Source organism: Kitasatospora indigofera, assembly GCF_014655955.1.
GTDB classification, from domain to species: Bacteria; Actinomycetota; Actinomycetes; order Streptomycetales; family Streptomycetaceae; genus Kitasatospora; species Kitasatospora indigofera.
Map to the genome: position 1 here is coordinate 1 of NZ_BNBO01000030.1, position 57,671 is coordinate 57,671.

The following is a 57,671-nucleotide window of genomic DNA, read 5'->3' on the forward strand; positions in this document are numbered from 1 at the left end:
GCCCCGGGACCGTCCGCGCTGACTGCGTGTCCGGTGCTCCCTGCCGAGCGACTAGGGAACACTACGCCGATCCCGGCGCCGAAGCAAACAGGGCCTGCCGGCCGCGTCGGACGCGGTCGGCAGGCCCTGCGGGCACGGTGCGGGCGGGCTAGCTGTTGGTGGGGAAGCCCAGGTTGATGCCGCCGTGCGACGGGTCCAGCCAGCGCTGGGTGACGGCCTTGCCGCGGGTGAAGAACTGCACGCCGTCCGGCCCGTAGGCGTGGCTGTCGCCGAAGAGGGAGGCCTTCCAGCCGCCGAAGGAGTAGTAGGCGACCGGCACCGGGATCGGCACGTTGATGCCGACCATGCCGACCTCCACCTCGTGCTGGAAGCGCCGGGCGGCGCCGCCGTCGTTGGTGAAGATGGCCGTCCCGTTGCCGTACGGGTTGGCGTTGATCAGCTCCAGGCCCTCGTCGTACGAGGCCACCCGCACCACCGAGAGCACCGGGCCGAAGATCTCGTCGTTGTAGACGGACATGCCGGGCTTCACGTGGTCGAACAGGGTGGGGCCGAGCCAGAAGCCGTCCGCGGTCGGCGCGCCGTTGGCGTCCTCGGCGGCGATCGGGTGCTTGCGGCCGTCCACGGCCAGCTCCGCGCCGTCCGCCACACCGGACTCCACGTAGGAGGTGACCTTGTCACGGTGCTGGCCGGTGACCAGCGGGCCCATGTCGGAGTCGCCGTTGCAGCCCGGGCCGACCTTGAGGGTGGCCATCCGCTGCTTGATCTTCTCGACCAGCTCGTCGCCGATCGGGTCCACCGCCACCAGGACGGAGACCGCCATGCAGCGCTCGCCCGCCGCACCGAAACCGGCGTTGATGGCCGCGTCGGCACTGAGGTCGAGGTCCGCGTCGGGCAGGACCAGCATGTGGTTCTTCGCCCCGCCGAGCGCCTGCACGCGCTTGCCGTAACGGGTGCCGGTCTCGTAGACGTACCGGGCGATCGGGGTGGAGCCGACGAAGCTGACGGACTTCACGTCCGGGTGCTCCAGCAGGCGGTCGACGGCCACCTTGTCACCGTGCACGACGTTGAAGACGCCGTCGGGCAGCCCGGCCTCCTTCCACAGCTCCGCGATGAAGTTCGCGGCGGACGGGTCCTTCTCCGAGGGCTTGAGCACCACGGTGTTGCCGGCCGCGATGGCGATCGGGAAGAACCACATCGGCACCATGGCCGGGAAGTTGAACGGCGAGATGACGGCGACCGGGCCGAGCGGCTGGCGGATCGAGTAGACGTCGATGCCGGTGGAGGCCTGCTCGGTGAAGCCGCCCTTGATCAGCTGCGGGATCCCGCAGGCGTACTCGACGACCTCCTGGCCGCGGGCGATCTCGCCGAGGGCGTCCGAGTGCACCTTGCCGTGCTCGGCGACGATGATCGCGGCCAGCTCGTCCTTGCGGGCGTTGAGCAGCTCGCGGAAGTTGAAGAGCACCGTGGTGCGCTTGGCCACCGAGGCGTGGCGCCACTCGGCGAAGGCGGAGGCCGCCGCCGCGACCGCCTGGTCGACCTCGGCGATGCCCGCGAAGTCGACGTGACCCGCCACCTGGCCGGTGGCCGGGTCGAAGATGTCGCCGCGGCGCGGCGCGGAGCCGGCGGTGGCAACGGGCGCGCCGCCGATCCAGTGGATGAGGTGCTTGGTCACGTTGGGCTTGCTCAAGATCGTCTGCCTCCGAAGTCCCGGGCGGCACTCCGCCGGTCCCTTTGTGCGGCGCCGCCCGGGAATCGGCCGGGCGACGGGATCACGGGGCTACCGCGCTCGTTCTCCAGTCTGGTCCGCGCCGCGCGCCGCCTCAACGAGCAGGCTGACGGGTATCCGGGATTCAGCCTTACAGGTCGTCGGAGGTGTCCGCCGGACGGCCCAGCCGGGTCCCGGCCGGGGTGCCCCGCCGCCGACGGGCCGTGCCGGCCGGCGCGCCCGGCGGCCCTGGACGGGAGCCGTCAGCGGCAGGGGTGGGCGAGGTCGGCGGCCGCCTCGTGCAGGGCGAACTCCAGCAGCGCCGGGTCGGTGAGCCGTCCCGAGCCGTCCGGTGGGACCAGCCAGCGCACGCCGCTGCCCCGCCCGGCCGGGTGCGGGACGACGATCCAGGCACCGGCGCCCGCCGTCCGTACACCGGTGCCGAGCCAGCGGGCCGCGGTGCCCACGGGGACCAGGAAGCCCAGGTGCTCGCCGCCGAAGTCCGCGTACACCGGGCCGGGTCCGCCCGGGTGGCGGGCCAGGGCGGCGAGGGCGGGCCGTCCCAGCGGGCCGGCCACCAGCAGGACGTCCCAGCGCCGGCCGGCCGGCAGCAGCACCAGGCCGGCGCCGCCGCGGTGCCACTCCAGCCGGCAGGCGTCCGGGTCCTGGGCGGCCTCCGCGAGCCAGTCCAGCCCGGCGCGGGCCCCGGCGGACGGGGGCGCCGCCGGGCCGCCCGGCCGTCCCCCGGCCGATCCCTTGCTGTCCATGACCTGTCCTCCGCTCGTCCGGTACGGCGGGTTCCGCTGCCTGCCGTCACCGAGGAGAGGGGCCCGGGCCCGGGGTCTTACACCGTTCCGGCAGGCTGCACGGGTTCTGCACACTTCGGGGCCGCGCCCCGGCCGGGCGCCGGGGCGCGGGAAGGCCGCCGGACAGCACGGCGGGGCGCATCCCTGGTCCAGGGATGCGCCCCGGGCCCCGGACGGGGCCTGCGTACCGGATCCTCCGGCGCCGTCCGGGCGGACGTCAGCTGTCGAAGCCGAGTCCGAGCCGGTCCAGCGTCCGCAGCCAGAGGTTGCGGCGGCCGCCGTTGCGGTCCGCGCGGTCCAGCGACCACTTGGTCATCTCGATCCCGGCCCACCGCACCGGCTCCGGCGGGAACGGCAGCGGCTTGCTGCGCACCATCTCCAGCGAGGTCCGCTCGGTCCGCTCGCCCGCCAGCAGGTCGAGCATCACCTCGGCGCCGTAGCGGGTGGCCCCCACACCGAGGCCGGTGTACCCGGCCGCGTAGGCCACCCGGCCCTGGTAGGCGGTGTCGAAGAAGGCGGAGAACCGGGTGCAGGTGTCGATCGCACCGCCCCAGGCGTGGGTGAACCGCAGCCCCTCCAGCTGGGGGAAGCAGCGGAAGAAGTTGGCCGACAAGGTCCGGAAGGTCTCCGGCCGCTGGTCGTACTCCTCCCGCACCTTGCCGCCGTACGGGTAGACGGCGTCGTAGCCGCCCCACAGGATCCGGTTGTCGGCGGAGAGCCGGAAGTAGTGGAACTTGTTGGCGCTGTCGCCGAGGCCCTGCCGGCCGCGCCAGCCGATCGAGGCCAGCTGCTCGGCGCTCAGCGGCTCGGTCATCAGCGCGTAGTCGTACACCGGCACCACGAACGGGCGGACCCGCTTCACCAGCGACGGGAAGACGTTGGTGCCGAGGGCCACCCGCCGGGCGAAGACCCGGCCGTACGGGGTGCGGACGGCCATGCCGCCGCCGTGCTCGGCGAGCGCGGTGGCCTTGGTGCGCTCGAAGATCCGCACGCCCTGGCCGAGGCAGGCCTGCTTCAGGCCCCAGGCGAGCTTGGCCGGGTGGACCATCGCCACGCCGTCCTTGTCCCAGACCCCGCCCAGGAAGGTGGGCGAGTCCACCTCGGCCCGCAGGGCGCCGGCGTCCAGGACGGTGAGTTCGAGGCCGTGCGCGGCGACGGCCTCGGCGATCTCGTGCAGCTCCGCCAGCTGGTGCGGCTGGGTGGCGACGTCGATCTCGCCGGTCCGCTCCCACTCCGCGTCGATGCCGTAGCGCTTGAGGGTGTCCTCGATGGCCTGCAGGTTGGCCGCGCCCTGGCGCTCCAGCTCGGCCAGCTCGCCCGGCCAGCGCTGCAGGCCGTTGCCGAAGCCGTGGGTGAGGCTGGCGGCGCAGAACCCGCCGTTGCGCCCGGACGCGGCCCAGCCGACCTCGTTGCCCTCGACCAGGACCACGTCGAGGGACGGGTCCCGCTCCTTGGCGATCAGCGCCGTCCACAGGCCGGAGTAGCCGCCGCCGACGACCAGCAGGTCGCAGGTGGTGTCGCCGACGAGGGCGGGCAGTGCCTCCGGCCGGCCCGGGTCCTCCAGCCAGAAGGGGGTGGGCCTGGCGTCACTGAGCGCGCGGGCGGAGTCCATGCATTATCAGCCACTTTCTGGACATTGAGGGTGATTTCGGTACAACACTGGGGAGCCTACCCGGGCCCGGGCCGCCCGTCCCTGAGCGGAGTTCAGGCGACGGCCTTGCGCCGGTTCCCGAGCCACTGGCCGCCGACGGTCAGGGCGACCGCGGCGATGAACATCGCGGTGCCGATGACGTTCACCTGCACCGGGATGCCGCGCTGCGAGGCGCCCCAGACGAACATCGGGAAGGTCACGGTGGTCGGGCCGGAGTTGAACTGGGTGATGATGAAGTCGTCGAAGGAGAGCGCGAAGCTGAGCAGCGCGCCGGCCGCGATGCCGGGGGCGGCGAGCGGCAGGGTGACCCGCAGGAAGGTCTGCACCGGGGTGGCGTAGAGGTCCTGGGCGGCCTGTTCGAGCCGGGGGTCCATGCTCATCACGCGGGCCTTGACCGCCGTCACCACGAAGCTCAGGCAGAACATGATGTGGGCGATCAGGATGGTGACGAAGCCGAACGGGATGCGCATGTTGAGGAAGAGCGTGCCCAGCGAGGCGGCCATCACGACCTCGGGCATCGCCATCGGCAGGAAGATCATCGCGCTGGTGGCGCCCCGGCCGCGGAAGCGGTAGCGGGCGAGCGCGAAGGCGACCATCGTGCCGAGCACCGTCGCGCCGATCGTGGCCAGCACGGCCACCTGGAGGCTCAGCGACAACGACTGGCACATGTCGGCGACGCCGCAGGGGTTGGTCCAGGCGTCGGTGGAGAACTCGGACCACTCGTAGTTGAACTTGCCCTGCGGCTTGTTGAACGAGAAGGCCAGCACGACCAGGTTGGGCAGCACCAGGTAGGCGAGGGCGAGCACGCCCGCCAGCACCACCAGGTGGGACCGGATCCACGTGAAGATTCGGGACATCAGACCAGTTCCTCCGTCCCGGCCTTGCGCATGTAGACCGTCACCATGCCCAGGATCAGGGCCATCAGGATGAAGCTCAGGGCGGCTGCCGTCGGGTAGTCGAGGACGTTCAGGAACTGCTTCTGGATGCCGTTGCCGACCATCTGCTCGCTCGGCGACCCCAGCAGCTGGGCGTTGATGTAGTCGCCCGAGGCCGGGATGAAGGTGAGCAGTGTGCCGGCGACGACGCCGGGCAGCGAGATCGGGAAGGTGACCTTGCGGAAGGTCGTGAACGGGCGGGCGTACAGGTCGCCGGCCGCCTCGTGCAGCCGCGGGTCGATCCGCTCCAGCGAGGTGTAGAGCGGCAGGATCATGAACGGCAGGAAGTTGTACGTCAGGCCGCAGACCACCGCGAGCGGCGTGGCCAGCACGCGGTCGCCGGAGGTGAGCCCGACGGCGCCGGTCAGGTCCAGGACGTGCAGGGCGTTCAGCGCGCCGACCACCGGGCCGCCGTCCGACAGGATGGTCTTCCAGGCCAGCGTGCGGATCAGGAAGCTGGTGAAGAACGGCGCGATCACCAGGATCAGGATGACGTTGCGCCAGCGCTTGCTCGCCTTGAAGGCGATCGTGTACGCGAGCGGGTAGCCGATGGCCAGGCAGAGCACGGTGGCGATGGCCGCGTAGGAGAACGAGCGGACGAAGTGCCACTTGTACTCGCCCAGCGCGTCCCAGTAGGTGGCGAAGTGCCAGGTGAGCTTGAAGCCCTGCTCCAGCGAGCCGGTCTGCAGCGAGGTGGAGCCCTGATAGACCATCGGCACCGCGAAGAAGACCACCAGCCAGGCGATGCCGGGCAGCAGCAGCCAGTAGGCGGTGAGCTTGCGGCGCGGGCGGCGGGCGGGCGGGGCGGCGTCGTCGGGGGGTATCGCCCGGGCCGGCGCGGGCGCGGTGGTGGACGTCATGCCGCCGCCTCCCCGGTGCCCGCGTCGATCGCCTGGGCGGCGTCCATGCCGAAGGAGTGCGCCGGGTTCCAGTGCAGGACGACCGGCGCGCCGGGGACGATCCGGGCGTCGCGCTCCATGTTCTGCTCGAAGACGGCGACCTCCTGGCCGGCGTCGGTGCGCACCACGTACTGGGTGGAGACGCCGATGAAGCTGGAGTCGACGACGGTGCCGCCCAGCCGGTTGCGGTTGCCGGCGACCTCGGCCGAGGCGTGCGCGATGGTGATCTTCTCCGGGCGCACGCCCAGATAGATCTCCTTGGCCCCGGTGGCGCAGCGGGCCTTCGGCACGGCCAGTCGCACGCCGCCCGCCGAGAGCAGCAGGTCGGTGCCCTCGGCGCCGGTGACCTGGGCGGTGATCAGGTTGGACTGGCCGAGGAAGTTGGCCACGAAGGTGCTGGCGGGGTTCTCGTACAGGTCGGCGGGCGCGCCGAGCTGCTCGACCCGGCCGCCGTTCATCACCGCGATGGTGTCGGCCATGGTCATGGCCTCCTCCTGGTCGTGGGTGACGTGCACGAAGGTGATGCCGACCTCGGTCTGGATCCGCTTGAGCTCCAGCTGCATCTGCCGGCGCAGCTTGAGGTCGAGGGCGCCGAGCGGCTCGTCCAGCAGGAGCACCTGCGGGTGGTTGATCAGGGCCCGGGCGACCGCGACGCGCTGCTGCTGGCCGCCGGAGAGCTGGTGCGGCTTGCGCCGGGCGAACTGGCCGAGCTCGACCAGCTCCAGCATGTCCTCGACCTGCTTCTTGACGTCCTTGCGGCCGCGGCGGCGCAGGCCGAACGCGACGTTCTCGAAGATGTCGAGGTGCGGGAAGAGCGCGTAGCTCTGGAAGACGGTGTTCACCGGCCGGCGGTAGGGCGGCAGCGCGGTGACGTCCTGGCCGCCGATCACCACGGTGCCGCTGGTGGGCTCCTCCAGGCCGGCGATCATGCGCAGGGTGGTGGTCTTGCCGCAGCCCGAGGCGCCGAGCAGGGCGAAGAATGACCCCTGGGGCACCGTCAGGTCGAGCGGGTGGACGGCGGTGAAGGCGCCGTAGGTCTTGCCGATGCCGGTGAGGCGGACGTCGCCGCCCGCGGCCGAGTCGCGCAGCTGGTCTGTCATGGTCTCTCTCTGTCTGCTGCCGTTGGGTCTGATGCCGTCAGGTGGGTTCAGGCGCCGATCAGTTTGGAGAACTTCTCCTCGAAGTCGCTCTCCTCGGCCTCGTTCAGGGAGCGGAAGACATGGACCTTGGCGGCCATCTCGGGGGTGGGGACGACCAGGGGGTTCGCCGCGGTGTCCGGGTCGAGGGCGGTGAGCGCCTCCTTCATGCCGGTGACGGCGGAGACGAACCCGATGCCGGCCGTGAGCCGGGCCGCGGTCTCGGGCCGGTAGTAGAAGTCGATCAGGCGCTCGGCGTTGGCCTTGTGCTGCGCCCGGGCCGGGATGACCATGTTGTCGGTGGAGGAGACGTAGCCCTTCTCCGGGATCACGAACTCGATGTCGGGGTTGTCGGCCTTCAGCTGGATCAGGTCGCCGCCCCAGGCGAGGCAGGCCGCGATGTCGCCGGAGGAGAGTTCCTGGCCGTAGTCGTTGCCGGTGAACTTGCGGATCTGCTTGGAGTCGACGCCCTTCTGCAGGCGGGCGACGGCGGCCGCGTAGTCGTCGGCGGTGAACTTCGCCGGGTCCTTGTCCATGTCCAGCAGGGTCATCCCGATGGTGTCGCGCATCTCCGACAGGAAGGTCACCCGGCCCTTGAGCTCGGGGTCGTCGAGCAGCTGGCTGACGCTGGTGACCGGCTTGCCCTTGGTGGCCTTGGCGTTGTACGCGATGACGACCTGGATGCCGGCCCAGGGGTAGCTGTACAGGCGGCCCGGGTCCCAGTCGGGGGCGCGGAAGCGGGACTCGATGTTGGTGATGGCCGTGGTGATGTTGGACTGGTTGAGCTTCTGCACCCAGCCGAGCCGGATCAGCCGGGCGACCATCCAGTCGGTGAGCACCATGACGTCGCGGCCGGTGTCCTGGCCGGCGGCGAGCTGGGGCTTGACCTTGCCGAAGAACTCGACGTTGTCGTTGACGTCCTCGGTGTACTTCACCTTGATCCCGGTGGCCTCGGTGAAGGCCTCCAGGGTGCCGTGCTTCTCGGTGTCGTTCTCGTCGGTGTCGACGTAGAGCGGCCAGTTGGAGAAGTTGACCTCCTTGTCGCTCTCCGAGCGGTCCTCGGCGGCGTTCGCGACGGAGTCACCGGTGCCGGTGGTGCGGGCCGGCGGGATGCCGCAGGCCGCGAGGGTGCCCGCCCCGGCGGTGAGGGCGGCGGCGCGCAGCATCGTGCGCCGGGTCAGGGCGGCACGGCCGCCCGCCAGGCTGCGTTCCCAGGCCTTGCGGACGGGCTCTGGCAGGCCGTCGGTGATCTCGTTGAGCTCCATGCTGGAACGCCCTCCCGGGGGAAGTGAGGGGGACGGCCCGCCGGTGACCGTGGGGGGTGGCGGGCCGTCCACGAGGGGTTATCTGTCTCCGAAGACGGTGCGGTGCCAGTCCTTGCGGACCACCGCGGTGGTGTCGTACATGACGTGCTTGACCTGCGTGTACTCGTCCAGCGAGTACTGCGACATGTCCTTGCCGTAGCCGGAGGACTTGTAGCCGCCGTGCGGCATCTCGCTGATGATCGGGATGTGGTCGTTGACCCAGACGCAGCCGGCCGCGATCTCTCGGGTGGCGCGCAGGGAGCGGTGGATGTCGCGGGTCCAGGCGGAGGCGGCCAGGCCGTACGGGGTGTCGTTGGCGAGGCGCAGGCCCTCCTCGTCGCTGTCGAAGGGCAGGGCGACGAGGACCGGGCCGAAGATCTCGCCCTGGACGACCTCGCTGTCCTGGGTGACGCCGGTGATCAGCGTGGGCCGGTAGTAGGCGCCGCGGGCGAGGTCGGTGCCGTCGTGGCCCTTGACGGGCGCGTGGCCGCCGGCCGCGACGACGGCGCCGTAGCCGCGGGCGCGCTCGACGAAGCCGGCCACCCGGTCGCGGTGGGTGAAGGAGACCAGCGGGCCGAGGTCGGTCTGCGGGTTGAGCGGGTCGCCGAGGCGGACGGCCTCGAAGAGTTCGGCGACGCCCGCCACGAAGGCGTCGTAGAGCGGGCGCTGGATGTAGGCGCGGGTGGCGGCGGTGCAGTCCTGGCCGCTGTTGATCAGCGATCCGGCGACGGCGCCGTGGATAGCGGCCTCCAGGTCGGCGTCGTCGAAGACCACGAAGGGCGCCTTGCCGCCCAGCTCCAGGTGGGTGCGCTTGGCGGTGGCGCTGGCCAGCTCGGCGACCCGCTTGCCGACCGGGGTGGAGCCGGTGAAGGAGACCATGGCGACGCCCGGGTGGGAGACCAGGTGCTCGCCGGCGCCGAGCCCGGCGCCGGTGACGACGTTCACGACGCCGTCCGGGATGCCGGCCTCGGTGCAGGCACGGGCGAACATCAGCGAGGTCAGCGGGGTCAGCTCGGCGGGCTTGAGCACGATGGTGTTGCCGGCCGCGACGGCCGGGAGGATCTTCCAGGCGGCCATCTGCAGGGGGTAGTTCCACGGCGAGATCGACCCGACCACGCCGATCGCCTCGCGGCGGACGTACGAGGTGTGGTCGCCGGAGTACTCGCCGGCCGCCTTGCCCTCCAGGTTGCGGGCGGCGCCGGCGAAGAACGCGGTGTTGTCGACCGTCCCGGGGACGTCGAACTCGGTGGAGAGCTTGATCGGCTTGCCGGTCTGCGCGGTCTCGACCCGGGCCAGGTCGTCGGCCGCGCCGGCGAGCACGGCGGCGAGCTTCAGCAGCGCCTCGGAGCGGGCGCCGGGGGTGGCGCCGGCCCACTCGGGCAGGGCGGCCCGGGCGGCGGCCACGGCCGCGTCGACGTCCCCGGTGGAGGCCAGGGTGACCTGCTGGACGACACTGCCGTCGGCCGGGTTGACGACCTGGAAAGGCTCGGTCCCGGTGCCCCGGGTCTGCCTGCCGGCGATGTACTGCGCGCCCGCGCTGAAGTCGGTCAGGTCCATCGTGGTTCCTCCATGTGCCCGGTTTTTCGGCTGCCGCCCTGACGGACAGCGCGATTGCTGCACGTCATGCTGCCCGCGACGGTCTGCGCGGGCCCGTAGCCGGTGGCGTACGGCTGGTCGGGTCGCCGCCTCGCGGTACGGGAGCCCCGCTGTCGTCGCGGGCGGCCCGATTGATCACCGAGGTGCGTGATCCTGACACCACCGTGTTGCCGCTACAAGGGATTCCGCCGTTGCTTTCTGGTTACGCGACGGATTCCGCGCCGATCTCCCGCAGGTGCCACAGCGGGTCTCCACTGCCGACTCGCTGACGATGCCTGCTGCCGGGGCGGGGTGACAAGGACCACTCCGACAGCCTCCGTACAAAGGGCCTTACAGGGTGCAAAGGTTCGATTTGGGCAACAGGTCGTCGCGGGGATGGATGATTTACCTGACACAGTGCACGGCCGGCCCCACGCCGGCACGTGCCCACCGGCATGGCCCACCCCCGTCGCGTGGACCGCCCAGCCCCCCGGAGGACCGACGTGCTCCCCACCGTCGCCCGCGTGCTCGACCTGGAGGTGATGCGGCGCGGCCTGCCCCAGGTGGTGGCCGGCGCGGCCCACCTGGAACGACCGGTCCGCTGGGTCCACGTCAGCGAGCTGCCGGACGTCGCCGGCATGCTGCAGGGCGGTGAGCTGGTGCTCACCACCGGCATCGCCCTGCCCGAGGACCGCGACGGCCTGGCCCGGTACGTCCGGGAGCTGGACGAGGTCGGGGTCGCCGGGCTGGTGATCGAGTTCGGCCGGCGCTACTTCGACACCCTGCCGAGGGCCCTGGTGCACGCCGCCGAGCAGCGCGGCCTGCCGCTGATCGCGCTCCGCCGGGAGCTGCGCTTCGTCGCCGTCACCGAAGCCGTGCACGCCTTGGTGGTCAACGCCCAGCTGGAGCAGCTGCGCACCTCCGAGGCGGTGCACCAGGTCTTCAACGAGCTCGCGGTGGAGGGCGCCGAGCCCGGCGAGGTGGTCCGCCAGGTGGCCCGGATGGCCGGCGCTCCCGTCGTGCTGGAGAACCTCGCCCACCAGGTGCTGGCGCACGACACCGCCGGCCGCCCCGAGACGGAACTGCTGGAGGGCTGGGAGCGTCGCTCGCGCGGCGTCCGGCCGCCCGGGCGCACCGGTCACGACCCCCGCAGCGGCTGGCTGGTGACGGCGGTCGGCGCCCGTGGGCAGGACTGGGGGCGGCTGATCCTGGTCGACGACCCCGGCCCGCTGCCGGACGGCACCGCGCACCCGCACGCGATGCTGCTGGAGCGCGGCGCCGCCACCCTGGCGCTCAACCGGCTGGTGCTGCGCGACCGGGAGAGCCTGGAACGGCAGACCCACCGGACGCTGCTGTCGGGCATCCTCACCCACGCCCTGACCGTGTCCGAGGTGGCGCTGCGGGCCCAGGCGCTCGGGGTACCGCTGGAGGGCAGGCGGCTGGTCGGCGTGGTGCTGCGGCAGCGGCGCGGGCCGAGCCCGGCGGCGCTGGAGGCGCAGGCCCGACTGCGGGACTTCACCGAACTGGCGGCCACCGCGGTCCGCACCTGCCGGCTGCCCGCCCTGGTCGGCGCACTCGACGACGAGGGGGTCGGGGTGCTGATCGCGCTCGGCTCCCAGCAGGACGAGCACGCCGCCCTGGACGCCTTCGCGGCCGCGCTGCGCAAGCTGGCCGCCGACAGCGGGCGGGAGGCCGGCGGCGAGGGGCGGCAGGCGGCGCAGGCGATCCAGCCGGTGGTGGCGGTCGGCTCCTCGGTCGGCTCCGTCCGGGACGCCCGGCGCACCCTGCTGGAGGCCACCCAGGTCGCCGACGCCGCCCTGCACGACGCGCCGGGCGGGCGCGCCGCCGCGTACTACCGCCTGCCGGACGTCCGGCTGCGCGGTCTGCTGCACCTGCTGCGGGACGACGCCAGGTTGCAGACCTACGTCGAGCGTGAGCTGGGCCCCTTGCTGGCCCACGACGCCGAGCACGGCGGCCAGTTGGTGCAGATGCTGCGGATCTACCTGGAGCAGGGCCGCAACAAGTCGGCGGCGGCGGACGCGGCCCACCTGTCCAGGCCGTCGTTCTACGACCGGCTGCACAAGGTCGAGCGGATCCTGGCCGTCGACCTGGACCAGGTGGAGTCCTGCCTGTCCCTGCACGTGGCGCTGCTCGCGCTGGACGCCGTCCGCCGTTGAACCGGCCGCCGGGCCGTCACCACGACGACCACGGCGGCGGGCCGGCCCCGGTCCGCCGCCGACGGCCGCTCAGACGCCGGTGATCCGGCCCCAGACCCGGTGCAGGTCGGGCCGCTCCTCCGCGCTGACGTCCCGCATGGTGCGCAGCCGGGCCCGCATCTCCTCGGTGGGGAAGATCAGCGGCTCCTCGGCGAGCGCGACGCGCTCCGCGTCCCCGCTGTCGGCCAGGACCTCCCGGGCGGCCGGCACCGGGCAGATGTACTGGACGGCGGCGGCGAGTTCGGCGGCGACCTCGGGCCGGTAGTAGTAGTCGACCAGCAGTTCGGCGTTGCGCTTGTGGCGCGCCCGGTTGGGCACCAGCAGGCTCTCCGCCCACAGCTCGCCGCCCTCCTCTGGGACGACGAACTCGATGTCCGGGTTGTCGGCCTTCAGCTGGATCGCGTCGCCGGAGTAGGCCTGGCAGGCGAGGGCCGCACCGGAGGCCAGGTCGCTGGTGTAGTCGTTGCCGGTGAACCGGCGGATGTGCCGGCTGTCGACGAGCCGCTGCACCCGGTCCATCGCCCGGTGCGCGTCGTCGGCCCCGAAGGCGGCGATGTCCGCGCCGTCGGCGAGCATCAGCAGGCCGATCGCCTCGTCCAGCCCGGCGAAGAGGGTCACCCGGCCCTTGAGGTCGGGGGCCCAGAGGTCCGCGGTGGTCCTGATCTCCCGGCCGAGTTCCTTGCGGTTGTACGCGATGCCGGTGATCCCGGACTGCCAGGGCACGCTGTGCGCCCGACCGGGGTCGAAGGCGGGGTGGGCCAGCTGCGGGTCGAGGTGCTCGGCGACGTTCGGCATCGCCGTCCGGTCCAGGGCCTGCACCCAGCCGAGCGAGACGTAGCGCCCGGCCATCCAGTCACTGACCACCATCAGGTCACGGCCGGGATCGCTGCCCTGGGTGAGCACCGGGCCCATCTTGCCGAAGAACTCGTCGTTGTCGTTGATGTCCTCGGTGTACGTCACCGAGATGCCCGTCTCCTCGCTGAACGCGTCGAGGGTGGGACGGCCGCCGGTGTCCTCGTCGACGTCGATGTACTGCGTCCAGTTGGAGAAGGCGAGCGCCTGGTCCTGCGCGGAGCGGTCGTCGCCGGAGCGTCGCGCCTCGGGCACGTACGCGGCGGGGATCCCGCAGCCGGCCAGGGCGCCGGCGCCGAGCAGTCCGGCACTGCCCAGGACGGCGCGGCGGGTGAGCGTGGAGCGCATGTGAGGGTCTCCCGGACATGAGTCGGCCCCGGGCAGGGCGTTGCCCGGGGCCGTACCGATGGGTCCTGATCGTTGCTTGGCGTTCCTGGTGCGCGGTGGGTCGGCCGGTCGGTCAGACGGTGTGCGCGTCGGTCAGCGACAGCACCTCGTCGAGGACGGCGAGGCCGGTCTTGGCCTCCTCCTCGGTGACCGTGCACGGCGGGACGACGTGGAAGCGGTTCATGTTGACGAAGGGCCACAGGCCGCGCTGCTTGCAGGCGGCGGCCAGCTCGGCCATCGGCGCGTTGGCGGCGCCGGCCGCGTTGTAGGGCACCAGCGGCTCGCGGGTCTCGCGGTTCTTCACCAGGTCCAGCGCCCAGAACACGCCGAGGCCGCGGACCTCGCCGATCGAGGGGTGGCGCTCGGCCAGGTCGCGCAGGCCGGGGCCGAGCACGTCCTCGCCGATCCGCTTGGCGTTCTCCACGATGCCCTCCTCGGCCATCGCGTTGATGGTCGCGACGGCGGAGGCGCAGGCCAGCGGGTGGCCGGAGTAGGTGAGCCCGCCGGGGAAGGGCCGCTCGGCGAAGGTGGCCGCGATGGCGGGGCTGATCGCCACGCCGCCGAGCGGCACGTAGCCGGAGTTGACGCCCTTGGCGAAGGTCAGCAGGTCGGGGACGACGCCCCAGTTGTCGGCGGCGAACCACTCGCCGGTGCGGCCGAAGCCGGCCATCACCTCGTCCAGGATGAAGACGATCCCGTAGCGGTCGCAGATCTCGCGGACGCCCGCGAGGTAACCGGCCGGCGGGACGAGGATGCCGGCGGTGCCGACCACCGTCTCCAGGATGACCGCCGCGACGGTGTGCGGACCCTCGAAGGCGATGGTCTCTTCAAGGTGCGCCAGCGCGCGCTCGCACTCCTGCGCCTCGTTCTCGGAGTGGAACGGGGAGCGGTAGGCGTACGGGCCCCAGAAGTGCACGATGCCGGAGACGCCGGTCTCGTTCGCCCAGCGGCGCGGGTCGCCGGTGAGGGCGATCGCGTTGGCGGTGGCGCCGTGGTACGAGCGGTAGGTCGACATGACCTTCTGCCGGCCGGTGTGCAGCCGGGCCATCCGGATGGCGTTCTCCACGGCCTCGGCGCCGCCGTTGGTGAAGAAGATCTTGTCCAGGTCGCCCGGGGTGCGCTCGGCGATCAGGCGGGCGGCCTCGCTGCGCGACTCGACGGCGAAGCCCGGCGCGATGGTGCAGAGCTTGGCGGCCTGCTCCTGGATCGCCGCGACCACCTTGGGGTGCTGGTGCCCGATGTTGGTGTTCACCAGCTGCGAGGAGAAGTCGAGGTAGCGGTTGCCCTCGTAGTCCCAGAAGTACGAGCCCTCGGCTCCGGCCACCGCGAGGGGGTCGATCAGTGCCTGGGCGGACCACGAGTGGAAGACGTGCGCGCGGTCGGCGGCCTTGACTGCCTGCCCGGCGGCTGAGTCAGCGGTGGGGATGCTCATGCCGCAAGCCTAGGGAAACAGCCGCCTGGCATGCAGGTGCATCTTGTCAGGCGGTCGGCGCGTCGGCCGACAGGCTGACAGGCCGGAGGCCCGGACCGCGTACGGTCCGGGCCTCCGGTCGGGGTCCCGCGGGCCTCGGGAGCAGGCCGTCGGGTGGGGTCGGATCGCGGCCGTTCTGGTTCCGACCGCCCTGACCCGCTAGATCGCGGTCATGACGTGCTTCACCCGGGTGTAGTCCTCGAAGCCGTAGGAGGAGAGGTCCTTGCCGTAGCCGGACTTCTTGAACCCGCCGTGCGGCATCTCGGCGACCAGCGGGATGTGGGTGTTGATCCACACGCAGCCGAAGTCGAGCCGGCGCGACATCCGCATGGCGCGGGCGTGGTCCTTCGTCCAGACCGAGGAGGCCAGCGCGAACTCCACCCCGTTGGCGTAGTCGACGGCCTGGTCCTCGTCGGAGAACTTCTGCACGGTGATGACCGGGCCGAAGACCTCGTTCTGGATGATCTCGTCGTCCTGGTTCAGGCCGGAGACGACGGTCGGGGCGTAGAAGTAGCCGGCCTCGCCGACCCGGTGGCCACCGGACTCGACCTTGGCGTGGGCGGGCAGCCGCTCGATGAAGCCGGACACCTGCTTCAGCTGGTTGGCGTTGTTCAGCGGGCCGTAGAGCACGTCCTCGTCGTCCACCCCGCCGGTCTTGGTCTCGGCGGCCGCCTTGGCGAGGGCCTCCACGAAGGCGTCGTGGATGGACTCGTGCACCAGCACCCGGGTGGCGGCGGTGCAGTCCTGGCCGGCGTTGAAGAAGCCCGCGACCGAGATGCCCTCGACGGCCTCCGGGATGTCGGCGTCCTCGAAGACCACGACCGGGGCCTTGCCGCCCAGCTCCAGGTGGACGCGCTTGACGTCCTTGGAGGCGGACTCGGCGACCTGGATGCCGGCGCGCACGGAGCCGGTGATGGAGGCCATCGCCGGGGTGCGGTGCTCGACCATCAGGCGGCCGGACTCGCGGTCGCCGCAGATCACGTTGAAGATGCCGGCCGGGAGCTCCAGGTCCTTCAGGATGCCGCCGATGATCTCGGCGAGCAGCACGGTGGAGGCCGGCGTGGTGTCGGAGGGCTTCAGCACCACGGTGTTGCCCGCGGCGATGGCCGGCGCGAACTTCCACACGGCCATCATCATCGGGTAGTTCCAGGGCGCGACCTGGGCGCAGACGCCGACCGGCTCGCGGCGCACGATCGAGGTCATGCCGTCCATGTACTCGCCCGCGGCCTTGCCCTCCAGCAGGCGGGCGGCGCCGGCGAAGAAGCGGATCTGGTCGGCCATCGGGCCGATCTCCTCGGACCGGGTCAGGCCGCGGGGCTTGCCGGTGTTGCGACACTCGGCGTCCACCAGCTCGTCGGCGCGCTCCTCGACCGCGTCGGCGATCTTCAGCAGCAGCTTCTGCCGGGTGCTCGGGGTGGCGTCGCGCCAGATCGGGAAGGCCGCGGCGGCGGAGGCCATCGCGGCGTCCACGTCGGCCGCACCGGACAGCGGGGAGGTGGCGTAGACCTCGCCCGTGGTGGGGTCGACGATCTCCAGCGTGCGGCCGTCCGCCGCATCGACGAACTCACCGTTGATGTAGTTGCGCAGCGTACGAAGGTCGCTCACGGGTCTCTCCTCGGTCTGGGCCTGCGGCGTTGCAGAATCCGGCGCAATGGTACGTCGGCGCCGAGTGGCCGGGTCGGGTTCGGCGCGGTCCACTCGAAGGGTGCGCCCGGCTCCGCGGAGGGGCGCGTGTACAGGTACCAGGCTAACCGCTGGACTGCTGTTCTCGACAGGCTCACACGGAAACAGCGATGAAATCCGTATGCGTTTTCCAGGACCGCAACGAAATCGGCAGCTCACTCGCTTGCGATCGCGGAGCCGATCAGGCACAGTGGCGACGTGGCCAACCGCGACCGGAACGCCAGCGTTCCACTCGACTCCGCCTCCAAGGCGATCATCGAGCAGCTGCAGGAGGACGGGCGGCGCCCGTACGCCGCCATCGGCAAGGCCGTGGGCCTGTCCGAGGCGGCCGTGCGCCAGCGCGTCCAGAAGCTGCTCGACCAAGGCGTGATGCAGATCGTCGCCGTCACCGACCCCCTCACCGTCGGCTTCACCCGGCAGGCCATGGTCGGGATCAACGTCGAGGGGGACATCGAACCCGTCGCGGACGCGCTGGCCGCCCTCGACGAGGTCGACTACGTGGTCTGCACCGCAGGCTCGTTCGACCTGCTGGCCGAACTGGTCTGCGAGGACGACGAGCACCTGCTCGAACTGATCAACAAGCGCATCCGCTCGCTTCCCGGCGTGCGGAGCACCGAGAGCTTCGTTTATCTGAAGCTCCGGAAACAGACCTACACCTGGGGCACCCGATGAGCGCCGACCCGGCACAGAAGGACCTTTCGAAGACCGCCTACGACCACCTGTGGATGCACTTCACCCGCATGTCGTCGTACGAGAACTCCCCCGTGCCGACGATCGTCAAGGGCGAGGGCACCTACGTCTGGGACGACAAGGGCAGGAAGTACCTGGACGGGCTGGCCGGCCTGTTCGTCGTCCAGGCCGGCCACGGCCGCGAGGAGCTGGCCGAGGCCGCCGCGAAGCAGGCCAAGGAGCTGGCCTTCTTCCCGGTGTGGAGCTACGCCCACCCGAAGGCCGTGGAGCTCGCCGAGCGCCTGGCCAACTACGCCCCGGGCGACCTCAACAAGGTCTTCTTCTCCACCGGTGGCGGCGAGGCCGTCGAGACCGCCTGGAAGCTGGCCAAGCAGTACTTCAAGCTGACCGGCAAGCCGACCAAGTACAAGGTCATCTCGCGCGCCGTCGCCTACCACGGCACCCCGCAGGGCGCCCTGTCCATCACCGGCCTGCCGGGCCTGAAGGCCCCGTTCGAGCCGCTGGTGCCGGGCACCCACAAGGCCCCGAACACCAACATCTACCGCGCCCCCGCCTTCCTGGAGCGCGACGGTGTGGTCGACCCCGAGGCCTACGGCCGCTGGTGCGCCGACGAGATCGAGGTCGCGATCCTCAACGAGGGCGCCGACACCGTCGCCGCCGTCTTCGTCGAGCCGGTGCAGAACGCCGGCGGCTGCTTCCCGCCGCCGCCCGGGTACTTCGCCCGCCTGCGCGAGATCTGCGACCGCCACGACGTGCTGCTCGTCTCGGACGAGGTCATCTGCGCCTTCGGCCGCCTCGGCACCATGTTCGGTGCCGACAAGTTCGGCTACCAGCCCGACATGATCACCTGCGCCAAGGGCATGACCTCGGGCTACTCCCCGATCGGCGCCACGATCATCTCGGACCGCCTCGCCGAGCCGTTCTACAAGGGTGACAACACCTTCCTGCACGGCTACACCTTCGGCGGCCACCCGGTCTCCTCCGCGGTGGCGCTGGCCAACCTCGACATCTTCGAGCGCGAGGGCCTGAACCAGCACGTCCTGGACAACGAGGCGAACTTCCTCGGCACCCTGGACAAGCTGCGCGACCTCCCGATCGTCGGCGACGTGCGCGGCAACGGGTTCTTCTACGGCATCGAGCTGGTGAAGGACAAGGTCACCAAGGAGTCGTTCAACGACGACGAGGTCGAGCGCGTGCTCTACGGCTTCCTGTCGAAGGCGCTCTTCGACAACGGCCTGTACTGCCGGGCCGACGACCGTGGCGACCCGGTCATCCAGCTGGCCCCGCCGCTGATCTCCGACCAGTCGACCTTCGACGAGATCGAGCAGATCCTGCGGGTCAGCCTCACCGACGCGTGGGCGAAGATCTAGTACCTCCCTCCCCACCCTCCGCCGCAGGGCGGCCCGGCACCTCGCCGGGCCGCCCTGCGGTGTTTCCCGGAGGGCGGACACGCCGTGTTCGTCCGCATTTCGACCCGTTCGGACCCGTGTGCCGCAACCTCTTCGTGTCCTTGTCGTTCTAATCTGACGACTGTCATATCGCGATGGATCACGTTCTGGACCGGCGGAGGAGTTTCATGTCAGCGGCCCCGCCTGACAACGACGTGCTGTGGGCCCGAGGGATCGTCAAGTCCCACCACGGCACTCCCGCCCTGCGCGGTGTCTCACTCGGCGTCCAGGTCGGCGAGGTGCTCGCCGTCACCGGCCCGCGGGGATCCGGCAAGAGCACCCTGCTCGGCTGCCTCTCCGCCCTCCTGCCGGTCGACGAGGGGGAGGTCTGGTTCAACAGCTCCCCCGTGCACACCCTCGGCCGCACCGGCCGCGCCCGGCTGCGCCGCGACCGCTTCGGCTTCGTCGGCTCGCAACCGCACCTGGTACCGGAACTGACGGCCCGGGAGAACGTCGCACTGCCGCTGCTGCTGGCCGGCGCCGGCAACAAGGCCGCCTACACCGCCGCCGACGAGTGGCTGGAGCGGCTCGACATCGCCGACACCCGCCGGCTGCGCCCCGAACGCCTGGTGCAGAGCCAGCGGCAGCGGATCGCCGTCGCCCGCGCCCTCGCCCCGCTGCCACCGGTCGTCTTCGCCGACGACCCCACCGCACCGCTGCACCGCGAGGCCGCCGACCAGGTCCTGCGGATACTGTCCAGCGCCGCCCGCTCGCACCAGCTCACCCTCGTCCTGGCCACCCACGACCCCGAACTCGCCCGGTACGCGGACCGCTCCGTCGCCCTGGCCGACGGGCGTCTGACCCCGCCTGCCGCGCCCACGCCGGCTCCCGGCACCGGGCCCGTCGCGGTCGCCGCCGCCGGCACCGGCTCGTCCGCCGTCTCGGCCACGCCCCGGTAGCGCTGAAAGAGTCCTCGTGTTCTATCTCCGCCTCGCCCGGGGCTACCGGGCACCGGACCTCGGCCGCTGGCTGCTCACCGCCGTCACCGGCGCCATGGTCGCGGCCTTCCTGCTGCGCGCCCTCGGGCGGGCCATGAGCGACCCGCTGGGCAGCGGCGGCGCCGTCACCCGGCTGCTCTGGTGCCTGCCGCCGCTCGCCGCGGTCGCCTGGTTCGCGGCGGTCGCCGCCCGCGCCGTACCCGGCCAGCGCCCCGAACGGATCACCGGCCTGATCACCGCCGGCGCCGGACCGGCCAGGATCCGCGCCCTGATCGCCGGCGAGACCGCCCTGGCCGGCGCCATCGGCAGCGCCCTGACCCTGCTGCTCTTCCTGATCCTGCGCAACGACATCGCCGGCGCCTCGCTGGCCCCCGAACTCGGCATGGGCGTGGAACTGCCGCCCGCCGCCCCGGTCACCCTGCTCGTCCTGGTCCCGCTGGTCGCCGGCCTGGCCGCCGCGGCCGCCGTCCCGGTGCCGGACACCCTGCCCGGCAGCAGCCCCCGGCCCGGCCCCCGCGGCTACCACCCGCTGCGGCTCGCCCTGCCCACCGGCCTGACCGTCACCGGCATCGCCCTGGAGCTGTACGGGCTGCGCCCCGGCGCCGCCGAGGACGGCCGGCCCGTCCGGCTGCCGGCCGGGCTGGGCACCAGCAACCTCGCCGCACTCGGCGGCTGGGCCGTCACCGCGCTCGGCCTGGCCCTGCTCACCGGGCCGCTGCTCGCCTGGGCCGGACGCCTGCTGGTGATCGCCCGGCCGACCCCGCTACGGCTGCTCGCAGGACGCGGCCTGACCGCCGAGGCCCGCCGGCTGGGACCGCCGCTCGCGGTGCTCGCGCTGACCCTCGCCGTCGTCCTGACCGTCGTCCGGTACTGGGTGCACGCCCCCGGCACCGCCGACATCCTGCCCGCCGTCGAGGCGGGCCTGCTGGTCGGCTGCGCGGTCGCGGCCGTGCTCACCAGGCTGGCCGAGATCCGGACCGCCCGCCGGGAGATCACCGACACCCTGCTCGGGCTCGGTGCGCCGCCCCGGCTGCTGTACGGCGCCGTCGCCATACGTGCTCTCACCGCGGGAACGGTCCTGCTGCTCACCGGCGGGCTCACCGCCCTGCTGGGCGCCGCGGTCCTGGCCTGAGCGGCGCACCGGGCCCGGACGCCGGGCCCGCACACCGGCTTCGGGCATCGGCCCTGGACGCACCACCGAACACACGAACGCCCGGGCGGACCGTGAAGGTCCGCCCGGGCGTTCGGCCGTCGAGCAGGGTCAGCCGGCCGCGGCGAGCTGGCCGCAGGCGCCGTCGATCTCCTGGCCGCGGGTGTCCCGGACGGTGGTCGGCACCCCGTGCGACTGCAGGACCCGGACGAACTCGCGCTCGTCCTCCGGACGGGAGGCCGTCCACTTCGAACCCGGCGTCGGGTTCAGCGGGATCAGGTTGACGTGCACCCGGTGCTTCTTGATCAGCCGGCCCAGCAGGTCGGCGCGCCACGCCTGGTCGTTGATGTCCTTGATCAGCGCGTACTCGATGGAGATCCGGCGGCCCGACTTCTCGGCGTAGTTCCACGCCGCGTCCAGCACCTCGGCGACCTTCCAGCGGGTGTTCACCGGGACGAGCTCGTCGCGCAGCTCGTCGTCCGGGGCGTGCAGGGAGAGCGCCAGACGCACGCTCAGCTCCTCGTCCGCCAGCCGGTTCATCGCGGGGACCAGACCGACCGTCGAGACGGTGATGCCGCGCTGGGACATGCCGAAGCCGTCCGGCGCGGGGTCGGTGAGGCGGCGGATCGACTTCAGGACCCGGTTGAAGTTGGCGAGCGGCTCGCCCATGCCCATGAACACCACGTTGGACAGCCGCGCCTCGCCGCCCGGGATCTCCCCGGCCTTCAGCGCGCGCATGCCGGCGGCGATCTGCTCGACGATCTCGGCGGTCGACAGGTTGCGGGTCAGGCCCGCCTGGCCGGTCGCGCAGAACGGGCAGTTCATGCCGCAGCCGGCCTGCGAGCTGATGCACATGGTGACCCGGTCCGGGTAGCGCATCAGCACCGACTCGACGAGCGTGCCGTCGAAGAGCTTCCACAGCGTCTTGCGCGTCGTGTCCTCGTCGCACGAGACGTGGCGCACGACCGACATCAGCTCGGGCAGCAGCGCCTCGGTCAGCTTCTCGCGGCTGGCCGCGGGGATGTCCGTCCACTCGCCCGGGTCGTTGGACATCCGGCCGAAGTAGTGGTTGGACAGCTGCTTGGCGCGGAACGGCTGCTCGCCCAGCTCGGCGACGGCCTCCTTGCGCTCGGCGGGGCTGAGGTCGGCGAGGTGTCGCGGGGGCTTGGCGCCGCGCGGCGCGACAAAGGTCAGTTCTCCGGGTGCAGGCATGGTTGTTCAAGTGTCGCAGATGGCGGCGAGTGCCCTCCGCCGACCGACGGAACCCCTCCGGGCCCGGCCGCCCCGGGCCCGGACCGGACCGGGGCCCGGACATGCCTCGGGCCCCGGGCGGCCGGCGCCCGAGGCCCATGACAGGAGGTGTCCGCCGGTCAGCTGCCGACGAAGGCCGCCAGCAGCAGCCAGACCACCGGAGCGGTCGGCAGCAGCGAGTCCAGCCGGTCCATGATTCCGCCGTGGCCGGGCAGCAGCGTGCCCATGTCCTTGATGCCCAGATCGCGCTTGATCATCGACTCGCCCAGGTCCCCGAGGGTCGCGGTGACGGCAGCGCAGCCACCCAGGATCAGGCCCTGCCACCAGCTGCCGTCGTCGATGATCAGCTGCATCAGCAGCGCGCCCGCCAGCATCGACAGCGCCACACCGCCCGCCAGGCCCTCACGGGTCTTGCCGGGGCTGATCGTCGGCGCGAGCTTGGTCCGGCCGAACTTGTACCCCACCGCGTAGGCGCCGGTGTCACTGCAGACGGTGACGATCAGGAAGAGCACGATCCGCTGCGGGCCGTCGTCCGCCGCCAGCATCATCGCGACGAAGGTCGCGAGGAAGGGCACGTAGAAGGCGGTGAAGATGCCGGCCGTGACGTCGCGGAGGTAGTTCTCCGGCGGCGCGGCCATCCGCCAGACCATCACCGCGAGACCGGTCAGCGCGAGCGAGGCGGCCGCCCACTCCACCCCCGCCCAGTAGCCCGTCGAGAGCATCGCGATGCTGCCCGCGACCAGCGGGACCAGCGGCGCCTTGATCTCCTTGCGCTCGGTCAACCGGCTGGACAGCTCCCACACGCCGACCACGACGGCCGCCATCACGACGAACAGGAAGAGCGCCTTCACGACGAACAGCGAGGCGATGATCACCGCGCCGAGGCCGACCCCGACGCCTATCGCGGCCTGGAGGTTACGGCCGCCGCGCTGCTTGCGAGGCTGTGGGTCGGGCTGGGCCACTGGTGTCTCCTGCCCTGGGTAGGACGGCACGGGGTGGTGCTGCGCGGAATGGTGCTGCGCCGGGTGGTGCTGTGCGGTGTGCTCCTGCCCCGGGTACTGCTGCGGCGAGGGGTGCCCCTGCTGCTGGTGCTGCTGATACTGCGGCGGGTCCGCCTGCGGCGCGGGCTGCGGCGGGTGCTGGGGGTGCGGCGGCTGGTGCGGCTGCGGCTGCTGGGAGTGCTGCGGGTGCCCGGCGTACGGGCCGCCCGCGCCGAACCCGCCGTCGGACGGCTGCCCGGCCTCCGGCCTCCGGTGCGCCGCCCGCTGCGGCCCGGAGTGCCGCGGCCCGGACGGTTGCGCCGGGCCGTCGAGCAGGCCGGTTATCGGTGGCAGCACCACCGTCTCCTCCACCGACGGCACCCCGGACGCCGGCTGCTCGTCGCGGAACAGCGGGCCGCTGAGGCGGCCCGGCACCCGCGTCTGCGGCTGGTCCTGCTGCTGCCCGGTCCCCTGGAGGGGACCGTCGGCGGCGCCCGCCGGCCGGTACGGCGCGGGCGGAGACACCCGGGGGTTCTCCTGGCCGGAGCCGTCCTGGACTGGGGGCATGAACTGAGTCTGCGCCGCATCGTCGCCCCAGTACACCGGGGACTGCTGCGAGTGACCCATTTGGTGCTGGTCACCCGCAGCAGACGACGGCGCGGCGGGGTACGGCGGCAGGTACTGCTGGTCGGATGAGCCCCAGTAGCCAGGGGCGTCAGGGGCGTCGTTCATCAGACTTCGAGCAGCTCGGCTTCCTTGTGCTTCAGCAGCTCGTCGACCTGCGCGACGAAACGCGCGGTGAGGTCGTCCAGCTCCTTCTCGGCGCGGCGGCCCTCGTCCTCGCCGTGCTCGCCGTCCTTCACCAGCTTGTCGATGGTGTCCTTGGCCTTGCGGCGCACGGAGCGGATGGAGACCTTGGCGTCCTCGCCCTTGCCGCGCGCGACCTTGATGTACTCCTTGCGGCGTTCCTCGGTCAGCTGCGGGAACGACACCCGGATGATGGAGCCGTCGTTCGACGGGTTGACGCCCAGGTCCGAGTCGCGGATCGCGGTCTCGATGTTGCGCAGGGCGGTCTTGTCGAACGGCGTGATGATCGCCATCCGCGGCTCCGGCACGGCGAACGAGGCGAGCTGGTTGATCGGCGTCAGGGCGCCGTAGTAGTCCGCCACGATCTTGGCGAACATCGCCGGGTGGGCCCGGCCGGTGCGGATGGCGCCGAAGTCGTCCTTGGCGACGGCGACGGCCTTCTCCATCTTCTCCTCAGCTTCGAGGAGGGTCTCTTCGATCACGGTCTGCTCCCTGTCCGGTGTGCCTTGATGCCGTACTGATGTCCCGCCGGGCCCGTCACGCTCCGGGCCGGCGGCTTGCTGCTGCGGCCGACGTGCAGGCTGCTCAGGCCCGGACGGAATCCTGGCTGATGAGCGTGCCGATCTTCTCACTCTTCACCGCGCGAGCGATATTGCCCTCGGCCAGCAGCTCGAAGACCAGCATCGGCAGGTTGTTGTCCTTGCACAGCGTGATCGCGGTGAGGTCCGCGACCTTGAGGTCGCGCGCGATGACCTCGGAGTACTCCAGGGCGTCGAACTTGACCGCCTCCGGGTTGGTCCGCGGGTCGGCGTCGTAGACACCGTCCACGCCGTTCTTGCCCATCAGCAGCACCTCGGCGTGGATCTCCAGCGCGCGCTGGACCGCCGTGGTGTCGGTGGAGAAGTACGGCATGCCCATCCCCGCGCCGAAGATCACCACGCGGCCCTTCTCCAGGTGCCGGACGGCGCGCAGCGGCAGGTACGGCTCGGCGACCTGGCCCATCGTGATGGCGGTCTGGACCCGGGTCTCGATGCCTTCCTTGATCAGGAAGTCCTGGAGGGCGAGGCAGTTCATCACGGTCCCGAGCATGCCCATGTAGTCGGACCGGGCCCGGTCCATGCCGCGGACCTGGAGTTCGGCGCCGCGGAAGAAGTTGCCACCACCGATCACCACCGCGACCTCGGTACCGGCGCGGACCACCGTGGCGATCTCACGGGCGATCGCGTGCACGACGTCCGGGTCGACGCCGAGGCCGCCGCCACCGGCGAACGCCTCACCGGACAGCTTGAGCAGAACCCGGCGGCGCCGGACTTCCTGCGCGGTCTCCTGCGTCTCCTGCATGGACTTCTCCTTCTACACCTGCTGATTCACAGGCCCGGGCGTGCGGGTTCCCGACCTGCGCGTACACGCGAGGAGGCCACTGCCGCGGGAACCGGTACGGTGTCCTGCACGGCAATGGCCTCCTCGTCGTTCTTGGTGCCGACGTGCCCCCTGGGGGTGCGGAGAGCCCGATCGGCGCGTTCCTTCCCGTCCCGGTCAGTGGACGGGGGTGGTTCCTACCCTATGCGGGCCGGATCCTCCGTGGAACGTGGCTCAGGCGCCGACGCGGAAGCGCGCGAAACGCTTGAGGGCGACGCCGTTCTCCTCGAGAACCTTGGCGACGGACTTCTTGTTGTCCTTCGCGAAGGCCTGCTCCAGGACGGAGTTCTCCTTGACGAAGCCGGTGACGCGACCCTCGACGATCTTCGGCAGGGCGGCCTCGGGCTTGCCCTCCTCGCGAGCGGTGGCCTCGGCGACGCGGCGCTCGTTCTCGATGTCCTCGGCCGGGATGTCCTCGCGGGAGAGGTACTTCGGCGCGAAAGCGGCGATGTGCTGCGCGACGTCCTTGGCGACGACCGCGTTCTCCTTGTCGAGCTCGACGAGGACGCCGACGGCCGGCGGGAGGTCGGGGCTGGTCTTGTGCAGGTAGACCGCGACGTAGCCGTCACCGTCGAACTGCGCGAAGCGGCGGAAGACGATCTTCTCGCCCAGGCTCGCGTTGGCCTCGTCCACGAACTGCTGGACGGTCTTGCCGGCCTCGATCTCGGAAGCCAGGGCGGCCTCCAGGTCGGCCGGGGCGGTGGCGGCGACGTGGGCGGCGATCGCGTCGGCGACCTCGACGAACTTGTCACCCTTGGCGACGAAGTCGGTCTCGCAGTTCAGCTCGACCAGCACGCCGGACTTGTTGCCCTCGGCGATGACGGCGGCGACGGCGCCGTTGGAGGCGTCACGGCCCTCGCGCTTGGCAACGCCCTTCTGGCCCTTGATGCGGAGCTGCTCGACGGCCTTCTGGACGTCGCCGTCGGCCTCGACGAGAGCGTTCTTGCAGTCCAGCATGCCGGCGCCGGTGAGCTCACGGAGCTTCTTGACGTCCGCGGCGGTGTAGTTCGCCATGGTGTGAATCTCTTCTCGCGTCTCGCGTGTCTGCGTGGGGTTGTACCGGGGCTGGTGGTTCAGCCCCGGCACGGGAGAGAGGGGCACCTACCGGTGTCGTACCGGCGGGTGCCCCTCGCCCTTAGGTACGTCAGGCCTGCTCGGCCTCGGCGGCCGGAGCCTCGGTGGCCTCGACCTCGGTGACCTCGGCGGCGGGAGCCTCGGCCTCGACGGCGACCTCGGCGGCCGGGGCCTCCTCGGCCTTCTTCTCGCCCTCGATGAGGTCCTTCTCCCAGTCGGCCAGCGGCTGGTCGGCGCCCGGCTCGGCCTTGACGTCGCCCTTCGCAACACCGGCGCGGGCCTTGAGGCCCTCGGCGACGGCGTCGGCGATCACGCGGGTCAGCAGCGTGACGGAGCGGATCGCGTCGTCGTTGCCCGGGATCTTGTAGTCGACCTCGTCGGGGTCGCAGTTGGTGTCGAGGATGGCGACGACCGGGATGTTGAGCTTCCGGGCCTCGCCGACCGCGATGTGCTCCTTCTTGGTGTCGACGATCCAGACAGCGCTGGGAACGCGCTGCATGTCACGGATACCGCCAAGGGTCTTCTCGAGCTTGGTGTGCTCGCGCTCCAGGACCAGGAGCTCCTTCTTGGTGAGACCGGAGCCGGCCACGTCCGAGAAGTCGATCTCGCCGAGCTCCTTCATCCGCTGAAGGCGCTTGTAGACCGTCTGGAAGTTGGTCAGCATGCCGCCGAGCCAGCGCTGGTTCACGTAGGGCATGCCCACGCGGGTGGCCTGCTCGGCGATGGCCTCCTGGGCCTGCTTCTTGGTGCCGACGAAGAGGACGCTGCCGCCGTGGGCAACGGTCTCCTTGACGAACTCGAAGGCGCGGTCGATGTAGTTCAGCGACTGCAGCAGGTCGATGATGTAGATGCCGTTGCGCTCCGTGAAGATGAAGCGCTTCATCTTCGGGTTCCAACGACGGGTCTGGTGACCGAAGTGGACGCCGCTCTCCAGCAGCTCCCGCATCGTGACGACGGCCATGGCCGTGCTCCTCGGTGTTACGCCCGGCGCTGGCGTTTCCGCGGTTGCCGGGTCGGGCTCGGTTTTGTCCGCGACGGCCAGGTGACCGCCACGCCTGACGCCCCGAACGTGCCGAGCCGCTGCGGCCTGGGCGGTCGGAACCGCGTCAGGCTCGGCGGACCGAGCGGCACTCGCACCTGGCGACGGCGGCGGTGAAACCGCTGCATTCGACCGGTGGCGGGGCGTGCGAAGTCGACCCGGCAGACCGGGTCGCGTGTGAAGTGTACGGGAAGCGCCGAGCGGGCGGCGACTCGAAGCGTTGCCCCGGCGCCGGGGCACGGCGGATCCCGCACTGTCGGAGCACCTTCGACGGCCCCTGCCCGACATCGCCTCACCCGTTCGGGCACCCGACCGGCCACCGGGATGGATCGGACACGACGCGTCGGGTGGCGGGCGGATTCCGCGGCCGGACCTGAGGACGGAGCGACGGTGGGGGCGAGGGCGCGGGCGACGGTTGGGGCGACGGTTGGGGTGGGGTGACCGCAGGGAGCGGCCCGCTTGTCCACCGGCCCGGTTGTCCACAGGGGGCAGTTGTCCACAGGTTCACGGTGGGGGCTGGTTCCCGCAGGCGGTCACCGAGACCCTCGTCCGCATGACTCCTCACCTGACGCTCGTCCCTCCCGTCTCCTGCTGCGCCGGTTCGGCGCTGCCGCCGCCGAGGCCGGACCACCCCCGGCACACCCTGCTGCTCGCACTGGTGCTCACAGCGGCGTTCCTGCTGACGATCCCCGCGCCTCCGGCCCACGCGCTGCCCGCCTCGGCGCCGCGGGCGGAGGTGGGCGAGGGTGAATCACCCGGACCGCCCCCGGCCACCGGGCGGTCCTGGCCGGTGGCCGGGCCCGCCGCCCTGATCAGACGGTTCGACGCGCCGGCCACCAAGTGGGCGGCCGGCCATCGCGGGGTCGATCTGGCCACTGCTGCCGGCAGCGAGGTACGGTCCGCCGCGCCCGGGGTGGTGAGCTTCTCCGGTGTCGTCGCGGGACGTCCCGTGGTCACCGTGAGCCACCCCGGCTCGGGGACCCCGCCGCTTCGCACGACCTATCTGCCCGTCGCAGGGAGCTTGCCGGTGGGAACACCGGTGGGCGCCGGCGTGCCCATCGGCCGGCTCGTCCCGGGGCTCGGACACTGCGCCGACGGCTGCCTGCACTGGGGCCTGCTCCGCGGCGACCGCTACCTCGATCCGCTCGCACTGCTCGGTGCCGGAACGGCCCGTCTGCTCCCGCTCCACGGCTGAACCCCGTGCGCCTTCCGAAGGCCGGGTCTGCCCGCGCGATTCTCCGGTGCCGGGCACAACCAGGCCCGGCACGACGACGGCCGGGGCGAGGCGGGCCGGGGCGAGGCGGGCAGGATGACGGCCGGGGCCAGGCAGGCAGGATGACGGCAGGGGCGCGACCGCGGCTTGTGCCGTAGGACTCCCGGGGACTCGGCGGCCTAGGCGACGGCCTCGGGGCAGCCGGGAGCCGGACGGTCGGACGGCGGACCACCTGGTGCAGTGCTGTCCGGTGCGGAGCTGTCGGACGGACGTCCGTCCGTACCCGGGTTGCTGCCACGGGCCCCGCCCGTCGTGGTGGTACGCGGCCCCAGCCCATGGAGGGCTAGGGCGACGGCGGCATCCGCGATCTCCTGCGGCCCTTCGCCCGAACCGGAGGCGGCACTGCGCTCGCAGCGCTTCACCGCGGCTTCCACGACGCCCTGGAGCAGGGCCGCAGCCAGCCGGGGCCGGTCGTGCCCGAGATCGTCGAGCGCCTGCACCACCAGGCCGACGAGTCTGCCGTGCGCGGCCCGGATCCGCTCGCGCGCGGCCTCGTCCAGTTCCAGCGCCGAGATCGCCACGACCGCCCGGTGCCGCGGGTCCCCGGCCAGCGCGAGCTGACCGCGGACATAGGCCTCGATGCGGTCGGCCGCCCGGTCGCAGCCGTCCATGCCGGCCTCGATCTCGGCCGCCCAGAGCGGGAAGTCCACCTCGCACAACGCCTCGACCACAGCGGCGCGGGAGCGGAAGTACTCGTAGACCGAACTACGGGCCAGCCCGGTCCGCGCGGCGAGCGAGGGAAACGTCAGGGCGTCCATCCCACCCTCGGTGAGCAGACTGCGGGCAGCATCGAGAAGGGCTGCCCGCTGCAACTGGCGATGCTCGGCCAAGGTGGCTGCTCGGATCTTCGGCACAGCTCCACTGTACGGAGCCCGCCGCCCGGCCGGAACGGTGCCGCGCTACCGGCGCCTTCCACCTCGACGTCCCCGGGCGGACTCGGCCGGAGCCGACCGGCGCAGCGCCCGTCCCGGCCTCCCGTGAACAGGGTCGGACTCAGCGGATGTCGGACAGCTTCGCCCTCAACTGCAGCACCGACTTGGTGTGGATCTGGCTGACCCTGCTCTCGGTCACGCCCAGCACCTGACCGATCTCAGCGAGCGTCAGGCCCTCGTAGTAGTACAGCGTCACCACGGTCTTCTCCCGCTCCGGGAGCGTGTTGATCGCGTTGGCCAGCAGCCGGCGCATCTCGCGGTCCTCGGCAACCGCGACCGGGTTGTCGGCGCCACGGTCCTCAAGGACGTCCACCAGACTCAGCCGGTCACCACCCTCGCCCGCCGGGTGGAGCAACTCGTCCAGGGCGACCACGTTGGCGAGCGAGAGCTGACTGAAGATGGCGTGCAGATCCTCGATGGCGATCCCCATCTCGGCCGCCACCTCGGGCTCATGCGGTGTCCGGCGGAGCTTCGCCTCCAACGTGGCGTACGTCCGCTCAACGGCTTTGGCCTTCTGCCGTACGGACCGTGGGATCCAGTCCAGTGCCCGCAGCTCGTCGATGATGGCGCCGCGGATACGGCTGATGGCGTACGTCTCGAACTTGATCGCGCGGTCGATGTCGAACTTCTCGATGGCATCGATCAGCCCGAACACTCCGGAGGAGACGAAGTCGGCCTGCTCGACGTTGGCCGGGAGACCCACTCCCACCCGGCCCGCCACGTACTTGACCAGCGGGGAGTAGTGAAGGATCAGCTGCTCCCGGAGGCGGGCGTCGCCGCTCTCCTTGTAGGAGCGCCACAGAGCCTCCAGTGCGGTGCGGTCCTGGCCACCCGTCTCCCGACGGGCCGCCGGAGCCCGGCCGGCCCCGGGTGCGGTGCGCGGTGCCGCCGCGACCCTGACCGTCGCCCGGCCCGAGCGCGGCGACTCCGCACGACGAGCCGTGCGCGCCCCGCTTTCGGCCTGCGCGGGGTCGGCGTGCACAGCGACGGCCGGAACGGCGTCGGTCGACGCGGTGCCGACCAGGACGGCGTCGGCCGCAACGGCGTCGGTCAGGACGCCGTCGACCGGTGCGGTGGCTGCGACGCCCGCCGCACCGATGGTGACCGCCGTCCCCGCCGTGCCGCCGGCCACCCCGGTGCTGCCGGTCGGGTCAGCCGTGGCGGCCGCACCGGCGGGAGCGGCGGCGGCTGCGGGCGGGACTGCTCCCGCCGCGGCGGGTGGTGCGGCCGGTGCAGCCGGACCTGCCTCGGTCGACGTGCCGCCGCCGGCGGTGGCTCGCCCGCTCTGCCGGGCCAACCCCATCGCGCCCAGCGTCTTGGGCTGGAGGTCGGCCCCGGAACGTGTCTCGGTCCTCGGCCCTCCCGAGGACCGACCGCTGCCGGTCACCCTGTGTCCGGGAATGTGTGTGGGCATACGTTGGTCTGCGCCATTCTGCCGAGTCGTGTGCTGATAGGGAAGCCAATGGCGAGCGTAGCGTGACCGACTCGCTGCAATGCGCTACCGCCACTCGGTCGTCCCCCGATCCGGTGGCGTCCCGACCGCACCCCCGGCCGGTGCACGGCGACCCCGACGGCAGCCGGGAGAAGCCCGCCGGCTCACCTCCTGCGGACCAGCCTCCAGTGCGCCCCACAGCGCTCGACGAATCCCAACGAGCCCAGCTCGTAGAGGCGTTGCAGCACTTCGTCGGGCGGCAGCCCGGACTCCCGTGCCACTCGCTCGACCGGTGCCCCCTCAGCGCTCGCCGGCACGGCTTCGAGGACTCTGGCGACGGCCGGCTCCAGAAGATCGCGAGGCAGAACCGGCCCGGCGCGGCGCGGCGCCAGGTCGTCCCCCATCGCCCCGATCAGCTCGCCGATCTCGGCCGCGTCGGTGACCAGAGTGGCGCCACCACTTCGGATGAGCGCGTGCACACCGGCCGAGAGCTCGGAGGTGACGGGGCCGGCGACACCCATGGTGTGCCGGTTCAGTTCGCGGGCGCGCCGCGCCGTGCTGAGCGCCCCGCTGCGCAGAGCCGCTTCGACCACCACCGTGCCCCGGGTCAGGGCCGCGATGACCCGGTTGCGCAGGACGAAGCGAAAGCGGTTCGGGTGCTCCCCCGGCGGGAGTTCACTCAGCAGCAGTCCCTGCTCGGCGATACGACGGATCAGTTCCGTGTGCCCCTGCGGGTAGGACATGTCCACCCCGCAGGCGAGCACACCGATGGTGAGGCCTCCCACCGCGAGCGCGCCCCGGTGCGCCGCGGCGTCGATCCCGTAGGCCGCGCCGGACACCACCACCCACCCGCGCTCGGCGAGCTGCGCGCCCAACTCTCCTGCCACATGGGCGCCGTAACTCGTGCACGCGCGGGCACCGACCACCGAGACCGAACGCAGGGCCAGCAGGCGCAGCGAGCCGGTGCCGATCACCCAGAGCCCGATCGGTCTCCCGGTGCCGAGATCGTCCAGCTGGCTGGGCCATTCCGTGTCCCCCGGAATGATGAAGCGGCCACCACGGGTTCGTACCCGTTCCAGGTCCGCCGACGGGTCGACCCCGGCCAGTCGCGCGCGGTAGGAGGCGAGTCGCCCCGGGTCGAGTTCCGGTTCGTCGGGCGCCCGGTCGTCGCGGATGCACTCCACCACCGCTACTGCCCCGGCCCGCGCCAGCCACCGGCCGAGTACCGCGTCGCCGGGCTCACTGAGTCTGCTGAGCGCCGCCCGGGCCAACCGCTCCTGTTGTGGGGGCGGGGGCGCCCCGGGCTCCGGGCGGCCCACTACCCCGGGCACCGCCGGCGCCGGCCCGGCTCTCGGCGCCCTACCGGGCCCCGGCCGATCCGTCACGGATCGAGCGGGCCCGGACCGAGCTGCTCCGGTCTGGGCGGCGCCGGTCTGGGCAGCTCCGGTCTGGACGACGCCGGTTCGAGTCGCGGGGGGCCGGACGGCCGTGGGCCAGCCCGGCGCCTTTTCAGCGGGCTTCTCCTGACGGGCGGTTCGCGTGGTGCGGTTCACCGTCGCCTCCATGGTCGGCCTTCGGTCAGTGCTGAGTGAGGGGTGGTGGGTGGCCCTTCGGTCCCGGGCTAGCCGCCCGGGCGTGGCGGGTCGGGTCATGCCCGCCCAGGGCCGGCCGAGCGCTGTTGGCCGGCGGTTCGCCCGGCCAACGGGAGCCCCTGATCGACCCCGGTGCGCAGGACGAGTGCGGTGCGGAGGTCCCGTTGGTCCGGCCGTTGCCGCCCCGCCAGATCGGCCACCGTCCAGGCCACCCGGAGCACCCGGTCCAGCCCCCTGGCGGTCAGCAAACCGCGTTCCAGCTGGCTCGCGGCCTCGGTCATCGCGCCCGGCGCCAGCTCCCACCGGGTGCGCAGATGGTGACCGGGCACCTCCGCGTTGGTCCGCCACGGGGTGTCGGCCAGACGGGCGGCCGCGCGGTTCCGGGCCTCCCGTACGCGGGCGGCGACGGTCGCGGTGCTCTCCGCCGTGGTGTCGTGGTCCATGAGCTCCGCCCGGGTCACCGGCGCCACCTGGACCTGAAGGTCGACCCGGTCCAGCAACGGGCCCGACAGTCTGCCCTGATAGCGATTCACCATGACGGACGTGCATTCACAGCCTCCACCACGCAACGAATGCCGGCCGCACGGGCAGGGATTGGCCGCCAGGCAGAGCAGGAATCTGGCGGGCAGCCGCAGCGACCCGGCCGATCTGGCGATCACCACCTCGCCGGACTCCAGCGGCTGGCGCAGCGCGTCCAGCACCCGAACGGGAAATTCCGGCGCTTCGTCCAGGAAGAGCACGCCCCGATGGGCGAGGGAGACCGCTCCCGGTCTGGGGAGCCCGCTGCCGCCCCCGACGATCGCGGGCATGGTGGTGGAGTGGTGCGGGGCGCAGTACGGCGGGCCCGCGATCAACGGACGCCCGGGTGGCAGCAGACCCGCGACGGAATGGACCGCCGTGACCTCCAGCGCCTCGGACTGTGTGAGTGGAGGCAGCAGGGCCGGCAAGCGCTCGGCGAGCATCGTCTTGCCCGCGCCCGGTGGCCCCTTGAGGTAGAGGTGGTGGCCGCCCGCGGCGGCGATCTCCAGGGCCCGACGGGCCTCGTACTGGCCGGCGACATCGGCGAGATCGAGCGGCGCACTCGCCTGTCCCGAAAGACCCCGCATCCCCGAGCCGGGCAGCACCAGCCCGGCCAGCATCGGGTCGGGGCGGCCGGTCACGGTGTCGTCCTGTTCCTCCGGCACCGGCGCGTCCGTGAGTACGGCGATCAGCTGGCGGAGGCTGCGGACACCGATGACGGAGACCCCGGGGACCAGAGCGGCCTCGGCCGCGGTCTGTTCCGCGACCACGACGTGCCGGTAGCCGGCCTCGGCGGCGGCGAGGACGGAGGGCAGCACCCCGCGCACGGGTCGCACCCGGCCGTCCAGGCCCAGCTCGCCGATGATCAGAAGCTCCGCGATGGTGGCGGGATCGAGCCGTTCGGCGGCCGCCAGCACGGCACAGGCCACGGCGAGGTCGAACCCGCTGCCACTCTTGGGCACCGAGGCGGGGCTGAGCCCCACGGTCAGTTTGCGCTGGGGCCACGGCTCGCCGCTGTTGACCACAGCTGCCCGGACCCGGTCCCGGGCCTCCGACAGGGCCTTGTCCGGCAGCCCGACCAAGCTGAACGCCGCGACCCCCGGTTCGAGGTCGGCCTGGACCTCGACCACCACACCGTCCACGCCGACCAGGGCGACCGAGCAGGTGCGCGCGAAGGCCATGTCAGACCACCCCGCGGAGGTGTTCCACGGTGGCAGCGCCTTTGATCCGGTTGATCACGGCCACCAGATCGATCCGTACCCCGCCCGGCGGTGGCGGGGCGGGCCACGGCACGCCGCCGACGGCTCCGGTCGCCGCTCCCGGCCCGCGGTCGCCCGCGCCGGACTGCTCGGGGCCCGGTGAGCCAGCACCTGAAGCACAGGCGTCGACGGGGCTCGCACCGGGCACGGACACTCCGGCAGCCGTGGTGAACGAAGGGCCCGCGCCGGGAGCACTCACGCCCTCGGCCAGAGCTGCGAAGTGGACGGGCCAACGCTCGGCGAGCCATCGTTCGGCCAGTCGCCGCAAGCGGTCGGCCTTGACCGCGTCGATGGCCTCGGTGGGCTGTTGGAAGCTCCGCTCGGAGCGGGTCTTCACCTCGCAGACGGCCAAGGTCTCGCCGTCCAGGGCGACGATGTCCAGCTCGCCCTCGGCGCAACGCCAGTTCCGTTCGAGGATGCGCAGCCCGTCGGCGACGAGCCGTCGGGCCGCCACCTGTTCGCCGTAACGGCCCAGCCCGTTGTTGGTGCTGCGGCCGGTGTCCGCACGATGCTCGTCCGGCCGGCGGGCGGCGGCCGGCCCGCGGGCGTCATGTGGCGCGCCCTGCCCTCTGTCCCGCGCCCCGGACCTGCCGCTGCCGGCCTTCCGTGCGGTGGCCGCGGCCGCTCGCCGCGACGGGCTCCCGTCCTCGCCCCGTGCCGTGCCCTTCCGTGCGGGCGCCTTGGTCCGCCTTGTGCGTTCGGTCGTGCCCTGCTGGGTGTCCTGCACGATGACCACCTCCGACCACGGAGGCTGCCGGGCCCGGCCGGAGTGGTCCAGGGGGTGCCGTTTCCCTGTGGAAAACCAGGGGCTGTGGATAACTCTTGTCACCCACAGGAGTGAGGAATCGGATCACCCCTGGACATCGGCCCGCCGGCGGGCCACCGTCAGTTGCCGAAGCCCGAATCGTCGGAGGGCAGCTCCAGATCGCTCTTCGCCAGCTCCTCGATGTTGACGTCCTTGAACGTCAGCACCCTGACCTTGCGGACGAACCGGGCGGGCCGGTACATGTCCCAGACCCAGGCGTCGGCCATAGACACCTCGAAGAAGACCTCGCCCTGGAGCGAGTGGACCTGTAGCTCGTAGTCGTTCGTGAGATAGAAACGCCGCTCGGTCTCGATCACGTACTTGAACAGGCCGACAACGTCCCGGTACTCCCGGTAGAGCTTGAGCTCCATCTCGGTCTCGTACTTTTCGAGATCCTCGGCACTCATTCAGGCGTCCCCTCAACTCGTCAGTCCACCCATTGTGGACCACCACACCCGTCATCAGAGCCGTACTGGAACGACTGGCGGCCCATCCGCCAGCAGGCGCTCCAGGAGCCCCGCTAGTCCGACCGGGTAGACGGTCTCCGTCGTGTCCCGCAGCTCGGTCACCGTCCACCAACGCGACTCCAGCAACAGAGCGTGCTCCTCCTCCCCGGAGCCCGAGGAGTCGACCGTCGTGCACGAGGTACGGGCCAGAAAGAAGCACTGGTCCTGCTCGAACCGCTCTCCGCGGAAGGAGAAAGCCACCGTGCCGTGCGCCACCAGCGGACCCAGGGCGACATCGCGCATCCCCGTCTCCTCGGCCAGCTCCCGCAACGCTGCCTCACGCGGCCCCTCCCCCGGCTCCAGTCCGCCACCGGGGGTGACCCACCAGGTCACCCCGGGGACCGCCGGGTCGAACCCCCGGAAGAGCAGCACCCTGTCCTGGTCGTCGAGCAGCAGGACGCGCGCCGCCCTGCGCCGTTGCGTCGCCATGCCTGTCCCTCCTGCCGGCCTGGACACCGCCCGGCCCGGTCCCCCCTCAGGCCGTGGCCCTCCGCCGGACCCTGCGCACAAGACCGGCCACGGCGCCGGCCCCCGAGGTCACCACGATCAGCGCGGCCCCCGCCACAGTGGCACAGGCCGCCGGCTCCAGCGGACCCCGCCCGCTCGTACCCGGTCCACCGACCGCGTCGAAGGCCACGGTACGCCCGAACATCCCCGCCCTGCCCAGAGGCAGGACGGTCGCCTCGACCCTGGCGACCACGTCGGCGGCGGGGACGGTACCGCCGGCCACGTCCAGGTGCGTCCGGGAGTCGAGGGAACCGAGGCGGTTGTCCCCCATCAGGAACAACCTCCCCGCCGGTACCTCGACGCTGAAGGCCGCGCCCTGCAGCTGCTTCTCGTCGACGTACGGTTCGTCGACCGCCTTGCCGTTGACCGTCAGCCGGTTGCCGCTGTCGCAGCAGGCCACCGTGTCCCCACCCACCGCGACCACCCGCTTGACCATGACCGCCCCGCCCCAGAGTTCGTCACGGAACACCACGACATCACCACGGCCGACCGCGCCGCCGCCCTTGCGGGCCAGAACGGTGTCACCGATCTGCAGCGTCGGCGACATCGAGGCGGTGGGGATGCGGTACGGGGTGTAGTCCACGGCGATCAGCCCGAATCCGCCGAGCAACAGCACGAGCCCCAGCGCGATCGCCACACCCTGGACGACCGACCCGACCCTGCGCCGAGGCCGCCGTGTGCCCACCGGACGATCGACAGTCTTCTCAGCAACACTGCTCATCGAAACCGTCCAACCTGACCGACCGGGGAACCTGCGGGCACGACCTCACCCGTGGCGCGGACGCCGACGGGCCGTGGCACGTCCGAGCAGATTACTCGTCGGTACCACGGCCCGCGCAAGACCCGTATCGCCCCCGATCACCCGGATCCCCCGACCCGCCGGCGACTGCCCGGAAGGAGCTGATCAGGATGTCCAGAGCATCACAGGGTGCGAAACCCCATGTCAGGAGGCGATCCGCCGCCTCACCCTGCGGACCAGCGGCCAGAGACCCACCGCGCCGAGCGTGCCGGCCGCCGGCGGGACGAACGGCTCGGCCGCCGCCAGGCCCTTCTGGTCGAAGGTCGCCGGCACCGGGAGCGTCGCCCAGCGGTCGAGCGGCCAGGCGACCACGAAGGCACGGCCGACCACGTCACCCACGGGCACGGTGCCGCCGCCGGGCTGGTCCATGTGGTAGCGGGAGTCCAGCGAGTCGGCCCGGTGGTCACCCATCACCCAGATCCGGCCTTCGGGCACGTGGACGGGACCGAACTGCTTGGTGCCGCACGGCGTGTTCCCCGGGAAGATGTAGGGCTCGTCGAGCGCGATCCCGTTGACCTTGACCGGTCCCTCGCCCTCGCACTCGACGGTGTCACCACCGACCGCGATGACCCGCTTGATGAGGTCCTTCTCGTTCGCCGACGGCATCAGGCCGACGAAGCTGAGGACGTCCTGGAGCCCCCTCACGAAGGAGTTGTTGCTCTGCTGGGCGGGCTCGTCGTTCAGCCAGCCGCCCGGGTCGTGGAAGACCACGACCTCGCCGCGCTCGGGTTCGGCCCCGAACCACGGGGTCAGCTTGTCGACCAGCACGCGGTCGCCGACCTGCAGAGTGTTCTGCATCGACTCGGACGGGATGGAGAACGCCTGGACGAAGAACGTCTTGATCACGAGAGCCAGGATCAGCGCGATCCCGATCAGGATCGGCAGTTCCTTCCAGAAGGACCGCGGCTTGCGCTCCCCACTCGGTGCCTCCGCCGATCCCTCGTCCTCCTCGGCAGCGGCCGGAACGTCGTCCGTGCCGCCGCTCTGGTCCTCCGCCGACTGTGCCGCGGTGTCCTCGACAGAGCCCGAAGGCTCTGCGGACTCGGCCGACCGGGCCGTCCGGCCGCCGGCGCCCTCGGGCTCTCCGGCGCCTGAACGGGCGCCGATCACCAAATCCCCCACGACATCTCCTCCCTGCTGTGCGGACGCTCGTGCGCCCGCTCTCACCAGTGCCGCACAGCGGGCACCACGCTCACCACGATCCGGCCTTCCACCAACCTCAGACCTGCCCGTCACGAGCACACCTGACGCCGGTCCGGCCGCCGGGAAACCGGCACTACGCACCGGGGAACCCAGCACTTCTCTATCACTCCAAGGCATCCTGCCCGTGATCCCACGCGCCATGGCTCTGCGGCCGCCCTGGGGCAAGGCCTAGCCCGACGTCACCCCGCGGCGACGGACGATGAGCGGAAGGAAGCCCAACACACCCATAACGAGCGGAGGTTCCGTCGGAAGCGGCCGCGAACCCATCGAGTACGGGACGGCCCCGGGCGCCGCCGTGGCGCGCGGCAACGAGGAGAGTGAAGCGGGCTCTTCCAGTTGATGAAAGCGCGGGAGCGGCCAGGCGATCACGAACGCCCTGCCCACCACGCCCGACAGCGGGATGGTGCCCTGACCCGGGTTGCCCATGTGGAATCGCGAGTCGGCGGAGACGTCCCGGTGGTCCCCCATCACCCACAAGCGTCCCTGCGGCACCTGCACCTTGAAGGGCTGTCTCGACGGCGGATTCTCCGCCGCGAGGTACGGCTCGTCGACCGGTGTGCCGTTGACGCTGACCCGTCCCTGTTCGTCGCAGCACTCGACCGTGTCACCGCCGACCCCGATCACCCGCTTGATCAGGTCCTGCTCGCTCTCCGAGGGCAGTAGGCCGACATAGGTGAGGACCGACTTGGCCCCCCGCATGACCGGCCCGTCCGTGGAAGGCTTGTGATCGCCTTCCAGCCACCCGCCGGGATCCTTGAAGACAACCACATCGCCACGTGCCGGCTCGCTGCCGAACCACGGCGTGAGCTTGTCCACCAGCACTCGGTCGCCTATCTGGATGGTCTGCTCCATCGAGCCGGACGGAATCACGAACACCTGGACCAGGAAGGTCTTCATCACCAGCGCCACGACCAGCGCCACGATCACTATCAGCGGGAACTCGCGCAGGACGGAGCGCCTGCGCCGGCGGGCGGCCCGCCGCGCACTGCGCCGTCGCTCCGCACGCCCGCGGCCCGGCGCGGCCGCGAAGTCGTCAGGAGCGCCCGGGGCGGCCCGCTCCGTATCCCCCGCGGCGGCCGTGCGACGTATGCCGTCGGCCGTGCCGACCGAGCCCGGAGTGCCCCGCCGCGGGCTCCCGGTGGCGGCACCCGTGTCCCGGCGGCCCGCCGTACCGTTCGGCCTGCGGTCCGCGACCTTGCTCTTACCCCTTGTCCCCATGGCCACCTGTCCCCCCTGGCGCGGCGAACGGCGCCGGCCGGTCCAGGCTGGTCCAGTGTCCGACCGGGAAAACGACCCAGTCGGCTCTACCGATCACCTTGCCCTCGGGCACGAAGCCGCCACCGGGTTCACCGAGGTGATCGCGGGAATCGCGGGAGGCATTGCGGTGGTCACCCATCACCCACAGCTTCCCGGCCGGCACCACGATGTCGAACGCCACCCTCGACGGGGCGTCGCCGAGGCGGAGGTAGGACGACTCGTCGAGCGGCACACCGTTCACGGTCAGCGGCCCGTCCGGTCCAGGGCTGGTGATCCTGTCACCCCCGACGCCGATCACGCGCTTCACGTAGACGGTGTCACCGGCAGGTGCGAGCCCAAGATCCTGACCGAGCGCGCGCAGGGTGCCACCGACCCCCTTCGGGGCGGCCGATTCGGGGAGGAAGGAGCCCGTACCGTCGAACACCACGACGTCCCCGCGCCGGACATGCCCGCCGAACGCATAGGCGAGCTTGTTGGCCACCAGCCGGTCGCCCGGCATCAGCGTGTTCTCCATCGAACCCGAGGGGACGGCGAACGGCCGCGCCACGAACGCGTTCACGAGCAGCAGCGTCAGCAGGCAGATGCCCGCCAGGAGGAGCAGGTCCCGGGCCCACCGGCCGCCGCCCTCTGCCTCTTCCTCGGGCTCGCCGTCCACCTGGCCGCCGGCCTCACCGTCGGAGGCTCCGGCCGGGTCCGAACCGGACTCCGGCTCCCGCCCGGGCCTCGGCCCCGGATCGGCTTCGGACTCCGCCGCAGCCCCCGACACCGGCACCGGCACCGGCACGACACCGAACCCGACGCCGGACCCGCCGGATTCGACAGGCGAGTCGTCGGGGGCCCGGGAAGCACCCCCCGAACCCGCCGGAACAGCGTCGCCAGGCCGGGGGCGCACCGGAGCAGAAACAGCCGCGGACCGCGACGGCGTGTCCGCACCCGTAGGTGCGGGACTGCCGTCGCGGTCCGCGATTGGTTCGTGCGTGCTCATCGGGGGCTGAGCTTACCTTGCGGCAAGCAAGCCCCGTCGAGAGTCCCGGTCCCCTCCGCCGAGGCGGGGAGACCTGAGGATCAGCGGTCGCGCTTCTCCTTGATCTTCGCGGCCTTGCCGCGGAGGTCACGCAGGTAGTACAGCTTGGCGCGGCGAACCGCACCGCGGGTGACGACCTCGATCTTCTCGACGACCGGGGTGTGCACCGGGAAGGTGCGCTCAACGCCGACGTTGAAGCTCACCTTGCGGACGGTGAAGGTCTCACCGATGCCGGAGCCGTGACGACGGATGACGACACCCTGGAAGATCTGGACACGAGAGCGGTTGCCCTCGATGACCCGGACGTGAACCTTCAGGGTGTCACCGGCGCGGAACGCGGGGATGTCGGTACGCAGCGATGCCGCGTCGACAGCAGCGAGCTTGTTGCTCATGTTGCTCTCCATCGCAGGCGCCACGGGCCGCCCACGGAAGTTCGTCACAATGGGGTGCGTTGCGGGCCGCACGGCTGGCGGTGATCCCCCCGTGGCGGGGGCACCGGTCCACATGACTCCTACGGGAGGAGCCCAGCGACAGACAACAGCCGCCTATTCTTCCACATCTTCGACCAGGGACCGAAATCGGCCGAGCTGCTCGTCCCAGGCCAGCCCCAGGATGCTGAGAGCCTCCCGGTCCTTCTTGTCGAAGGCCCCGCGCTCCCAGCGGGCGACCAGGTCGGGCCGGTTGGCCAAGGTCCGGGCGAAGGCCTGCTCACGCCGCCACCTGGCGATCTTGCCGTGGTTGCCGCTGAGCAGCACGTCCGGCACGACCCGGCCCCGCCACTCGGCCGGCTTGGTGTAGACGGGGCCTTCCAGAAGGTCCGCCATCGCGCCGGGGGCGAAGGAGTCGTCCCGGTGGGACTCGGCGTTGCCGAGCACGCCGGGCAGCAGCCGGGCGACGGCTTCCACCATCACCAGCACGGCGACCTCGCCGCCGGCCAGCACGTAGTCACCGATCGAGGCCTCCACGACCGGCATCCGGGTGGCCGCTTCCTCGATCACCCGGCGGTCGATGCCCTCGTAGCGGGCAGGGGCGAAGGCCAGCCAGGGGCGGGCCGCGAGCTCCTGGGCCAGCTCCTGGGTGAACGGACGCCCGCTGGGCGTGGGCACGACCAGGGTCGGCACCGCCCCCTCCGGCCCCTGGCCCACCACGGCGTCCAGGGCGGCCGCCCAGGGCTCGGGCTTCATCACCATGCCGGGACCGCCGCCGTACGGGGTGTCGTCCACGGTGCGGTGCACGTCGGTGGTCCAGCCGCGCAGGTCGTGCACGTGCACGTCCAGCTGTCCGCGGGCGCGCGCCTTGCCGACCAGTGAGACGTTCAGCGGTTCGAGGTACTCGGGGAAGATCGTGACAACGTCGATCCGCATCCCGTGCTGGACCGGCTCGGCGGGGCCGAGCGGCTCGGGCGTCCCGGCCGGCTCACTCATGCGTCGCCCTCGTCGCCCTCGTCGCCGGCTGCGTCCTCGGCAGCGGACTCGGCGCCGTCGGCCTCGCCGCCCACGACCTCGGCCTCAGCCGCGTCGATCAGCCCCGGCGGCGGGTCGATGACGGCCCGCTGGTTCTCCAGGTCGATGGTCGGCACGATCCTGGTGACGAAGGGCACCAGCACCTCCGTGCCGTCGGCCTTGGTGACGGTGAGCAGGTCCTGGTACGGCAGGTGGACGACCTCGGTGAGCTCGCCGACCAGGGTGCCGTCCAGCAGGACGACGTCCAGGCCGATCAGCTGATGGTCGTAGTACTCCTCCGGGTCGTCCGGGCGCTCCTCCGGGTCGACCTCGGAGATCAGGATCGTCCCGCGCAGGGCCTCGGCCGCGTTGCGGTCCTTGACGCCCGCGAAGCGCAGCAGCAGCCGGCCGCTGTGCACCTTGCCGGATTCGACGGTCAGCGGGCCGGCCGACGCCGGGTCGGTGAGCACCACGGCCCCCGGGCCGAGCCGGAGCTCCGGCTCGTCGGTACGGACCTCGACGCTGACGTCCCCCTTGATGCCGTGGGCGCGGCCGATCTTGCCGACGACGAGCTGCACGGTGATCGCTCTCCTGAGTTCGGTACGGACCGGGTACCGGGACTCGGCCCGGCCGGCGAAAAAGACGAAGGCCGGTCGGGACGACAAGCGTCCCGACCGGCCCCAAGCAGACTGCCTACTCCGCAGACCTGCAGAGTCAGCGAATGCTGTCCACGTCGACCAGGTCGACCCGGACGTTGCGACCGCCGAGCGCGCCGACCACGGTGCGCAGAGCGCGCGCGGTCCGGCCGCCACGGCCAATCACCTTGCCGAGGTCATCAGGGTGCACCCGCACCTCGATGGTGTTGCCCCGACGCAGGTTGCGCGAACGCACCTGTACCTCGTCGGGGTGCTCGACGATGCCCTTCACCAGGTGATCGAGGGCGTCCTCGATCACGATCAGGCCTCGGTGGAAGCGGCGTCGGCCTCAGCCTCGGCCTTGTCCGACTTCTTGGCCTTCGGGGTGATGGCAACACCGGTGGTGCTGTCCTCGAAGCCGGCGACGGCCTTCGCGAAGAGGTGCGAGAAGTCCTCGACCTTGGGCTCGGCGACCTTGAGCGGCGCCGGGGCCGGCAGGCCCTTGAACTTCTGCCAGTCGCCGGTCAGCTTGAGGATGGCGAGCACGGGCTCGGTCGGCTGGGCGCCGACGGACAGCCAGTACTGGGCGCGGTCGCTGTCGACCTCGATCTTCGAGGGGTCGTAGGTCGGCTGGTAGATGCCGATCTCCTCGATCGCGCGACCGTCACGCTTGGTGCGGGCGTCGGCGACGACGATGCGGTAGTGCGGGGCGCGAATCTTGCCGAGACGCTTGAGCTTGATCTTGACTGCCACGGGAGTGGATTCTCCTGGAGTTGACGTGGGTGAGCGGCCGCGTACTCCGCGTGGGGTTGCGGGGGTCGGCCGTTCAAGGGACACGCCAGCCGTAGGAGAGAGGGGTCCTGCTCGGCTGCCGAGTACTCAGCTGTCAATTGTGCCATACCGCCGCAGGTCGGCCTGCCAGGGGTCGGATCGATCAAGACCACGACCGGGCGAGGAGCGACCGGGGGGACGGGCTCGGACCGCTCGCCGGACGCGAGCGGACCGGCGGCGGGCATCGACGTGCTCCACCGCCGACCGGGGCGCGAACGGCCACCGGAGCGGCGGGCCGACGGCCCGCTACCAGGCCGTTCCGGTGGTGCCCCCGGAACGGACGAAGCCCTGGCCGGCCGGAAGCGGCTCCGGCCGGCCAGGACCCTGACTACGCAATCTTGAACGGCTGCTGGCAGGCGCCGCAGACGATCGACGCCTGCGCGAGCACCGACGGCACGACCCGGACGTTACGGCCGCAGCCGCAGATCGCCTTGACCCTGACGCCGCCCCCCGAGGAACCGTGCCGTGCGGCCGGCCCACGGAAGGCACGGTTGGCGCCGTCGCCGGTCACCGCCTCCTGGTGTGCGCCGAGCGCGCGGTCGAGCCGCTCGATGGTGTCGGCGTACCGATCCTGGGTCTCCTTGAGCATGGTCACCTGGGAGAAGCCGCTGCTCGCATGCGGCTCCACCGGGTGCGCCAGGCCGAGCTCGGAGGCCAGCAGCAGGAAACGCCGGTTGTGGTAGCGGCCGGCCCGCGAGGTGTCCCGGATGTCCCGGGCGGCGGCCAGACCATGGGCAGCCTCGTGGAGCAGCCGCTCGAAACCGAGCCGGGTGCCACAGGCCGAGGAGGACTCGCCGATCAGCGCCTCGGGAGAGGCCAGGTCGGGAAGGTCCTGGTGGTGGGCCTGGATGTCACTCCAGGCGGCGGCCAGTTCGGCCGCGAGGACGAGGGGCTGTGTCGTGCTCACGCTAGACCAACGATGGAGTGCGAGCCGATGTTCCGCATGTTCCCGTTCCCCGGGAATTCCCAGGAAACTCTCAGGAATGCGTGGCAGCGCGCGAATTGCGCGCTCTGGATCTGACGCAAGACCAACCCCCTGCAAGTATGTGCCCGTCGGAGTTCGCCGGGCTCGGCACTTTCGCCCGGGGGCGGGCTGTCGCCCCAAGACGTGCGGCCCGCAGCCCTCGTCGAGTTGACAGGGCCACGGGCCGTACACCGTACCGCTATTCCGTTAATACCGGCAGTTGACCGGTCAGTAGGCATGTCAACAGGCGAGACAGTTGCCCCCACCGCGGCGTTCCCGGCCCTCTCGGGCGGAAGTGAACCGTCCGGTAACTACGGCGAAATCGAATCAGTAGGCACGCGCGACGATCGCGATATTGCCTTCCTGGTCGTCCGCCAGCGGCACGGACCCGTCGGCGGCGACGATGCAGCGCACCGAGACGCCCTGCTCGGCCAGCTTGGCCTCGCCCTCCGGGCCCAGCTCGGCCCAGGAGATCCGGCCCCAGCCGGTGGCAGCGGCCTCGACGGCCTCGTCGATGGTCGAGACGTCGACCGTACGGGCCTCACGGCGCTCGCGGGACTGGCGCAGCAGCAGCGCCTGGTCCTCCTCCAGGATGCCCGGCAGCAGCGACGCCAGGGCGTCGATGGAGACCGGCTCCTTGCCGCCGGGGATCCGGCGGGCCAGCATCGCGGTGCCGCCCTCCAGGTCGCGCGGGCCGACCTCGATCCGCACCGGTACGCCCTTGAGCTCCCAGTCCACGGCACGGCGGCCGAACGGGGTGTCGGTGCGGTCGTCGACCAGGACCCGGATGCCGGCGGCCTCGAGCTGGGCGCCGATCTCGCGGACCTTGGCCAGCACCGCGTCGTCGCCCTTGATCGCCAGGACGACGACCTGGGTGGCCGCCAGGCGCGGCGGGACCCGCAGGCCGTTGTCGTCGCCGTGCGACATGATCAGGCCGCCGACCATACGGGTCGAGACGCCCCACGAGGTCTGCCAGACGTGCTCGCGCTCGGCGCCCTGGAGCTGGAACGTGGTGTTGAAGGCCTTGGCGAAGTTCTGGCCCAGCTCGTGGCTGGTGCCCATCTGCAGGGCCTTGCCGTCGCCCATCATGCCCTCGAGGGTGAGGGTGTTGATGGCCCCGGCGAACCGCTCACGCGCGGTCTTGCGGCCGAGCACCACGTCGATGCCGAGCACGTTGACCATGAAGTCGGCGTAGACCTCGGTGTGGATGCGAGAGGCGTACGCGCGGGCGTCCTCGTAGGTCGCGTGGGCCGTGTGGCCCTCCTGCCAGAGGAACTCGGTGGTGCGCAGGAAGACGCGCGGACGCAGCTCCCAGCGGACCACGTTGGCCCACTGGTTGATCAGCAGGGGCAGGTCGCGGTGGCTCTGCACCCACTTGGAGAAGTACTCGTTGATGATGGTCTCGGAGGTGGGCCGGACGACGACCGGCTCCTCCAGTTCCTTGCCGCCGCCGTGGGTGACCACCGCGAGCTCGGGCGCGAAGCCCTCGACGTGCTCGGCTTCCTTGGTCAGGTAGGACTGCGGGATGAACATCGGGAAGTAGGCGTTCTGGGCGCCTGCCTTCTTGATGCGGGCGTCCATCTCCTGCTGCATCCGCTCCCACAGGCCGTAGCCGTACGGTCGGATGACCATGGTGCCGCGCACCGGACCGTTGTCGGCCAGCTCGGCCTTGTTGATGAGGTCCTGGTACCAGCGCGGGAAGTCGTCCGCCTGGGGGGTGAGAACGGGTGCCTTTGCCATGGGGCGAATCGTACGGGGAGTGCGGCCCCTCTTCCGAATCCGTCCACGCCGTGATGACGCAGGGGCGCACGCCCTCGGCGCGCGGATACCACCCCGTACCCCTCTGGACGGCGCGCCCGAGCCGCTGTTGGCTTGAGTCGGGGCGGGACTTTGGGGGAGCCACGGACAGGACACCGAAGGACCGGATGGGAGGCCGCGATGGCTTCAGCGCAGGCGACCGGCACGACCGCACAGCACCCACGGGCAGCGGACCGGACAGCGACCCACGGGCCGGGGCCCGGACGGGCCCGTGACTGGGCGGAGATCCAGGAACGCATGCTGGTGCCGCTCTACGAGGCGGTCTACGACCGGTTGGAGGTCGGGCCGGCGACCAGTGTGCTCGGCCTCGGATGCCGGTCGGGGCTGGCGCTGCTGCTCGCCTCCGGCCGGGGCGCGCAGGTGGCCGGGCAGGAGCCGCACGCCGAGCTGCGACAGCTCGCCCGGGACCGTCGGCTGCGGGTCGGAGCGGCGGACCGGACGAGTCCGGCGACCGGCGACGTCCCCCGCACGGCCTACTCGCTGGTCACGGTTTTCGAGCAGCTCCCCGGGGCCGCCGAGCCGGGCCGGCTGGTCGCCGGGGCAGCCGGTCTCACGCTCGTCGGCGGCCATGTGGTGCTGGCCGCCTGGGGGCCGCCGGAGCGCTGCGAGAGTGCGGCCGTGCTGGACGTGGCACGCCGCCGGGCCGGGCGCACGACCGCACGCGACCCGTTCGCCCTCAGCTCCCCCGGCGGTCTGGAGGACCTGCTCCTCGGGGCCGGCCTGCGTCCGGCCGGCAGCGGCCGGGTGAGCTGCCCGTTCGCGTACGCGGACCTGGACAGTGCCGTTCGCGGGCTGCTCTCCACCGGTCTCTACGACGCGGCGGTGGAGTTCTCCGGAGGCTCGCTGGTGGCCAAGGAGCTGGAGGAGGCGCTGCACCCGTACCTGCTGCCGGGCGGCGCGGTGCGGATGGCCAACGTCTTCCGGTACGTGATCGCGGAGCGGATCCGCTGATTTCCCGGCCCGTTCACCCACTTGGGGGCGCACGCCAAACGGCGAGCGCCCCTCGGGACCCGGGAAGGCCGGACGGGCAGCGGCAGGCGCCCGGGCCGTCCGAGGCCGGGCGGGCACCGCCACCGGGCCAGGACCTCGCCCTGGGCTCGGCCGAAGGACGGCCGCCCCTCGGCGCCCGGCGCACCCGGCGGGCGCCCTCGGAACACGGCGCCCGCCCGACGCCGGGCCGGCTCAGCGCCCGGTCAGCCCCGGCCACTCCTCGGCCGTCATGGCGAACCGCTCGTGGTCCCGCCAGGACCCGCCGAGGTAGAGCATCCGGGGGGTGAAACCCTCGTGCCGGAAGCCCAGCCGGCGGGCCATCGCGATGGAGCGCTCGTTCTCCGGCTGCACGTTGATCTCCAGCCGGTGCAGGCCCAGACCGCCGGTGGACTGGTCGGCGAAGCACCGGTCCACCACCAGCAGCATGCCCTCGGTCATCCGTCCGGTGCCGGCGAAGGGCTCGTACGAGTCGTAGCCGAGGGCGCCGTTGCAGAAGCGGCCCATCACGATGTTCGCGACGTTGCACTTGCCGACCAGCCCGCCGGTCTCCTGATCCACGATCAGGAAGGTCCGCAGGCCGGAGCCCTGGCGGCCGAGCAGCTCGGGCAGTCCGTCCGGCTCCACCGGGTTCCACCGGCCGATGTGCTCGGCGGACCGCCTGACGGCCTCGGCGTACTGCTCCACGTCTACGGGCCTCGGCGCCCGGATCGTCACTCGCACCCCTCCATCATCCGGCACGCCCTCGGTCATGCGTGCGGCCCGCCACCCGGGGTGACGGGTGGCGGGCCGCAGCCGGAGGCTCGGTGCCCCGGGACGCTCAGAGGAGGTCCTTGAACTCCTTGGGCAACTCGAAGTCGGCCGGGCCCTTGCCCGCGCCGAGCCCGAAGGCCCCGCCCTGGGCGGGTGCCTGCTGGCCGGCACCGGGGCCGAGCGCGCGGCGCTCGGCGGCGGCCTGCTCCTCCTGCGCCCGCTTCAGCGGGTTGCCGGACTTCTTGCGGCCCTTGGCGGGCTGCGCCTTCTTGCCGGACTTCTTCGCCCCGCCGCCCATGCCCGGGATGCCCGGCATTCCGGGCATGCCCTTGCCGGAGGCCATCGCGGACATCATCTTGCGGGCCTCGAAGAAGCGCTCGACCAGGTTGTTGACCTCGCCGACGCCGACGCCCGAACCCTTGGCGATGCGCAGCCGGCGCGAGCCGTTGATGAGCTTGGGGTCGGTCCGCTCGGCCGGGGTCATCGACTTGATGATCGCGCCGACGCGGTTGACGTCCTTGTCGTCGATGTTGTTGATCTGCTCGCGGATCTGGCCCATGCCCGGCAGCATGCCGAGCAGCTTGGAGATCGAGCCCATCTTCTGGACCTGCTCCAGCTGCGACAGGAAGTCGTCGAGCGTGAAGTCCTTGCCGCCGCCCTGCAGCTTGGAGGCGATCTTCTCGGCCTCGGCCTGGGAGAAGGTCTGCTCGGCCTTCTCGATCAGGCTGAGCATGTCGCCCATGCCCAGGATGCGCGAGGCCATCCGGTCCGGGTGGAAGGCGTCGAAGTCGTCGACCTTCTCGCCGTTCGAGGCGAACATGATCTGGCGGCCGGTGACGTGGGCCACCGAGAGCGCGGCGCCACCGCGGGCGTCGCCGTCGAGCTTGGAGAGCACCACACCGGTGAAGTCGACGCCGTCGAGGAAGGCCTGGGCGGTGGTGACCGCGTCCTGGCCGATCATCGCGTCGACGACGAAGAGGACCTCGTCCGGGTTGACCGCAGCCCGGATGTCGGCGGCCTGCTGCATCAGCTCGGCGTCGATGCCGAGGCGGCCGGCGGTGTCGACGATGACGACGTCGTACTGCTTCTGCTTGGCGTACTCGATCGAGTCGCGGGCGACCTTGACCGGGTCGCCGACGCCGTTGCCCGGCTCGGGGGCGTAGATCGCCACCCCGGCCCGCTCGGCGACGACGGTCAGCTGGTTCACGGCGTTGGGACGCTGGAGGTCGCAGGCGACCAGCAGCGGGGTGTGCTTCTGCGACTTCAGCCAGTGGCCGAGCTTGCCGGCGAGGGTGGTCTTACCGGCACCCTGCAGACCGGCGAGCATGATCACCGTCGGACCGGTCTTGGCGTACCGGACCCTCCGGGTCTCGCCACCGAGGATGTTGATGAGCTCCTCGTTGACGATCTTGATGATCTGCTGGGCCGGGTTCAGCGCGCCCGAGACCTCGGCGCCGAGCGCGCGGTCCTTGACCTGCTTGATGAAGGCCCGCACCACGGGGAGCGCGACATCCGCTTCGAGCAGCGCGATCCGGATCTCGCGGGCGGTGGCGTCGATGTCCGCCTCACTGAGGCGGCCCTTGCCCCGGAGGTTCTTGAACGTCGCTGCGAGGCGATCGGAAAGAGTGTCGAACACGTCGGTCGCGGGTCCCTTGCGGCATCGGTACGGGTACGGTCGTCGCCCCCAGGGTATCCGGCCGCCCCGGGTACGGTCTCCACCCCGGTGGCGGAGCGCTCCGACGAGCTGCCCGGGCGGGCGGTTTCTTTACCCGAGCGAGGTTCCGCGACCGCCCGCGCTTGGCTACGGTCGGTGCCGTCATGCCTGCGTCACAGGGGGAGCATTCATGAGCGCCGGGGCATCGGGCGGCGGGGATTCGAGCGGCGGTCCGTCGAAGGACCGGCCTTCCGGGAGCCGGACTCCGGGCGACGGGCCACCGGCCCACGCGGTACCGGGGGGCGGGGCACCGCACCACGGGACACCACAGCACGGGACACCACAGCACGGAGCACCGCAGCACGGAGCACCAGGTGCCGCCGCGCCGCGCAACGGGGCACTGGCGGCCCGGGCCTCCGAGCTGGGCACGGCCGACTACGACCCCGCGGCACTGATCGGGGAGTTCCGCCGGAGCGCCGTGCTCGTCCCGGTCACCGCGGACGGCGGCTGGTGGGCGGCCGATAGCGGCGGCATCCGCTGGATCCACGCCTTCACCGACGGGGCGGCGCTGTCCCGCTTCGCCCGGCAGCGGGACGGCCGGGCCGGCGTGGAGTGGTCGTTCGCCACCGTCTACGGCGCCCGCCTGCTGGACGTCGCCGTCCCGGCCGCCCCGGTGCCCACCGGCGTGGTGCTGGACGTGGCGGGCCCGGCCCCCGCGTTCCTGCCGCCGATGGCGGGGATCGTGCCGGACGCGGCCGCGCTGGACCTCGCCGAGGAGGACGGCCGTGGCTGACAGCTACGCGGTGGACCCGCAGGCCCTCAAGCTGGCCGCCGACGGCATCAACGGCGCGATCGCCGAGCTGAAGACGCTCGGCATCGACGAGAGCGCCGAGGTGGGCCGCGGCTTCTCCAACATCGAGCTCTCCGGCATGCAGATCGGCCACGCCGGCCTGCACGACTCCTTCGCCGCGTTCGCCGAGCGCTGGGCCTGGGGCGTGCGCACCGTCGTCCAGGACGGCAACGAGATCGCGCTGCGCCTGGGCCTGTCGGCCGGGCTGTACCACGACCAGGAGCAGTACGTGTCGGGCACGTTCAAGGACGTGGTCAACGCCGCGATGGGCAACCCGGACCTCACCCAGGAGCAGGTCGAGGCGCAGTCCTGGGGCCAGACCCTCTCCGACAACCCGTACACCCAGGTCCGCGACGCCGACTACTCGGCGGAGTCCGCCGCGAAGGCCGGCGAGCACATGAAGGAGACCTGGCAGGCCGAGGGCCGGGACATGATGGACGGCCCGATGGGCATCCGGCGCAAGGCCGCCGGCCTGGCGGGCCTGGGGGACGAGTACGAGCAGGCGCAGACCGACCTGTTCGGCACGAAGGTGGTGCCGCAGCAGCGGCCGGACAGCGGGGGCTGAGATGGGGTTCGGGGATTTCGTCGACGGCGTCGGGGACGCCTTCGAGGACGGCATCGACTCGGTGAGGAGCACCGTCGGCTCGGCCGTCGACGGCGGGGCGCACCTGCTGGGCGACGGGCTGGACGCGGTCGGGCTGCACGGCGCCGCCCACGCGGTCGACTCCTTCGGCGATTCGGTGGCCGACTCGCTGGGTGCCCAGGTCGGGGAGTACCAGCTGGGCGAGTCCGACGACCCCAAGGACCTGGTGCACGGGGACGTCAAGGGCATCGGCGAGTCGGTCGGGCACCTGCGCATGTTCCACGCCGCGTTCGAGGAGACCGGCCAGGGCCTGTCCCGGCTCGACGCCGAGCACTGGAAGGGCGCGGCCGGCGACGCCTTCCGGGCGAAGTTCGCCCCGCAGCCGAAGCTCTGGCTGACCGCTGCGGACGCGTGCCGGACGGCCGCGGAGGCCATGGATACCTTCGCCGGCACCGTCACCTGGGCGCAGGAGCAGGCCAAGCAGGCCATCGACGCCTACAAGGCCGCGAAGAAGGCCTCCGAACAGGCCCGCGACTCCTACAACGCCGACGTCGACCGCTACAACCAGGCCGCCAAGGACTGGAACAAGGCCTCCCAGGACGGCAGGGACCCGGGCCCGCGGCCCACGGATCCGGGCGAGTTCCGGGACCCGGGCACGGCGGGCCTCAAGCAGGCCCAGGAGCAGCTGCGCGCGGCCCGGCAGCAGCGGGACGCCGCCGCGGACACCGCCAGGGCGGCCGTCGACGCCGCCACGGCCACCGCTCCGGCCGAGCCGAGCTTCACGTCCAGGATGGGCAGCGACCTGTCCGACACCTTCCAGGGCGCCATGGTCGGACAGCTCCACCTGGCCGGCGGCCTGGTGAAGGGCGGAGCGGACATCCTCAAGTTCGGCCGCGGGCTGAACCCGATGGACCCGTACAACCTGACCCACCCGGCCCAGTACGCCGATCACGTCTCCACCACCGCCGCCGGGCTGCTGCACGCCTCCAACCATCCGATGGAGCTGCTCTCGGCCGTGGTGGGCTCCGGCTGGAGCTCCGACCCCTTCGAGGCCTTCGGGAAGCTGACCACCAACGTCGCCTTCGGCGTGGCCACCGGCGGCGCCGGGGAGGCGGGCGCGGTCGCGGAGGACGTCGCGCTCAACGCGACCAAGAACGCCGGTGAGAACGCGGCCAGGGAGGCCGGCGAGAACGCCGCGAAGAACGCCGGTGAGAACGCCGCCCGCAAGGACGCCGCCCAGGCTGCCAGGGACGCGGCGGAGAACCCGTCGAAGGAGGCCAGGAAGCCGAACGAGGTCGAGGGCTGCGGCGACCCGGTCGACGTGGCGACCGGGCACATGTTCCTGCGGCAGACCGACCTGGGACTGCCCGGCTCACTCCCCCTCTTCTTCGAGCGCTCGCACACCTCCGCCTACCGGTCGGGCCTGTGGATGGGCCCGACCTGGGCCTGCACGGTGGACGAGCGGCTGGTCGTCGACGCCGAGGGCGTGCTGCTGCTCCGCGCGGACGGCGGCATGCTGGTCTACCCGCACCCTGTGCCCGGCGTCGCCACCCTGCCGGTCTCCGGCAGCTCGCGCTGGCCGCTCGTCCTGGACGCCCGGGGCGGGTACAGCGCCACCGACCCGCTGTCCGGGCTGACCCGTACCTACCTCCCGGAGCCCGACGACCCCGGCACGGCACTGCTCAGCGAGATCCGCGACCGGGCCGGCCGGTGGATCGCCCTCGACCACGACGACGCCGGGGCCCCGGTGTCGATCCGTCACCACGGCGGCTACCACGTGAAGCTCACCGTGGAGGGCGGCCGGATCACCGCCCTGCACCTGGCCGGGGCCGGGCCCGGCGGCGGCGACGCCGAGATCGTCCGGTACGGCTACACCGACGGCCACCTGACCCACGTCACCAACTCCTCCGGCCTGCCGCAGCGCTTCGACTACGACGCCGCGGGCCGGATGACCGCCTGGACCGACCGCAACGGCTCCCGCTACGCCTACGCGTACGACCACCTCGACCGCTGCACCGACCAGGGCGGCGTCGCGGGGCACCTGCGGTACCACTACGACTACGACCAGCGCGATCCCGGCAGCGGGCACCGGATCACGGCCGCCACCGACTCGCTCGGCCACACCACGCGCTACCTCGTCGACGGCGAGGGCCGGATCGCCGCCGAGACCGACCCGCTGGGCGCCACCACGCAGTACACCTACGACCGCCACGGCCGGCGGTTGTCGGTCACCGACCCGCTGGGCGGATGCTTCGCCTTCGCCTACGACGAGGCGGGCAACGTCACCGCCGTCACCAGGCCCGACGGCGCCCAGAGCCTGGCCAGGTACAGCGACCTCAACCGGCCGCTGGTGGTGGCCGAGCCCGACGGGTCGACCTGGCGGCAGACGTACGACCAGGCCGGCAACCGCACGGCGCGCACCGATCCGTCCGGTGCCGTGACCCGCTTCGACCACGACGACGCGGGGCACGTGTCACGGGTCGTCGACGCCCTCGGCAACGCCACCCAGGTGCTCTGCGACCCGGCCGGACGGGTGGTCGGGACGGTGAACCCGCTCGGCGGGCGCACCACGTACCGGCGCGACGCCTTCGGCCGCCCCGTCGCGGTCACCGACGCGCTCGGCGGCACCACCCGGTACACCTGGTCGGTGGAGGGCCTGCTCACCTCCCGCACGACGCCGGACGGCGCCGTCGAGCGCTGGACCTACGACGGGGAGGGCAACAACCTCACCCACACCGACCAGGTCGGCGGTGTGACGGTGATGGAGTACACGCACTTCGACCTGCTCGCCGCGCGGACCGGGCCGGACGGCACCCGTCACGCCTTCACCCACGACACCGAGCTGCGGCTCGTCCGGGTGACCAACCCGGACGGGCTGGAGTGGAGCTACCGGTACGACCCGGCCGGCCGGGTGACCGGCGAGACCGACTTCAACGGACGCGACCTCAGCTACGCGCACGACGCGGCCGGGCGGCTGGCCGCCCGCACCAACGGGCTGGGGCAGACCATCGGCTACGGCTACGACGCCCTCGGCAACCTCAGTTCCAAGGACGTCGCGGGCGAGTCCACCGTGTACGCGTACGACCAGGTCGGCCGCCTGGTCTCCGCGACCGGTCCGGACGTGCGCCTCCGGCGCCGGTACGACCTCCTCGGCCGGGTGACCGAGGAGACGGTCGACGGGCGCACCCTCAGCACCGGGTACGACGCGGCGGGCCGGCGCGTCCGGCGGCTGACCCCGTCCGGCGCCGAGAGCCGCTGGACGTACGACGCGGACGGCAATCCGACCGCGCTCACCACCTCGGAACACACCTTGGCCTTCGAGCGCGACGTGCTCGGCCGGGAGACCGCCCGCCGGTTCGCCGCCGACGTCGCCCTCACCTCCACCTGGGACGAGGTGCACCGTCTCAGCAGCCAGACGCTGACCGGCTCGGCCGTCCGCCCGCTGCAGAGCCGCGCATACACCTACCGCGCCGACGGCGCCCTGGTCGGCATCGCCGACCAGCAGTCCGGCGCCCGTTCCTTCGACCTCGACGCGGCCGGCCGGGTGACCGCCGTGCACGCCGCCGACTGGACCGAGCGGTACGCCTACGACCGGTCCGGGAACCTCACCGACGCGGCCTGGCCCGCGGGCCGGGACGACAGTGCCCTCGGCGCCCGCAGCTACCGGGGCACCCTGATCCGCTCGGCCGGCAGGCTCGCGTACGACCACGACGCCCAGGGGCGGGTCACGGTGCGCCGGCAGACCACGCTCTCCGGCCGGAGCAACGTGTGGCACTACAGCTGGGACGCCGAGGACCGGCTGACCGGCGTCACGACTCCCGACGGCAGTCGCTGGCGCTACCGGTACGACCCCTTCGGCCGCCGCGTCTCGAAGGAGCGCCTCGGCGGGGACGGCGCGACGGCGACGGAGCGGACGGAGTTCACCTGGGACGGCACCACGCTCGTGGAGCAGACCGCCCACGGCCCTGCCCTGCCCGGTGCCTACACCCTCACCTGGGACCACGACGGGTCGCGTCCCGTCGCCCAGACCGAACTGATGGCCGCCGCGGACGAGGCCCGGCAGGCGGACACCGACCGCCGGTTCTTCGCCATCGTCACCGACCTGATCGGCACCCCCACCCACCTCCTCAACCCCGACGGTTCGACCGCCTGGCAGGCCCGGACCAGCATCTGGGGCGCGACGACCTGGTTGAGCGCCGGCAGCACCAGTACACCGCTGCGGTTCCCCGGCCAGTACTACGACCCCGAAACCCGGCTGCACTACAACCTCAACCGCTACTACGACCCGTCGACGGCCCGTTACGCCACCCTCGACCCCCTGGGCCTGTCCCCGGCGCCGAACCCCAACGGGTACGTCCCCAACCCGCTGACCTGGTTCGACCCGCTCGGTCTCACGCCGTGCGAGTGGTCGAGCCCGGCGAGCATGGAGGAGCACTACGGGCGGCACGGCCGGGACCTGGGGTACTACACGAAGGAGGACTACGCCCAGGGCGCCAAGGACCTGATGCAGGATCCGAAGGGCGCCGGCGTGCGCGAGAAGGTCAGCCTGCTGGAGGGGAAGGTCTACCGATGGGACCCGACGACCAACGAGTTCGCCGTGAAGGACCTCAAGACCAACAAGATCATCACCTACTTCGACAGCTCGATCGACCGCTCCGGGAAGTCCTCCGACGCCTGGGCCAGGAAATACTGGAACGACCAGAAGGGCGTCGAGGACTAGGACGGGCCCTGGGCCGTCCGGGCCCCCGAAGCCGTGCAGTGAAGACCGACCGACTCGACCGAACAGGCGCCAGATGACATCCCCGACCTCCAGCACCGACCCGTCCGGCCGGCAGGGCTACAGCTGCCCGAGCTGCGGATACCTGACGCTCCGCGCTCGCGCGATGTACGAGATCTGCCAGGTGTGCGGATGGGAGGACACCGGACAGGGCGACGAGGACGCGGACGAGTACCGCGGCGGCCCCAATCGCGTCACCCTCACGGAGGCGCGCGAGAACTTCCGGGCGATCGGCGCGTCCGAGGAACGGCTGCTGGGCCAGGTCCGACCGCCGAAGGACTCCGAGATCCCCGACCACGGGCGGTGACCGCCGCCCGGCGCTGGCCGCGGCCCGGCACCGCCGGGCCGGGGCCGGACCAGGCCGGTGGCGGACCGGGCCGGTGGCGGACAGAGGCCGCCCCCGTCCCCCCGTCCCCCCGATGCGGACCCGCGCCACGAGAAGGCCGCCTCGCGGTGAAGGAGCGCCCTCACCATGACCACGCACTGGGCCGACACCCTCCGCAACCCGGAGAAGCTGCTGGAGCTCTACCGCACGCCGCCGCGGGGCGACGTGCTGCGGATCCATTCGCTGCACCTCAACCGGCGGGGGCCGGCCCTGACGCTGCGGGCGAGCCTCCCGCAGCAGGCCGGCCTGCTGCGGGAGGACCGGACCGAACCGGGGTGCGACACCGTCGAGTTCCACCTCCAGTTCCTGGACGTCGCGGACGTCCGGGTCACCGGTGGCCGGCTGCCGGCCGACGCGGCGGTCGCGATCACGGAACTCCGGGAGAGCCGGATCGCGGTCCGGATCGACGGCGGGCGGACGGACATCGCCTTCACCGGCAACCGCGCCGTCTCCGTCGGGCGGCTGAGCACCCGGGCGGCCACGCCCGACGGGTCCTCCCCGGTCCACCACTACACCGGCCGGGTCGACGCGCTGCGGTACTCCGCACCGCCCGCGACCTGGGAGGAGAACTACTATGCGCGGGTCTGACCGGGCGCAGGTGCCGGCGGCTCCGGACGACCTCGCCGGGCTCCTCGACGGGCTCCACGCCGGGCTCCTGAGCGGGCTGCCGGCCTTCGAGGACCTCGACCTCTTCCATCTGCTGGTCGACGAACGCGGGGATTCGGTCACCCTCGGGTTCGAACACGCGGGACTGCCGCCGGCTCCGCCCCGGGACCGGGTGGACAGGGGCCTGAACGCGGTGGAGTTCTTCCTCGTGCTCTCCGGCCTGACCCGGCTGCAGATCGACGGGTGGGACTACCGGGGGCCTGCCGAGTACACCCTCTCCCGCACCCGCTCCGGGCACGCCCTGCTCTCGATGCGGGGTCCTGGCTCGAACGTCGAGATCGAGTTCGCCGCCGCGCGCGTCGAGGGCCTGCGGGCCTTCCGCTCCGCACCCGGGTAACCCGGACCGGCGGTCGGCAGCCGAACCGGGCCGGGCCAAGTCAGGCCGGGGCCGAGTCGGGCCAGGGCCGGGCGTCCGGGCGTCCGGGCGTCCGGGCCGGACGTCCCGGGGCGCCCCGGCCCCCGGTCACCCCAGTGCCGACTGGACCGCCGCCGCCACCTCCGTCGCACGCTGCGCCGACAGCGGCCGGCCGGCCGGGTCGGTGACGTAGAAAGCGTCCACCGCGTCGGCGCCGAGGGTGGAGATGTGCGCCGTGCGGACCCGCACCCCGGCCTCGTCCAGCGCGCGGCCGATCCGGTGCAGCAGGCCGGGGGCGTCGTGCGCGCGGACCTCCAGGACGGTGGCGGTGGCCGAGGCGGCGCCGGGGGCGACCGAGACCACCGGCGGCGGGGTGCTGATGCCGCGCCGGCGGGGGGCGGCGGCATCGCGTTCGGCGAGCTTGCGGGCGACGTCCAGCGAGCCCTC

At 72.0% G+C, this 57,671-nt stretch carries 49 protein-coding genes and 2 pseudogenes (1 of these 51 running past the window's edge); 13 read left to right on the forward strand and 38 right to left on the reverse strand.

What is annotated here, in order from left to right; translation table 11 throughout:
- Positions 1-148: 148 nt before the first annotated feature.
- The 8 genes from IE329_RS23650 to IE329_RS23685 form a co-directional block, all read right to left on the reverse strand.
- Positions 149-1,687, reverse strand: a complete 1,539-nt coding sequence (locus tag IE329_RS23650; protein ID WP_373311267.1) for a CoA-acylating methylmalonate-semialdehyde dehydrogenase — start codon at positions 1,685-1,687, stop codon at positions 149-151.
- A 281-nt stretch (positions 1,688-1,968) separates the two neighbouring features.
- Positions 1,969-2,472: a bifunctional DNA primase/polymerase gene (locus IE329_RS23655; protein ID WP_190212981.1), complete on the reverse strand. Its 504-nt coding sequence runs from the start codon at positions 2,470-2,472 to the stop codon at positions 1,969-1,971.
- Positions 2,473-2,728: 256 nt separating this feature from the next.
- Complete coding sequence (locus IE329_RS23660; RefSeq protein WP_190212982.1) at positions 2,729-4,123, reverse strand: NAD(P)/FAD-dependent oxidoreductase; 1,395 nt, start codon at positions 4,121-4,123, stop codon at positions 2,729-2,731.
- Positions 4,124-4,215: 92 nt separating this feature from the next.
- Positions 4,216-5,019 (reverse strand): ABC transporter permease, encoded by an 804-nt coding sequence (locus tag IE329_RS23665; RefSeq protein WP_073927417.1) that lies wholly within the window; start codon positions 5,017-5,019, stop codon positions 4,216-4,218.
- Positions 5,019-5,957: an ABC transporter permease gene (locus tag IE329_RS23670; RefSeq protein WP_190212983.1), complete on the reverse strand. Its 939-nt coding sequence runs from the start codon at positions 5,955-5,957 to the stop codon at positions 5,019-5,021. Before IE329_RS23670 ends, IE329_RS23665 begins: the two co-directional genes overlap by 1 nt.
- Complete coding sequence (locus IE329_RS23675; protein WP_190212984.1) at positions 5,954-7,096, reverse strand: ABC transporter ATP-binding protein; 1,143 nt, start codon at positions 7,094-7,096, stop codon at positions 5,954-5,956. Before IE329_RS23675 ends, IE329_RS23670 begins: the two co-directional genes overlap by 4 nt.
- Positions 7,097-7,143: 47 nt before the next feature.
- On the reverse strand, positions 7,144-8,397 hold the full coding sequence (locus IE329_RS23680) for a polyamine ABC transporter substrate-binding protein (protein WP_190212985.1): 1,254 nt from the start codon (positions 8,395-8,397) through the stop codon (positions 7,144-7,146).
- Positions 8,398-8,475: 78 nt separating this feature from the next.
- Complete coding sequence (locus tag IE329_RS23685) at positions 8,476-9,993, reverse strand: gamma-aminobutyraldehyde dehydrogenase (RefSeq protein WP_190212986.1); 1,518 nt, start codon at positions 9,991-9,993, stop codon at positions 8,476-8,478.
- Positions 9,994-10,514: 521 nt separating this feature from the next.
- Between IE329_RS23685 and IE329_RS23690 the strand changes: the two genes are divergently transcribed.
- A complete protein-coding gene (locus IE329_RS23690; protein ID WP_190212987.1) occupies positions 10,515-12,188 on the forward strand; it encodes a PucR family transcriptional regulator in 1,674 nt (557 codons plus the stop codon).
- A 69-nt stretch (positions 12,189-12,257) separates the two neighbouring features.
- Here the strand turns inward: IE329_RS23690 and IE329_RS23695 are convergent, their stop codons facing one another.
- From IE329_RS23695 to IE329_RS23705, 3 genes are all read right to left on the reverse strand, one after another.
- Positions 12,258-13,427 (reverse strand): polyamine ABC transporter substrate-binding protein, encoded by a 1,170-nt coding sequence (locus IE329_RS23695; RefSeq protein WP_190212988.1) that lies wholly within the window; start codon positions 13,425-13,427, stop codon positions 12,258-12,260.
- 112 nt (positions 13,428-13,539) lie between these two features.
- Positions 13,540-14,898, reverse strand: coding sequence for an aspartate aminotransferase family protein (locus IE329_RS23700; RefSeq protein WP_190212989.1), 1,359 nt, complete (start codon positions 14,896-14,898; stop codon positions 13,540-13,542).
- A 198-nt stretch (positions 14,899-15,096) separates the two neighbouring features.
- On the reverse strand, positions 15,097-16,542 hold the full coding sequence (locus tag IE329_RS23705) for a gamma-aminobutyraldehyde dehydrogenase (protein WP_190212990.1): 1,446 nt from the start codon (positions 16,540-16,542) through the stop codon (positions 15,097-15,099).
- Positions 16,543-16,818: 276 nt separating this feature from the next.
- Here IE329_RS23705 and IE329_RS23710 point away from each other — a divergent pair, with 276 nt between their 5' ends.
- From IE329_RS23710 to IE329_RS23725, 4 genes are all read left to right on the forward strand, one after another.
- On the forward strand, positions 16,819-17,292 hold the full coding sequence (locus IE329_RS23710) for an Lrp/AsnC family transcriptional regulator (RefSeq protein WP_190212991.1): 474 nt from the start codon (positions 16,819-16,821) through the stop codon (positions 17,290-17,292).
- Positions 17,289-18,680, forward strand: coding sequence for an aspartate aminotransferase family protein (locus IE329_RS23715; protein WP_190212992.1), 1,392 nt, complete (start codon positions 17,289-17,291; stop codon positions 18,678-18,680). Before IE329_RS23710 ends, IE329_RS23715 begins: the two co-directional genes overlap by 4 nt.
- Positions 18,681-18,886: 206 nt before the next feature.
- The gene (locus tag IE329_RS23720; RefSeq protein ID WP_190212993.1) at positions 18,887-19,657 is read left to right on the forward strand and encodes an ABC transporter ATP-binding protein; all 771 of its coding nucleotides are present in this window, start codon (positions 18,887-18,889) and stop codon (positions 19,655-19,657) included.
- 16 nt (positions 19,658-19,673) lie between these two features.
- On the forward strand, positions 19,674-20,828 hold the full coding sequence (locus IE329_RS23725; RefSeq protein ID WP_190212994.1) for a hypothetical protein: 1,155 nt from the start codon (positions 19,674-19,676) through the stop codon (positions 20,826-20,828).
- Between the two features lie 129 nt (positions 20,829-20,957).
- Here the strand turns inward: IE329_RS23725 and rlmN are convergent, their stop codons facing one another.
- From rlmN to rpsB, 6 genes are all read right to left on the reverse strand, one after another.
- The gene (rlmN, locus tag IE329_RS23730; protein WP_190212995.1) at positions 20,958-22,058 is read right to left on the reverse strand and encodes a dual-specificity RNA methyltransferase RlmN; all 1,101 of its coding nucleotides are present in this window, start codon (positions 22,056-22,058) and stop codon (positions 20,958-20,960) included.
- A gap of 158 nt (positions 22,059-22,216) precedes the next feature.
- The gene (locus tag IE329_RS40815; RefSeq protein ID WP_229927701.1) at positions 22,217-23,644 is read right to left on the reverse strand and encodes a phosphatidate cytidylyltransferase; all 1,428 of its coding nucleotides are present in this window, start codon (positions 23,642-23,644) and stop codon (positions 22,217-22,219) included.
- Between the two features lie 164 nt (positions 23,645-23,808).
- Positions 23,809-24,366, reverse strand: coding sequence for a ribosome recycling factor (frr, locus tag IE329_RS23740; protein WP_073925896.1), 558 nt, complete (start codon positions 24,364-24,366; stop codon positions 23,809-23,811).
- Between the two features lie 103 nt (positions 24,367-24,469).
- Positions 24,470-25,225 (reverse strand): UMP kinase, encoded by a 756-nt coding sequence (gene pyrH, locus IE329_RS23745; protein WP_073925897.1) that lies wholly within the window; start codon positions 25,223-25,225, stop codon positions 24,470-24,472.
- A 252-nt stretch (positions 25,226-25,477) separates the two neighbouring features.
- Positions 25,478-26,317: a translation elongation factor Ts gene (tsf, locus tag IE329_RS23750; protein WP_073925898.1), complete on the reverse strand. Its 840-nt coding sequence runs from the start codon at positions 26,315-26,317 to the stop codon at positions 25,478-25,480.
- A 130-nt stretch (positions 26,318-26,447) separates the two neighbouring features.
- Positions 26,448-27,338, reverse strand: a complete 891-nt coding sequence (rpsB, locus tag IE329_RS23755) for a 30S ribosomal protein S2 (RefSeq protein ID WP_190212996.1) — start codon at positions 27,336-27,338, stop codon at positions 26,448-26,450.
- A 631-nt stretch (positions 27,339-27,969) separates the two neighbouring features.
- On the opposite strand from rpsB, the gene IE329_RS23760 reads away from it, so the two are divergent.
- Entirely contained in the window at positions 27,970-28,611 is a 642-nt protein-coding gene (locus tag IE329_RS23760; RefSeq protein WP_190212997.1) for a M23 family metallopeptidase, read from the forward strand.
- A gap of 347 nt (positions 28,612-28,958) precedes the next feature.
- Here IE329_RS23760 and IE329_RS23765 read toward each other — a convergent pair.
- The 18 genes and pseudogenes from IE329_RS23765 to proS form a co-directional block, all read right to left on the reverse strand.
- Positions 28,959-29,519: pseudogene (locus IE329_RS23765) on the reverse strand (TetR/AcrR family transcriptional regulator); the annotation flags it as partial.
- A 163-nt stretch (positions 29,520-29,682) separates the two neighbouring features.
- Positions 29,683-30,513: pseudogene (gene whiG / locus IE329_RS23770) on the reverse strand (RNA polymerase sigma factor WhiG); the annotation flags it as partial.
- A gap of 704 nt (positions 30,514-31,217) precedes the next feature.
- Complete coding sequence (dprA, locus tag IE329_RS23775; RefSeq protein WP_190212998.1) at positions 31,218-32,618, reverse strand: DNA-processing protein DprA; 1,401 nt, start codon at positions 32,616-32,618, stop codon at positions 31,218-31,220.
- Between the two features lie 83 nt (positions 32,619-32,701).
- Positions 32,702-34,345 carry a YifB family Mg chelatase-like AAA ATPase gene (locus IE329_RS23780; protein WP_190212999.1) on the reverse strand — a complete coding sequence of 548 codons (1,644 nt, stop codon included), beginning with the start codon at positions 34,343-34,345 and terminating at the stop codon, positions 32,702-32,704.
- Position 34,346: 1 nt separating this feature from the next.
- Entirely contained in the window at positions 34,347-35,252 is a 906-nt protein-coding gene (locus tag IE329_RS42060; RefSeq protein WP_373311268.1) for a YraN family protein, read from the reverse strand.
- Positions 35,253-35,308: 56 nt separating this feature from the next.
- Positions 35,309-35,635 (reverse strand): DUF2469 domain-containing protein, encoded by a 327-nt coding sequence (locus IE329_RS23790; RefSeq protein ID WP_190213000.1) that lies wholly within the window; start codon positions 35,633-35,635, stop codon positions 35,309-35,311.
- Positions 35,636-35,689: 54 nt separating this feature from the next.
- Entirely contained in the window at positions 35,690-36,163 is a 474-nt protein-coding gene (locus tag IE329_RS23795) for an NUDIX hydrolase (RefSeq protein WP_190213001.1), read from the reverse strand.
- Between the two features lie 46 nt (positions 36,164-36,209).
- Positions 36,210-36,878, reverse strand: coding sequence for a signal peptidase I (gene lepB / locus IE329_RS23800; protein WP_229927703.1), 669 nt, complete (start codon positions 36,876-36,878; stop codon positions 36,210-36,212).
- A 306-nt stretch (positions 36,879-37,184) separates the two neighbouring features.
- On the reverse strand, positions 37,185-38,162 hold the full coding sequence (gene lepB / locus IE329_RS23805) for a signal peptidase I (RefSeq protein ID WP_229927704.1): 978 nt from the start codon (positions 38,160-38,162) through the stop codon (positions 37,185-37,187).
- Positions 38,163-38,411: 249 nt separating this feature from the next.
- Positions 38,412-39,461, reverse strand: coding sequence for a signal peptidase I (gene lepB / locus IE329_RS23810; RefSeq protein WP_190213053.1), 1,050 nt, complete (start codon positions 39,459-39,461; stop codon positions 38,412-38,414).
- On the reverse strand, positions 39,445-40,284 hold the full coding sequence (gene lepB / locus IE329_RS23815; protein WP_229927705.1) for a signal peptidase I: 840 nt from the start codon (positions 40,282-40,284) through the stop codon (positions 39,445-39,447). The genes lepB (IE329_RS23810) and lepB (IE329_RS23815) overlap by 17 nt, the downstream gene beginning before the upstream one ends.
- Positions 40,285-40,565: 281 nt before the next feature.
- On the reverse strand, positions 40,566-40,916 hold the full coding sequence (gene rplS / locus IE329_RS23820; RefSeq protein WP_190213005.1) for a 50S ribosomal protein L19: 351 nt from the start codon (positions 40,914-40,916) through the stop codon (positions 40,566-40,568).
- A 153-nt stretch (positions 40,917-41,069) separates the two neighbouring features.
- A complete protein-coding gene (gene trmD, locus IE329_RS23825; protein ID WP_190213054.1) occupies positions 41,070-41,888 on the reverse strand; it encodes a tRNA (guanosine(37)-N1)-methyltransferase TrmD in 819 nt (272 codons plus the stop codon).
- 56 nt (positions 41,889-41,944) lie between these two features.
- The gene (gene rimM, locus IE329_RS23830) at positions 41,945-42,544 is read right to left on the reverse strand and encodes a ribosome maturation factor RimM (protein WP_190213006.1); all 600 of its coding nucleotides are present in this window, start codon (positions 42,542-42,544) and stop codon (positions 41,945-41,947) included.
- A 136-nt stretch (positions 42,545-42,680) separates the two neighbouring features.
- A complete protein-coding gene (locus IE329_RS23835; protein ID WP_030306741.1) occupies positions 42,681-42,920 on the reverse strand; it encodes an RNA-binding protein in 240 nt (79 codons plus the stop codon).
- Positions 42,921-42,922: 2 nt separating this feature from the next.
- Positions 42,923-43,354, reverse strand: coding sequence for a 30S ribosomal protein S16 (gene rpsP / locus IE329_RS23840; protein WP_073925984.1), 432 nt, complete (start codon positions 43,352-43,354; stop codon positions 42,923-42,925).
- A 406-nt stretch (positions 43,355-43,760) separates the two neighbouring features.
- Positions 43,761-44,339 (reverse strand): hypothetical protein, encoded by a 579-nt coding sequence (locus IE329_RS23845; protein ID WP_190213007.1) that lies wholly within the window; start codon positions 44,337-44,339, stop codon positions 43,761-43,763.
- 384 nt (positions 44,340-44,723) lie between these two features.
- Positions 44,724-46,136 (reverse strand): proline--tRNA ligase, encoded by a 1,413-nt coding sequence (gene proS, locus IE329_RS23850; RefSeq protein ID WP_190213008.1) that lies wholly within the window; start codon positions 46,134-46,136, stop codon positions 44,724-44,726.
- Positions 46,137-46,334: 198 nt separating this feature from the next.
- Here proS and IE329_RS23855 point away from each other — a divergent pair, with 198 nt between their 5' ends.
- Positions 46,335-47,165 (forward strand): class I SAM-dependent methyltransferase, encoded by an 831-nt coding sequence (locus tag IE329_RS23855; RefSeq protein ID WP_373311269.1) that lies wholly within the window; start codon positions 46,335-46,337, stop codon positions 47,163-47,165.
- Positions 47,166-47,396: 231 nt separating this feature from the next.
- On the opposite strand, the gene IE329_RS23860 is transcribed toward IE329_RS23855, so the two are convergent.
- Together IE329_RS23860 and ffh are read right to left on the reverse strand one after the other, a co-directional pair.
- A complete protein-coding gene (locus tag IE329_RS23860; RefSeq protein ID WP_190213010.1) occupies positions 47,397-47,954 on the reverse strand; it encodes a GNAT family N-acetyltransferase in 558 nt (185 codons plus the stop codon).
- A 67-nt stretch (positions 47,955-48,021) separates the two neighbouring features.
- Complete coding sequence (ffh, locus tag IE329_RS23865; protein WP_073925989.1) at positions 48,022-49,590, reverse strand: signal recognition particle protein; 1,569 nt, start codon at positions 49,588-49,590, stop codon at positions 48,022-48,024.
- A gap of 496 nt (positions 49,591-50,086) precedes the next feature.
- On the opposite strand from ffh, the gene IE329_RS23870 reads away from it, so the two are divergent.
- The 6 genes from IE329_RS23870 to IE329_RS23895 all read left to right on the forward strand — a co-directional run bounded on the left by IE329_RS23870 (position 50,087) and on the right by IE329_RS23895 (position 57,206).
- Positions 50,087-50,401, forward strand: a complete 315-nt coding sequence (locus IE329_RS23870; protein ID WP_229927706.1) for an SseB family protein — start codon at positions 50,087-50,089, stop codon at positions 50,399-50,401.
- Positions 50,394-51,023, forward strand: a complete 630-nt coding sequence (locus tag IE329_RS23875) for a hypothetical protein (RefSeq protein ID WP_190213011.1) — start codon at positions 50,394-50,396, stop codon at positions 51,021-51,023. The genes IE329_RS23870 and IE329_RS23875 overlap by 8 nt, the downstream gene beginning before the upstream one ends.
- 1 nt (position 51,024) lies before the next feature.
- Positions 51,025-55,761 (forward strand): putative T7SS-secreted protein, encoded by a 4,737-nt coding sequence (locus IE329_RS23880; RefSeq protein ID WP_190213012.1) that lies wholly within the window; start codon positions 51,025-51,027, stop codon positions 55,759-55,761.
- A 73-nt stretch (positions 55,762-55,834) separates the two neighbouring features.
- Entirely contained in the window at positions 55,835-56,125 is a 291-nt protein-coding gene (locus IE329_RS23885) for a CPCC family cysteine-rich protein (RefSeq protein WP_190213013.1), read from the forward strand.
- Between the two features lie 165 nt (positions 56,126-56,290).
- Positions 56,291-56,791 carry a hypothetical protein gene (locus tag IE329_RS23890; protein WP_190213014.1) on the forward strand — a complete coding sequence of 167 codons (501 nt, stop codon included), beginning with the start codon at positions 56,291-56,293 and terminating at the stop codon, positions 56,789-56,791.
- Positions 56,778-57,206 (forward strand): Imm50 family immunity protein, encoded by a 429-nt coding sequence (locus IE329_RS23895; protein ID WP_190213015.1) that lies wholly within the window; start codon positions 56,778-56,780, stop codon positions 57,204-57,206. The genes IE329_RS23890 and IE329_RS23895 overlap by 14 nt, the downstream gene beginning before the upstream one ends.
- Positions 57,207-57,332: 126 nt before the next feature.
- Here IE329_RS23895 and IE329_RS23900 read toward each other — a convergent pair whose 3' ends face one another.
- A protein-coding gene (locus IE329_RS23900; RefSeq protein ID WP_190213016.1) for a [protein-PII] uridylyltransferase crosses the window boundary here: on the reverse strand, positions 57,333-57,671 show its final stretch. 2,118 nt of this gene lie beyond the right edge of the window; the window shows 339 of its 2,457 coding nt (coding positions 2,119-2,457); its start codon lies beyond the right edge, outside the window; its stop codon occupies positions 57,333-57,335.

What these genes read in the sequence shown, in the direction of transcription:
- IE329_RS23685 (WP_190212986.1), bottom strand. Translation starts at nt 9,993, where the DNA reads ATGGACCTGACCGACTTCAGCGCGGGCGCGCAGTACATCGCCGGCAGG.
- IE329_RS23695 (WP_190212988.1), bottom strand. Translation starts at nt 13,427, where the DNA reads ATGCGCTCCACGCTCACCCGCCGCGCCGTCCTGGGCAGTGCCGGACTG.
- IE329_RS23780 (WP_190212999.1), bottom strand. Translation starts at nt 34,345, where the DNA reads ATGGCCTTCGCGCGCACCTGCTCGGTCGCCCTGGTCGGCGTGGACGGT.
- rplS (WP_190213005.1), bottom strand. Translation starts at nt 40,916, where the DNA reads ATGAGCAACAAGCTCGCTGCTGTCGACGCGGCATCGCTGCGTACCGAC.
- rpsB (WP_190212996.1), bottom strand. Translation starts at nt 27,338, where the DNA reads ATGGCCGTCGTCACGATGCGGGAGCTGCTGGAGAGCGGCGTCCACTTC.
- IE329_RS23890 (WP_190213014.1), top strand. Translation starts at nt 56,291, where the DNA reads ATGACCACGCACTGGGCCGACACCCTCCGCAACCCGGAGAAGCTGCTG.
- IE329_RS23680 (WP_190212985.1), bottom strand. Translation starts at nt 8,397, where the DNA reads ATGGAGCTCAACGAGATCACCGACGGCCTGCCAGAGCCCGTCCGCAAG.
- tsf (WP_073925898.1), bottom strand. Translation starts at nt 26,317, where the DNA reads ATGGCGAACTACACCGCCGCGGACGTCAAGAAGCTCCGTGAGCTCACC.
- pyrH (WP_073925897.1), bottom strand. Translation starts at nt 25,225, where the DNA reads ATGCAGGAGACGCAGGAGACCGCGCAGGAAGTCCGGCGCCGCCGGGTT.
- dprA (WP_190212998.1), bottom strand. Translation starts at nt 32,618, where the DNA reads ATGGAGGCGACGGTGAACCGCACCACGCGAACCGCCCGTCAGGAGAAG.
- IE329_RS23895 (WP_190213015.1), top strand. Translation starts at nt 56,778, where the DNA reads ATGCGCGGGTCTGACCGGGCGCAGGTGCCGGCGGCTCCGGACGACCTC.
- trmD (WP_190213054.1), bottom strand. Translation starts at nt 41,888, where the DNA reads ATGCGGATCGACGTTGTCACGATCTTCCCCGAGTACCTCGAACCGCTG.
- IE329_RS23795 (WP_190213001.1), bottom strand. Translation starts at nt 36,163, where the DNA reads ATGGCGACGCAACGGCGCAGGGCGGCGCGCGTCCTGCTGCTCGACGAC.
- IE329_RS23790 (WP_190213000.1), bottom strand. Translation starts at nt 35,635, where the DNA reads ATGAGTGCCGAGGATCTCGAAAAGTACGAGACCGAGATGGAGCTCAAG.
- IE329_RS23660 (WP_190212982.1), bottom strand. Translation starts at nt 4,123, where the DNA reads ATGGACTCCGCCCGCGCGCTCAGTGACGCCAGGCCCACCCCCTTCTGG.
- IE329_RS23675 (WP_190212984.1), bottom strand. Translation starts at nt 7,096, where the DNA reads ATGACAGACCAGCTGCGCGACTCGGCCGCGGGCGGCGACGTCCGCCTC.
- lepB (WP_190213053.1), bottom strand. Translation starts at nt 39,461, where the DNA reads ATGGGGACAAGGGGTAAGAGCAAGGTCGCGGACCGCAGGCCGAACGGT.
- IE329_RS23670 (WP_190212983.1), bottom strand. Translation starts at nt 5,957, where the DNA reads ATGACGTCCACCACCGCGCCCGCGCCGGCCCGGGCGATACCCCCCGAC.
- IE329_RS23855 (WP_373311269.1), top strand. Translation starts at nt 46,335, where the DNA reads ATGGCTTCAGCGCAGGCGACCGGCACGACCGCACAGCACCCACGGGCA.
- IE329_RS23700 (WP_190212989.1), bottom strand. Translation starts at nt 14,898, where the DNA reads ATGAGCATCCCCACCGCTGACTCAGCCGCCGGGCAGGCAGTCAAGGCC.
- proS (WP_190213008.1), bottom strand. Translation starts at nt 46,136, where the DNA reads ATGGCAAAGGCACCCGTTCTCACCCCCCAGGCGGACGACTTCCCGCGC.
- IE329_RS23760 (WP_190212997.1), top strand. Translation starts at nt 27,970, where the DNA reads ATGACTCCTCACCTGACGCTCGTCCCTCCCGTCTCCTGCTGCGCCGGT.
- IE329_RS23655 (WP_190212981.1), bottom strand. Translation starts at nt 2,472, where the DNA reads ATGGACAGCAAGGGATCGGCCGGGGGACGGCCGGGCGGCCCGGCGGCG.
- IE329_RS40815 (WP_229927701.1), bottom strand. Translation starts at nt 23,644, where the DNA reads ATGCCCCCAGTCCAGGACGGCTCCGGCCAGGAGAACCCCCGGGTGTCT.
- IE329_RS23885 (WP_190213013.1), top strand. Translation starts at nt 55,835, where the DNA reads ATGACATCCCCGACCTCCAGCACCGACCCGTCCGGCCGGCAGGGCTAC.
- IE329_RS23715 (WP_190212992.1), top strand. Translation starts at nt 17,289, where the DNA reads ATGAGCGCCGACCCGGCACAGAAGGACCTTTCGAAGACCGCCTACGAC.
- IE329_RS23860 (WP_190213010.1), bottom strand. Translation starts at nt 47,954, where the DNA reads ATGACCGAGGGCGTGCCGGATGATGGAGGGGTGCGAGTGACGATCCGG.
- IE329_RS23720 (WP_190212993.1), top strand. Translation starts at nt 18,887, where the DNA reads ATGTCAGCGGCCCCGCCTGACAACGACGTGCTGTGGGCCCGAGGGATC.
- IE329_RS23880 (WP_190213012.1), top strand. Translation starts at nt 51,025, where the DNA reads ATGGGGTTCGGGGATTTCGTCGACGGCGTCGGGGACGCCTTCGAGGAC.
- rlmN (WP_190212995.1), bottom strand. Translation starts at nt 22,058, where the DNA reads ATGCCTGCACCCGGAGAACTGACCTTTGTCGCGCCGCGCGGCGCCAAG.
- IE329_RS23665 (WP_073927417.1), bottom strand. Translation starts at nt 5,019, where the DNA reads ATGTCCCGAATCTTCACGTGGATCCGGTCCCACCTGGTGGTGCTGGCG.